At 71.3% G+C, this 41,618-nt stretch carries 39 protein-coding genes and 2 pseudogenes; 10 read left to right on the forward strand and 31 right to left on the reverse strand.

What is annotated here, in order from left to right; translation table 11 throughout:
• The 3 genes from SSOG_RS41315 to SSOG_RS41325 all read right to left on the reverse strand — a co-directional run.
• Positions 1-763 (reverse strand): hypothetical protein (locus tag SSOG_RS41315; protein WP_009720277.1); only part of this gene is annotated, 763 nt, incomplete at its 3' end.
• On the reverse strand, positions 763-1,194 hold the full coding sequence (locus tag SSOG_RS41320) for a hypothetical protein (RefSeq protein WP_009720278.1): 432 nt from the start codon (positions 1,192-1,194) through the stop codon (positions 763-765). The genes SSOG_RS41320 and SSOG_RS41315, both read right to left, overlap by 1 nt.
• 470 nt (positions 1,195-1,664) lie before the next feature.
• Positions 1,665-2,735, reverse strand: a complete 1,071-nt coding sequence (locus SSOG_RS41325) for an Lrp/AsnC family transcriptional regulator (protein ID WP_050800161.1) — start codon at positions 2,733-2,735, stop codon at positions 1,665-1,667.
• Positions 2,736-2,860: 125 nt separating this feature from the next.
• Between SSOG_RS41325 and SSOG_RS41330 the strand changes: the two genes are divergently transcribed.
• Both SSOG_RS41330 and SSOG_RS41335 read left to right on the forward strand, forming a co-directional pair.
• The gene (locus SSOG_RS41330; RefSeq protein WP_039939988.1) at positions 2,861-4,156 is read left to right on the forward strand and encodes a metal-dependent hydrolase family protein; all 1,296 of its coding nucleotides are present in this window, start codon (positions 2,861-2,863) and stop codon (positions 4,154-4,156) included.
• Positions 4,156-5,739: an AbgT family transporter gene (locus tag SSOG_RS41335; RefSeq protein ID WP_009720281.1), complete on the forward strand. Its 1,584-nt coding sequence runs from the start codon at positions 4,156-4,158 to the stop codon at positions 5,737-5,739. Before SSOG_RS41330 ends, SSOG_RS41335 begins: the two co-directional genes overlap by 1 nt.
• 46 nt (positions 5,740-5,785) lie before the next feature.
• Here SSOG_RS41335 and SSOG_RS41340 read toward each other — a convergent pair whose 3' ends face one another.
• The 15 genes from SSOG_RS41340 to SSOG_RS41410 all read right to left on the reverse strand — a co-directional run bounded on the left by SSOG_RS41340 (position 5,786) and on the right by SSOG_RS41410 (position 16,451).
• The gene (locus SSOG_RS41340; protein WP_009720282.1) at positions 5,786-6,622 is read right to left on the reverse strand and encodes an undecaprenyl-diphosphate phosphatase; all 837 of its coding nucleotides are present in this window, start codon (positions 6,620-6,622) and stop codon (positions 5,786-5,788) included.
• Between the two features lie 113 nt (positions 6,623-6,735).
• Complete coding sequence (locus SSOG_RS41345) at positions 6,736-7,788, reverse strand: AEC family transporter (protein ID WP_009720283.1); 1,053 nt, start codon at positions 7,786-7,788, stop codon at positions 6,736-6,738.
• A gap of 36 nt (positions 7,789-7,824) precedes the next feature.
• Positions 7,825-9,585: an NAD-dependent malic enzyme gene (locus SSOG_RS41350; protein WP_009720284.1), complete on the reverse strand. Its 1,761-nt coding sequence runs from the start codon at positions 9,583-9,585 to the stop codon at positions 7,825-7,827.
• Positions 9,586-9,668: 83 nt separating this feature from the next.
• A complete protein-coding gene (locus SSOG_RS41355; protein ID WP_245606687.1) occupies positions 9,669-10,700 on the reverse strand; it encodes a bile acid:sodium symporter family protein in 1,032 nt (343 codons plus the stop codon).
• A 1-nt stretch (position 10,701) separates the two neighbouring features.
• The gene (locus SSOG_RS52805; protein WP_154686041.1) at positions 10,702-10,992 is read right to left on the reverse strand and encodes a hypothetical protein; all 291 of its coding nucleotides are present in this window, start codon (positions 10,990-10,992) and stop codon (positions 10,702-10,704) included.
• Between the two features lie 89 nt (positions 10,993-11,081).
• A complete protein-coding gene (locus SSOG_RS41365) occupies positions 11,082-11,945 on the reverse strand; it encodes an isocitrate lyase/PEP mutase family protein (protein WP_009720287.1) in 864 nt (287 codons plus the stop codon).
• Positions 11,946-12,185: 240 nt separating this feature from the next.
• Entirely contained in the window at positions 12,186-12,539 is a 354-nt protein-coding gene (locus SSOG_RS41370) for a gas vesicle protein K (protein WP_234364923.1), read from the reverse strand.
• The gene (locus SSOG_RS50585) at positions 12,536-12,745 is read right to left on the reverse strand and encodes a gas vesicle protein (protein WP_009720289.1); all 210 of its coding nucleotides are present in this window, start codon (positions 12,743-12,745) and stop codon (positions 12,536-12,538) included. The genes SSOG_RS41370 and SSOG_RS50585 overlap by 4 nt, the downstream gene beginning before the upstream one ends.
• Entirely contained in the window at positions 12,742-13,569 is an 828-nt protein-coding gene (locus tag SSOG_RS50590; RefSeq protein ID WP_086015832.1) for a GvpL/GvpF family gas vesicle protein, read from the reverse strand. The genes SSOG_RS50585 and SSOG_RS50590 overlap by 4 nt, the downstream gene beginning before the upstream one ends.
• A complete protein-coding gene (locus SSOG_RS41385) occupies positions 13,566-13,970 on the reverse strand; it encodes a gas vesicle protein (RefSeq protein ID WP_009720291.1) in 405 nt (134 codons plus the stop codon). Before SSOG_RS41385 ends, SSOG_RS50590 begins: the two co-directional genes overlap by 4 nt.
• Positions 13,971-13,972: 2 nt before the next feature.
• Positions 13,973-14,224: a gas vesicle protein GvpG gene (locus SSOG_RS41390; protein WP_009720292.1), complete on the reverse strand. Its 252-nt coding sequence runs from the start codon at positions 14,222-14,224 to the stop codon at positions 13,973-13,975.
• Between the two features lie 12 nt (positions 14,225-14,236).
• A complete protein-coding gene (locus SSOG_RS41395) occupies positions 14,237-14,953 on the reverse strand; it encodes a GvpL/GvpF family gas vesicle protein (RefSeq protein WP_009720293.1) in 717 nt (238 codons plus the stop codon).
• Between the two features lie 2 nt (positions 14,954-14,955).
• The gene (gene gvpJ / locus SSOG_RS41400) at positions 14,956-15,327 is read right to left on the reverse strand and encodes a gas vesicle protein GvpJ (RefSeq protein ID WP_106516722.1); all 372 of its coding nucleotides are present in this window, start codon (positions 15,325-15,327) and stop codon (positions 14,956-14,958) included.
• Positions 15,328-15,511: 184 nt separating this feature from the next.
• Positions 15,512-15,820: a gas vesicle protein GvpO gene (locus tag SSOG_RS41405; protein WP_009720295.1), complete on the reverse strand. Its 309-nt coding sequence runs from the start codon at positions 15,818-15,820 to the stop codon at positions 15,512-15,514.
• 4 nt (positions 15,821-15,824) lie between these two features.
• Positions 15,825-16,451: a TetR/AcrR family transcriptional regulator gene (locus tag SSOG_RS41410; RefSeq protein WP_039939991.1), complete on the reverse strand. Its 627-nt coding sequence runs from the start codon at positions 16,449-16,451 to the stop codon at positions 15,825-15,827.
• A gap of 148 nt (positions 16,452-16,599) precedes the next feature.
• Here SSOG_RS41410 and SSOG_RS41415 point away from each other — a divergent pair, with 148 nt between their 5' ends.
• Complete coding sequence (locus SSOG_RS41415) at positions 16,600-17,790, forward strand: cytochrome P450 (protein WP_009720297.1); 1,191 nt, start codon at positions 16,600-16,602, stop codon at positions 17,788-17,790.
• A gap of 5 nt (positions 17,791-17,795) precedes the next feature.
• Entirely contained in the window at positions 17,796-18,014 is a 219-nt protein-coding gene (locus tag SSOG_RS41420; protein WP_039939993.1) for a ferredoxin, read from the forward strand.
• A gap of 6 nt (positions 18,015-18,020) precedes the next feature.
• Here SSOG_RS41420 and SSOG_RS41425 read toward each other — a convergent pair whose 3' ends face one another.
• The 11 genes and pseudogenes from SSOG_RS41425 to SSOG_RS41470 all read right to left on the reverse strand — a co-directional run bounded on the left by SSOG_RS41425 (position 18,021) and on the right by SSOG_RS41470 (position 32,714).
• Positions 18,021-18,872: a DUF4142 domain-containing protein gene (locus SSOG_RS41425; RefSeq protein ID WP_009720299.1), complete on the reverse strand. Its 852-nt coding sequence runs from the start codon at positions 18,870-18,872 to the stop codon at positions 18,021-18,023.
• Positions 18,873-19,666: 794 nt separating this feature from the next.
• Positions 19,667-19,924, reverse strand: a pseudogene (locus SSOG_RS58040) (FhaA domain-containing protein); the annotation flags it as partial.
• 91 nt (positions 19,925-20,015) lie between these two features.
• Positions 20,016-20,411: an SseB family protein gene (locus tag SSOG_RS41430; protein ID WP_039939996.1), complete on the reverse strand. Its 396-nt coding sequence runs from the start codon at positions 20,409-20,411 to the stop codon at positions 20,016-20,018.
• A gap of 159 nt (positions 20,412-20,570) precedes the next feature.
• Entirely contained in the window at positions 20,571-21,359 is a 789-nt protein-coding gene (locus SSOG_RS41435; protein ID WP_234364907.1) for a hypothetical protein, read from the reverse strand.
• 278 nt (positions 21,360-21,637) lie between these two features.
• A complete protein-coding gene (locus SSOG_RS41440) occupies positions 21,638-22,678 on the reverse strand; it encodes an NAD(P)-dependent alcohol dehydrogenase (RefSeq protein WP_009720304.1) in 1,041 nt (346 codons plus the stop codon).
• Positions 22,679-22,890: 212 nt separating this feature from the next.
• Positions 22,891-24,261, reverse strand: a complete 1,371-nt coding sequence (locus tag SSOG_RS41445; RefSeq protein WP_009720305.1) for an MFS transporter — start codon at positions 24,259-24,261, stop codon at positions 22,891-22,893.
• Between the two features lie 100 nt (positions 24,262-24,361).
• Positions 24,362-25,894, reverse strand: coding sequence for a mannitol dehydrogenase family protein (locus SSOG_RS41450; RefSeq protein ID WP_009720306.1), 1,533 nt, complete (start codon positions 25,892-25,894; stop codon positions 24,362-24,364).
• Between the two features lie 11 nt (positions 25,895-25,905).
• Positions 25,906-27,139: pseudogene (gene manD, locus SSOG_RS41455) on the reverse strand (D-mannonate dehydratase ManD).
• On the reverse strand, positions 27,136-28,134 hold the full coding sequence (locus SSOG_RS41460) for a 2-hydroxyacid dehydrogenase (protein ID WP_009720308.1): 999 nt from the start codon (positions 28,132-28,134) through the stop codon (positions 27,136-27,138). The pseudogene manD and the gene SSOG_RS41460 overlap by 4 nt, the downstream one beginning before the upstream one ends.
• Positions 28,131-29,165 (reverse strand): LacI family DNA-binding transcriptional regulator, encoded by a 1,035-nt coding sequence (locus tag SSOG_RS41465; protein WP_009720309.1) that lies wholly within the window; start codon positions 29,163-29,165, stop codon positions 28,131-28,133. The genes SSOG_RS41460 and SSOG_RS41465 overlap by 4 nt, the downstream gene beginning before the upstream one ends.
• Positions 29,166-29,336: 171 nt before the next feature.
• Complete coding sequence (locus SSOG_RS41470; protein ID WP_009720310.1) at positions 29,337-32,714, reverse strand: pyruvate carboxylase; 3,378 nt, start codon at positions 32,712-32,714, stop codon at positions 29,337-29,339.
• Between the two features lie 182 nt (positions 32,715-32,896).
• On the opposite strand from SSOG_RS41470, the gene SSOG_RS41475 reads away from it, so the two are divergent.
• A complete protein-coding gene (locus tag SSOG_RS41475) occupies positions 32,897-34,117 on the forward strand; it encodes a cytochrome P450 (RefSeq protein WP_009720311.1) in 1,221 nt (406 codons plus the stop codon).
• A 54-nt stretch (positions 34,118-34,171) separates the two neighbouring features.
• Positions 34,172-34,765: a helix-turn-helix domain-containing protein gene (locus SSOG_RS41480; protein WP_009720312.1), complete on the forward strand. Its 594-nt coding sequence runs from the start codon at positions 34,172-34,174 to the stop codon at positions 34,763-34,765.
• A 12-nt stretch (positions 34,766-34,777) separates the two neighbouring features.
• Here the strand turns inward: SSOG_RS41480 and SSOG_RS41485 are convergent, their stop codons facing one another.
• The gene (locus tag SSOG_RS41485; protein WP_009720313.1) at positions 34,778-37,960 is read right to left on the reverse strand and encodes a cytochrome P450; all 3,183 of its coding nucleotides are present in this window, start codon (positions 37,958-37,960) and stop codon (positions 34,778-34,780) included.
• A 167-nt stretch (positions 37,961-38,127) separates the two neighbouring features.
• On the opposite strand from SSOG_RS41485, the gene SSOG_RS41490 reads away from it, so the two are divergent.
• On the forward strand, positions 38,128-38,811 hold the full coding sequence (locus SSOG_RS41490; protein ID WP_009720314.1) for a PAS domain-containing protein: 684 nt from the start codon (positions 38,128-38,130) through the stop codon (positions 38,809-38,811).
• A gap of 7 nt (positions 38,812-38,818) precedes the next feature.
• Here SSOG_RS41490 and SSOG_RS41495 read toward each other — a convergent pair whose 3' ends face one another.
• Positions 38,819-39,577 (reverse strand): hypothetical protein, encoded by a 759-nt coding sequence (locus tag SSOG_RS41495; RefSeq protein WP_245606494.1) that lies wholly within the window; start codon positions 39,575-39,577, stop codon positions 38,819-38,821.
• Positions 39,578-39,850: 273 nt separating this feature from the next.
• On the opposite strand from SSOG_RS41495, the gene SSOG_RS41500 reads away from it, so the two are divergent.
• The 3 genes from SSOG_RS41500 to SSOG_RS41510 form a co-directional block, all read left to right on the forward strand.
• A complete protein-coding gene (locus SSOG_RS41500; protein WP_050800162.1) occupies positions 39,851-41,044 on the forward strand; it encodes an NAD(P)/FAD-dependent oxidoreductase in 1,194 nt (397 codons plus the stop codon).
• The gene (locus tag SSOG_RS41505) at positions 41,041-41,322 is read left to right on the forward strand and encodes a (2Fe-2S)-binding protein (RefSeq protein WP_009720317.1); all 282 of its coding nucleotides are present in this window, start codon (positions 41,041-41,043) and stop codon (positions 41,320-41,322) included. Before SSOG_RS41500 ends, SSOG_RS41505 begins: the two co-directional genes overlap by 4 nt.
• The coding region (locus SSOG_RS41510) for an FAD-dependent oxidoreductase (RefSeq protein WP_039940002.1) at positions 41,303-41,618 on the forward strand (316 nt) is incomplete at its 3' end. The genes SSOG_RS41505 and SSOG_RS41510, both read left to right, overlap by 20 nt.

A 41,618-nucleotide genomic window follows, 5' to 3' on the forward strand; every position in this document is an offset into this window, starting at 1 on the left:
TGTGCCTCCAGGCGTCACGGAGCCGACGCAGCAGGGGGGCTTCGGGTTCGGCGAAGTCGACCGCGGCCGGGCCGGTTACCGGGGCCGACGGCAGGGGGGTGCGGGGTGATCGGGGCGTCTCGACGTAACCGGCGGCCGCCAGCCGCCGCACGTCGAGCAGCGTGTGGAAGGCGGGGCGGCCCAGCGCCCGGGCGATCCCGGCGGGGGTGCGCATCCCGTCGGCGAGCGCCAGCACCGCGCGCTGGCGGCGGGTGACCGGAGGCAGGTGTCCGTCCGGGCGGCGCAGTACCACCGGTTCGGTGTCCACCCGCGGATACGGCCACACGCTGTCGAGCAGCTTGCCGCGCCGCCTGACCTCCCGCTCGACGGCGACCGCGCCCACCGGGCGCACCGGGCCGAGCCAGTGCGCCGCGCCCCGCTGGAAGCCGCGCGGTCCGCTGCCAGGACCGAGCGCGAACCAGGCCGCGTCGAACAGCGCGCCCAGATGGCAGATCTCCAGTTCCGCGCCGGTCAGCCGCCCGCTGTCCACGAGGAACCGGCCGACCCGCCCGGCGGTGGCCGTGTGGTCGACCGCCTCCCGCCAGCTGTCGGCGGTCAGCCGCCCGCCGGTGGTGAGCAGCACGTCCAGGCCCGGGGACAGCGGGCTCTCCGCGTGCACGACCTGCCCGTCCGCGAGATAGACGGTGCCCGCGTCGCACAGCAGCGCGCCGCTGGCCCGCTCGGCGGCCAGGTCGGTGAGACGGGGCGCGGGGCCGGGTCTCATCAGAGGGCCAGCCGCTGCGACAGGTCGCGCAGCCGCATCCGGGCGAGCGCCAGGTTCCCCTCGCGGCGATCGAGCCACAGGTAGAAGAAGACACCGCTGTCGAAGGCGGTGTCGACGAAGCGCAGCAGGTGGTAGCAGGTACGGGTGGTGACGATGACGTCCTCCACCGGAGCCTCCCCGGGCGCCGCGCCGTCGCCGTTGTCCTCAGCGGCGCCGTGGCTCGTGCCGCGCGGTTCGAGGGCCGCGAACGCGGACTGTTCGGCGGCCATGCGCGCCAATTCGGCCGTCTCCGCCGCGGTGGCCTCGGGGTCGCCGTCGCGTGTCTCGCCGACCATGCCGAGCGCGAGCCCGCTGGTCCACTCGATCACGGCGGCGCCGCGCGCGCCGTTCACCGTCATGGCGTCGAGCAGGCATTCGTCGATTCCGGGCATGCGGTCTCCCCTCCTGCGTTGCCCGTGGCGCACCCGGGGGTTCGCCAGTGACGGAGAGGTTACGCACGGTTCAGCGGAAGGGGGTGAAATCTGTCGATGGGCCGAAACCGCGTACGCCGTGTAGTAGGGTCCGCGGCCCTTTGGGACGTCCGTGGCCCCCTGGCCCCCGGCGGCACCGCGGCGGGGGAGCGGCCGGTGCGGTGTGCTCCTCCGGGGGCACCGGCCCGGACCAGCCCGTTCGCGTCGCGCCGCGGTCGTCCGTACGGAAGAACCCCGGGGCCTGTGCGGTCGCCGCACCGCCCGTGCCGCGGCCGCGCCGGATCAGCGCCGCACCGGGCCGGTCGTAGCGGGAACAGGCTCTTCTGGGTTACCGCGGGGGAGACGCATCATACGAATGTCCTACGCAGGCATATGACAGATGGATAGGCGCCGGGCGCTTCCCGCCCGCTGAGCTGACCGAATCCCGACGCTCAGTTCTCGTCGTCCGACACGCCGTGCGTTCCCTGCGGCTGGCGCAGCGGGACGACGCCCACACAGCGCCCGTCCCGGTCCAGCAGCCGCCCCATGTGCTTCACCGTGCGCAGCACCACCGAGCGGTCGTCGATGTCCAGATGGGGCACCTGCCGTGCCACATGCGCCTCGAAGCCGTGCACATCGCTCATCGCGCGCAGCCAGACGTCGATCACCACGTTGTGCGGACCGGCCGTGATCGAGCAGGACCGCACCTCCCGCATTCCGGCCAGCACCTGGGTGCTCTCCCGCAGATACCGCGCCGGTACGGAGGCGAAGTACACCGCGGACAGCGGCCAGCCGGACAGCGGCCGGGCCAGATCGCAGCGCATGCTGACCCGGGAGGCCAGCAGGACGCCCAGCCGGCGCCGCACGGTGGTGGTCCCCGCGTCGGCGCCCGCTGCCAGGTCCCGTATGGACATCCGGCCGTCGGTGTTCAGCAACTCCAGCAGCCGCGCGTCCAGCGCGTCCCGGCCCGGGGCGCCGCGGGCCGGTTCGGGCGCGGGACAGGCCGCCGCCTCCAGCCGGGCGCACTGCGCCGCGTCCAGGCTGCGCAGCCGCCACCGGCTGCCCTCGGTCGGCATGGCCGTCGCCACATGGGTGCGGGTCGCCCGTACCCCCGGCCGCCCCCGGAACAGCACGGTGCTCAGGTGCGCCAGTTCGTCGAGGCCCGTGGTCTGCACGGTGGCCACCAGGTCCCGGCTGCCCGCCGTGAGCTTGACGTTCGCCACCGCCGGGTCGGCGGCCAGGGCCTCGGCCACCTCCTCGCCGACCCCGGGCTCGGTGTCGATCTCCACCACGGCGGTCACCACGAGGCGTGCGTCGGACAGCCGCGGATAGGCGGTCACCCAGGCCAGGCCCGCGTCCTCCAGCCGGTGCCAGCGCCGGGCGGCCGTCACCGGGTTGACCCCGAGGACATCGCCGACCAGCGTCCACGGGGCCCTGGGGTGGATCTGGAGGGCGTGCACCACGGCCCGGTCCAGTTCATCCAGCTCGCCCTGCGGTTGCGCGGCGGAAAACTGCGTGTCCATGGGCGGCTGATTCCTGCGCGTCGTGGCCGATTCTCGATGGAATGCTGCACCGTAGCACGCGGAAAACACGTCGGCCCAACACTGCTGCCTACTTGTTTACCGCACGCGAGGAGTGAATCCGGTCCATGAAGGATCAGCTGGCCCCCGAAACCGCCCGGACCGCGTTGCGCATCGAGAACGCGACCCTCATCGACGGCACCGGGGCGTCCCCCGTGACCGATGCCGTCGTGATCAGCGACGCCGAGGGCACTCTCACCTACGCGGGACCCGCCGCCACCGCGCCTCCCGCGCCCGTCGGTGACCCGGCCGGGACCCGCGTCATCGACGCCGGTGGCCGCACCGTCCTCCCCGGCTTCTTCGACTGCCACACCCACCTCGCCTACGCCCACGCCTCCCCGCCCGGCCGCCGCGGCGAACTCGACCCCGTGCTGGTCACGTTCGACACCGCCACGCGCATGCGGCAGACCCTGGACGCGGGCATCACCAGCGCCCGCGACCTGGGCGGACTCTCCGCGGGCTACCGCATCGCGAGGGAGAGCGGACGGATCACCGGCCCCCGGCTGCACACCGCCGTACGGATCATCAGCCACACCGGCGGCCACGCCGACGTCCGCCTCCCCGACGGCACCGACCTCAGCGGCGGCTCGATGTCCGAGATCGCCGACACCGTGGACGAATCCCGCCTCGCCGTGCGCAAGGTGCTGCGCGCCGGCGCCGACCTGGTCAAGGTCTGCGCCACCGGCGGCATGGGCAGCCCGTATGACCAGCCGGAGGACGAGGGACTGCTGGAGGAGGAGATCCGGGCCGTGGTGGACGAGTGCCGTCGCCACGGCGGCAAGCCGGTCGCCGCCCACGCCCAGGGCACCGAGGGCATCCTCAACGCCATCCGCGGCGGCGTCACCAGCATCGAGCACGGCTACGGCCTCAACGACCAGGCCCTGGAGATGGCGGGGGAGCGCGGCACCTTCGTCGTACCGACCCTGTCCACCGTGTACGCGGGCATCAACAAGGACACCATGGCGCCCTTCCACTACGAGAAGAAGACCCGCTGGTCCGGCATCACCAAGGAGAACATCGCCCGCGCCATCGAGCAGGGCGCCCGCATCGCGCTCGGCACCGACGCCGCCGTCTGCCCGCACGGCCAGAACCTGATGGAGCTGAGCTACCTGGTGGACCTCGGCATGGACCCCATGTCCGCCATCGTCGCCGGCACCCGCACCGCCGCCGAACTCCTCGGCGTGGACGACCGGCTCGGCACCCTGACCGCGGGCCGCACCGCCGACCTGATCCTGTGCGACGGCGACCCGCTCACCGACATCGCCGTCCTCGGTGACCCCGCCAACATCCTGTGCGTCGTCCAGGACGGCACGGTCAAGAAGGACCTTCTGCTCCCAGCAGCCACGAAAGGAGCGCGGCCCTGATGGCATCGCTGACCGGAATCCCCGCCCAGAACGGTAAGTCCCCGGACAACGGCAAGCCCCGCGGGCTCGACCGGGTGCTCTCCTTCATCGAGCGGGCGGGGAACGCCCTGCCCAACCCCGTCGTCCTCTTCGCCGGGCTCTTCGCGCTGCTGGCCGTCGTCTCCACCGCGCTCTCCGCCGCGGGCGCCTCGGTGAAGGTCCCCGGCACCGACGACGTCAAGAACATCGAGGGACTGCTCACCGGCACCGGGCTGCGCTGGCTGCTGGAGAACCTGGTCCCCAACTTCGCCACGTTCCCGCCCATCGGCGCCGTGGTGGTCCTGATCATGGTGGTCGGGCTCGCGGAGAAGACCGGCCTGCTGGAGACGGTGATGCGGGCCACCCTGGCCCGCATACCGCGCGCCGCCCTCCCGTACGCCGTGGCGCTCATCGCCAGCCAGGCACACATGATGAGCGACGTCGGGGCCATCGTGCTCCCGCCGCTGGCCGCCATGGTCTTCAGGAGCGCCGGACGCCACCCCGTGGCGGGTCTCATCGGCGGCTTCGCCTGTGTCACCGCGGGCTACGCGGCCGGGTTCACCATCGGCTCCCTCGACGCCCTGTACGTCGGGATCACCCAGCAGGCGGCCGCGGTACTGCCCGCCGCCGAGGGCCTCCACATCCACCTGCTCATCAACTACTTCTTCACCGCCTCCAGCAGCATCGTGCTCGCGCTGCTCGGCGGATTCCTCATCAGCCGCGTCCTGGAGCCGCGCCTCGGCCCGTACGAGGGCACCTACGAGCCGGCCGACGGTGAGTCCGGGCAGGAGGACCTGGCCCTCACCCCCATCCAGCGCCGCGGCCTGGTGGCCACCTGTCTCGTCGTCGTCGGCTATCTGGCCCTGGTCCTCGCGCTCTGGCTGCCGCCCGGGGCCCCGCTGCGCGGCGAGGGCGGGGCCTTCGTGCCCTCGCCCGTGCTGGACGGCATCGTCCCGGTGCTCTTCTTCGCGTTCCTGCTCGCCGGGGTCACCTACGGCTTCACGGTCAGGAAGCTCACCGGCGCGGACGACGTGGTCACCGCCATGACCGACTCGATGAAGAACATGTCGGGCTACCTCGTCATGATGTTCTTCGCCGCCCAGGTCATCGCGCTGTTCACCTGGTCCAATGTGGGGGTGCTGATGGCGGTGAAGGCCGCCGCGCTGTTCAAGGCCACAGGGGTGACGGGCTTCTGGGCGATCATCGCGTTCGTCCTGCTGGCCTCGTGCCTCAACCTCTTCATCCTCTCCGGATCCGCCCTGTGGTCCCTGGTCGCCCCCGTCTTCCTGCCCGCGTTCATGCTGATGGGCATGAGCCCGGCGCTCAGCCAGGCCGCGTTCCGCATCGGCGACTCCGCCACCGGAGTCATCACGCCGATGAACCCGTACCTCTTCCTCATCCTGGCGATGGTCCGCCAGTACGAACCGGAAGCCCGGCTCGGCACCCTCATCTCCCGGCTCGCCATCTTCGTCGTGCCGTTCATGGCGGTGTGGCTGGCGATCCTGGGGATCTTCTACGGATTCGACCTGCCGCTGGGCCCCGGCGCGTCCATCGGCCTGAAGTAACGGCGTTGCGAAGGCCCCGGGCGACCGCCCGGGGCCTCGCCCGTGCTCAGGGCGTGAGGACGTGCGTACCCAGCAGGCCGAACAGCAGGACGCCCACGGCGACGCGGTAGATCACGAAGGCGTTGAAGGAATGCTTGGCGACGAACTTGAGCAGCCAGGCGATCGACGCGTACGCCACGACGAACGACATGACCGTGCCCACGGCCAGCGGCGCCGCGGCCACACCACCGCCGAGCGCGTCCTTCAGCTCGTACACCCCCGCACCCGTGAGGGCGGGCAGGCCGAGGAAGAACGACAGCCGGGTGGCGGCCAGTCGGTCCAGGTCCAGGATCAGCCCGGTGGACATCGTCGCCCCGGAGCGGGAGAAGCCGGGGAAGAGCAGCGCGAGGATCTGCGAGCCGCCGACCAGCATCGCGTCCTTCAGGGACGTGTCGTCCTCGCCGCGCTTGTGGCGGCCCAGCCGGTCGGCCGCCCACATCAGCCCGCTGCCCACGATCAGCGACCCGGCCACCACCCACAGGGACGCCAGCGGCCCCTCGATCAGTGGCTTGGCGGCGAGGCCGACGGCCACCACAGGGAGGGTGGCGTAGATGACCCACCAGGCGAACTTGTAGTCGTGCCGCTCGCGCAGCTCCCGGTTGACGATGCCGCGGCCCCAGGCGCGGGCGAAGCGGACGATGTCCTTGAAGAAGTAGAGCAGCACCGCGGCGATGGCGCCGACCTGGATGACCGCGGTGAAGGCGACGACGGCCTTGTCGTCCACCGGGATGTCCATCAGACCCTCGGTGATCTTGAGGTGGCCGGTGGAGGAGACGGGCAGGAACTCGGTCACCCCCTCGACGACGCCGAGGACCACGGCCTGGCCGATGCTGATCGCGCTCAATGGAGCCATCCCTGCGCTGGAGACATGTCCCTCTTTGTAGCACGCTGACCTATGTGCCCCGGCCCGCCGGTACGCGACCTGAGCGCGTACCGGCGGGCCGGGGGCCGCGCCCGCTAGTTGGTCAGGTTGATGATCAGCGGCAGCGAGGCGAACGCCAGCACGATGCTGATGATCACCGAGGAGGCGATGCGGTGCTCCTCGCTCTTGACGTGCTGTGACGCGAGCATCATCGGCACGGGGGAGACGGGGAACGCCAGGATCAGCGCCGTCTGCGCGGCGACCTCATGACCGGTCAGCACCAGGCCGATGGCGTACGTGCTGAGCGGCAGCACGACCACGCTGGTCAGCGCGATCGCGATGGACCCCGGGCTCAGCTGCGGCATGCCGACGCGGGCGAGGGTGACGCCCACCGACAGCAGCGCCACACCCGAGGCGGCCTGGCCCACCAGCGTCAGCGAGCTTTCGATCATCTCGGGCGGACGCACCCCGGCCAGCGCGATGATCAGCCCGAGCAGCGGGGCCCAGGCGAACGGCTTGCGCAGCGGCTGCACGACCTTCACCCAGGTGGGGATGGGCTTGGTCGCCGTCTGTGCGGCCCCGGTGTCGCCGTCCCGCTCCTCCTCGGCCGCGGCCGGCCTGCCGCCCGCGGACACCAGGACGCGGGACGGCGCGGACGCCGACGCGGTGGCTTCCGCGGCGGGCGGGTGGCCGAGGTTGAGCAGGATCAGCACGAGGGGATCGAGGATGACGTTGACCAGGATGCCCGCGATGGCGATCGGGATCGCGGCCTCGGCCTCGCCGAACAGGTTGCCCAGGATCGAGACGCCCATGAAGGCGTACTGCGGCTGGACGGAGGCGAGCGCCAGGATCGACGCCCGCGGCAGCGGCAGCCGCCCGAAGAGGCGCAGGCCCAACAGGATCAGCCCGAACAGGCCGAGCAGCCCGAGGGCGAGCATCCCCACCAGGGGGCCCTGGCTCAGCAGGATGTGGCGCGGGGTGTTCGCGATGCCCAGGAAGAGGGATGCCGGGAGGGCGAACTCCATCGTGAGCACCCGGAGCGCGTCCGCGCCCCCGCCGCCGAACGACATGCGCCGCCCGGCCCCGTAACCGAGGGCGATGACGAGGAACACGGGCACGACAATGGTGAAAATGTGCGAAAAAGACATGGTCAAGTCCCCAATTCAGCCGGTGTGTACGCGTCGTCAGACCGGCTGGATCGGGCGGTAGACCGGGCTCCACATGGCCTCGTGGACCGTGCGGTCGAGCTGGTCGTCGGCGAGGGGCGTACGGGCCACCCCGTCGTGCGCGGCGGCGCGGGCGACGGCCGTGGCGACTGCGGCGGAGGTCTCGCGCAGCTGGTCGACCAGCGGGAGGATCGGGGCGCCGGGGGTGTCGGAGTCGATCATCTCGGCGATCCGCTCGGCGGCGGCGAGCAGCATGCCGTCGGTGATCCGGGTGGCGCGCGCGACGATCGCGCCGAGGCCGAGACCGGGGAAGACCAGGGCGTTGTTGGCCTGCCCGATGACATGGGTGACCCCGTCATGGGGCACGGGCGCGAAGGGACTTCCGGTGGCGATCAGGGCCCGGCCGCCGGTCCAGCGGACCAGGTCCTCGGGCTTGGCCTCGGCCAGCGGGGTCGGGTTGGACATCGGGAGGATGACGGGCCGCTCGGTGTGGGCGGCCATCTCCCGCACGATCTCCTCGGTGAAGGCACCGCCCTGGCCCGAGGTGCCGATGAGGATGGTCGGCCGGGCGCGGCGGACCACCTCGGCGAGCGCGATGCCGCCGACCTGCTCGTCCCGGTGCCAGTCGGAGACGTCGGCCGCCCGCCGGGCGTACCGCCGCCGGTGGTGGTCGAGCCCCTCGGTGTCGTCGGTGATCAGGCCGTAGCGGTCGACGCACCAGAACCGGTCGGACGCCTCCTGCGGGTCGAGCCCGTCGGCGATCAGGGCGTCGCGCAGCTGGTCGGCGATGCCGAGCCCGGCCGAGCCCGCGCCGAAGATGACGATGCGGTGGTCGCGCAGCGGCGCACCGGTGACGCGGGCGCCGGACAGCACGGCGGCCAGGTTGACGGCGCCGGTGCCCTGGATGTCGTCGTTGAAGGTGAGCGCCCGGTCGCCGTAAGTGTCGATGATGCGGCGGGCGTTGCCGGACCCGAAGTCCTCCCAATGCAGCAGCGCGTCGGGGAAGACGCGGCCGACGGCGGCGATGTACTCGGCGATGAAGGCGTCGTACGTCTCGCGGTCCACCCGCGGATGACGGTTGCCCAGGTAGAGCGGGTCGTCGAGGAGTTCCTGGCGGTTGGTGCCCACGTCCAGCACGACCGGCAGCGCACGCGCGGGGTCGATTCCGGCGGCGGCGGTGTACACGGCGAGCTTGCCGATGCAGATGTCCATGCCGCCCACGCCCCAGTCGCCGATGCCGAGGATGGCCTCGCCGTCGGTGGCGACGAGCAGGTCCACGTCCTCGGGGCCCAGGCCGCTGGCGCGCAGCGAACGCTCGATGTCCTGCGGGGCGTCCACCGAGAGGTAGACACCGCGGGAGCGGCGGTACTCATGGCTGTAGCGCTGGATCGCGGTGCCGACGGTGGGGGTGTACACGATCGGCAGCATCTCGCTGAGGTGCTCGCCCAGCAGGTGGTAGAACAGCACCTCGTTGCGGTCCTGGAGGGACCGCAGATACACGTTCTTGTCCAGATCGGTGGCCTTGGCCCGGTATTGGGCGTAGGCGCGGGTGGCCTGCTGCTCCAGGGTCATGACCTGGGCCGGGATCAGGCCGGTCAGTCCGAGGGCGTCCCGCTCGGGCTCGGTGAACGCGGTGCCCCGGTTGAGGCGGGGGTCGCTGAGGATGGCGCGCCCTCGCGAGGTGGTCTCCCAGGTGTGGCCGGTCGGGTTCCACCGGGTCGCCGCGCCTTCGGAAGAGGCGGGGTCGGATGCCTCCGCTTCGGTGAGATCGCTCTTCATGGGTACTGCTTCCTCACTGGTTGTGCTTCGCGGTGGGTGACACCGCTAAAAACCACGATACCAAGAGGTTGAAAAGCGGACCTTTAGGGGGTCGGGGTATGCGCGCTGGTCAGGGGTGTTGACCCGACGGAAAGGCGGGCCCAACGGGCTGCGATGACTGTACACACCATCAATTGGAGCTGGTGGTAGAGCATCAGCGGCAGGATCACCGGACCCGCCGATTCACCGAACAGCACCGCGGCCATGGGCAGCCCGGTGGCGAGGCTCTTGTTGGAGCCGCAGAAGACGATGGCGATCCGGTCCTCCCGGCCGAACCCGAGGCGCCGCGCGGCGTACGACGTCGTGGCGAGCGCCACCGCCAGCAGCGTCGCGGCCAGGCTCAGCAGGGCGAGCAGCCGCACCGGGGTGAGCTGCTGCCAGACGCCCTCCGTCATCCCCCGGCTGAACGCCGTGTAGACGACGAGCAGGATCGCACCGCGGTCCAGCAGGCCGAGCGCCCGCCGGTGACGGACGGTGAACTCCCCGATCCAGCGGCGCAGACACTGCCCGGCGACGAAGGGCAGCAGCAACTGGGTGGCGATGCCCAGCAGGCCGTCGGCCGAGAAGCCGACCCTGGAACCGATCAGCCAGGCCGCCAGCAGCGGTGTGAGCGCCATCCCGATCAGGCTGGAGTACGTACCGGCGCAGATGGCGGCCGGGACGTTCCCCCGGGCCGTGGAGGTGAGGGCGATGGAGGACTGGACGGTCGAGGGGACGACGCAGAGGAAGAGGACGCCGGTGTAGAGCCGGTCGGTGAGCAGGAACGGGGCCAGGCCGCCCATGGCCAGCCCCAGCAGCGGGAACAGGACGAAGGTGCTCGCCCCCACCAGGAGGTGGAGCTTCCACTGCCGCAGGCCGTGCACCGCCTCCCGGGTGGACAGCCGGGCGCCGTACAGGAAGAAGAGCAGCCCGATGGCTATGGCCGCGGCGCCCCCGACCGCCCCGGCTGCCCGCCCGGAGGCGGGCAGCAGCGCCGCGAGCGCGACCGTGCCGAGGAGGGCGGCGATGTAGGGGTCGACCGCCTTCCTCAGCCGGCCCGGCCATGACCACGGCCATGGCCAGGACAGCGACTTCACGTCAATCACCGCTTCCGCTCTCGTGATCGCTGCCCGCCGTGCCCGCGCTGAGCAGCAGGGTGTCGAGGGTGCGGTCGATCTCCAGCCAGGAGTCCGCGAAGGAGTTGTCGATGACCACCAGGCCGATGTGCGGACCGGCGACCGGCGCGGGCTCCTCCGGCTCCGCGTCGGGTGCGCACGGGCACGGACCCGACGCGGCAGGTGTGGCAGATGCAGATGCGGCGGGCCATGCGGTCTGGCCGCCGCAGAGCACTCCCGCGGTGGCCGCGAGGACGATTCCCCTGGCGGACACCCGGGTAAAGCCGCTCTCTTTTTCCGGCTTTCGGTGACGGCCGGTACCGGGCCGGAAAGGCGTGGGCGATACGGAGCGGAATCCGCGGGTCATACCGCGGCCGGATGGTGATCGGCGTGATGCCTGCTGATGTTCCCCTCCAGCAGTTCCGTGGACCCCTTCACGCCGATGAAGTCGGTCTCCCTGGTGTCCGGCAGCCGGCCGTCCGCCATTTTCAGATCGACCAGCGCACCGTCGATCGCGCCGTGCGCGGCGAAAAGACACGGGGTGCTGTAGATCGCGATATCGACGCCGAGATCCGTCAGCTCGGACAGCGAGAGCCGGGGTGATTTCCCGCCCGCGATCTGATTGAACAGCAGCGGCTTGTCGCCGACGACCTTACGGATCCGCCGGATCCACTCCACGCTGCGCACCCCGTCGACGAGGACCACATCCGCGTCGGTCTCCGCCAGCGCGGCGGCCCGCCTCATGATCTCCGCCTCCTCGGTGGCGTCCGTGCGCGCCACCACGAGCATGTCCTTCCTGCTGCTCAGCACCAGGTTGAGCTTCTCCAGGTACTCCTCGAGCGGCAGCACCAGCTTGCCGTCCGCGTGTCCGCACCGGCGCGGCCGCTTCTGGTCCTCCAGGATCACCCCGGACGCGCCGCCGCGCTCCAGCCGCTGCACCACATGGCAGGCGACCTCGGGGTCCACATAGCCGTCGTCGATGTCGACGAGCAGATGGTGCCCGGGGAACGCCAGCCGCAGTCGCTCCACGAAGTTCACCATGTCCGGCCAGGCGATGAATCCGATGTCCGGCAGTCCGTAGTACGATGCGGCGAATCCGAAACCGGAGACGAAGAAGCCGTCGTAGTGACGGGCCGCGATCGACGCCGAATACATGTCGTAGATGCCGATGAGTGGTGTGGTCCGAGGAGAGCCGATATCTTCTCGCAAGGCATGACCGTACCGCATGGTGTTCCCTTCGATCCGGTAACCTTCCACCGATTCCGGTTCAGGTTATGTGGGGCGTGGACACATTTACCGAAACCCAAGAAACGGTAAAGTGGCACACCATGATGGAGTGACTGGATTCCAGGGAAAAAGATGCCGGTGCGGGCTCGCAGGGTGGTCGAGTGCGCCTTGAGGGGCGGGTGGTGAGGGTGAGGCGTCGCCCGCGGAGCCGCCCCTGCGTCTGGTCCGGCGGACCCCGCCCTACGCCTGGCCCGCCGGGGACAGCAGGGTCCCCAGCGGGCCGAGGTCGAGGTTGAGGTCCTCCATGCGCAGACCGTGCCGGTCGCACATCTCCTCCATGCGCTGCTGGAGGATCATCAGCGTCATCCCGATCCGCTCCTCCTGCTCCTCCGTCAGATCGCCCTTGTCGACCCGGTGCAGCGCCTGGCGCTCCATCAGCTGACGCAGCAGCTCGACCACGGTCAGCACGAGCTGGGCCAGATCGCGTTCCACCGAGTCCGGGTCGGTGCGCAGGCGCTGAGCGGCGGTGGGGCGGTCGGGAGTGGCTGACATGCGGCGGGGGTTCCTTCCGGTCGGGGCGGTGGCGTCCGTCAGAGCAGCGGGGGAGCCGGGTGCTCGGCGTCGACGGGGGCGATGACCGCGCGCAGGTCGATCCGTACGAGATCGACGTCCGCGATGGACAGCACGAGGTCCCCGGCGAGCACGACACCGCCCTGGAGCAGCCGGTCGAGGATGTCGATCAGGGCGACCTCGCGGCCCGCGAGCGCCCGGGTGTCCTCCTCGTCCAGCGAGGTGCTCACGCGGACTCCCGGTGGGCGACCGGCGCGGGCGGGAGGGCGAAGGAGTACGGCGCCCAGGGGCCGGTCACCTCGACCCGCACCCCCTCCTGGCCTTCGGTGGCGGCCAGGACGCGGGCGCGGAAGTCCTCGGCGCGGTCGGCGGGCACCAGATACGCGTCGTTGGCGATGTTCTCCCCGGCCTCTGCGCCGCCCGCCTTGGCCAGCTCGCCGCGCTGCGGCCGGTGGGCGACCCGCTCCACGGCGATCTCCCCGGCCTCGTCGGCGATGCGCGCGGCCGTCCGCACCGCGGCCTGCCAGGCGTCCTCGGCGCCGCGCCGCCGTCTGCGGCGCGCGGCGAGATACGCCCGGCCGGGGCTGAGCCCGGAGTCCCCTGCGTCGTCCTCCGGCGCCGCCGCGGCCGTCTCGCCACCGGCGTCCGTATAGACCTTGACGCCCCATTCGACGTGCCCGGTGAGCCGCTCCAGCAGCGGCAGGAACTCGTCCCGGCGCTCCTGGAGCATCTGCCGCACCCGGTCCTCGTCCCGGTACACGGTGGCCAGCCGCAGCGGCAGTACGGCGCCCAGCGGGGCCAGCGCCGCCACCACCCCGTGGTGGCCCCGGGCCAGGGTTTCCAGTCGGGGCAGCTCCTCCAGGCGCGCCTTGAGCGCCGCTTCCCCGAACTCCCGGGCCGGAACCGGTCCGACGGCCGCGGCGAGGTCACCGGTTTCCACGAGCCCCACCTGCTCGTCGGCCACCCCGCGCAGCGCGGCGACCGCCCGCGCGGCCTCGGGGGTGGGGCGCAGCACCGCGTAGGCGTACACCATGTGCTGTGCGATATCGGTCACCCGTCCACGCTCCTGTCGCTCCTGTCGCTCCCGTTCTGGGTCTGTGCCCGCAGCGCCGCGATCTCGGCGCGCAGCCGTGCGTTCTCCTCGCTGAGGGACCGTTCCGCCCCGTCGCCCCCGCCGCTCTCCACGGCAGGGGGACGGGCGCGGGAGGACAGCGACGGATCGTGCTCCCACCAGTCGATGCCCATCTCCTTCGCCTTGTCGACGGAGGCGACGAGCAGCCGGAGCTTGATGGTGAGCAGTTCGATGTCGAGCAGGTTGATCCGGATGTCGCCCGCGATCACCACACCCTTGTCCAGCACCCGTTCCAGGATGTCGGCGAGGGACGGGGCGTCCCGCTGCTCGTACGAGGCGGGCAGGCGCGGAGAACCCAGCCTGCCCGCTACCGGTTCTGTCATCGTCAGGTGGCTCGTCTCTGCTCGTACCGTTCCAGCTCGTCCAGCCGGTCCAGCAACTCGTCCTCGCGGCGGTCGTATTCGTCCTCGCCGATCCGCCCGGCCAGCAGGTCCTGTTCCAGTTCGGTGAGGGCGCGCCGGACCGGTGCCGGGTCGTAGTACTCGCGCTCGGCGGCCTCGAGCACCTGCTCGGCCACCCAGACGGTCGTGCGCACCGGCGCGAGCGGAAAGGTGAGGAGCCCGGTCAGCAGTCCCACGGCGCCCCGCCCTCAGGCCACGAAGCTGTACGGGGGCAACGGCCCGCGCAGCCGGAAGTCGTAGCCGTCCCCGTAGCCCCGCGCCAACTGCCGCGCGGCCTGGGAGAACTCCTCGGCGCGCCCCCGCTCCACCAGGAACGAGGCATTGAGGAAGTCGTCACCGGCCGGGGAGGCCACCACCTTGTGGCGGGCCATCCCGGCCAGCCGTCCCACGACCTGCTCGGCGAGTCTCTGCTGCCGTACTCCCAGCTGGCGGGCGACCAGTTCGCCGAGCGCCACCCGGTCCTCGTGCGAACCCCGGCCGTCGCGGGTGCGCTCGTTGAGGCGCCGCGCGTCATCGGACTCGGTCAGCACCTCCCGCAGCAGGTCGTCCTGGGAGCGCGCCGCCTTCAGGTTGAACTCCGCGGTGGCGTCCAGCTCGTCGAGGCCGCGTACGTACTCGGCGCGCTTGGCGTCCAGCGCCGACTTCACCGCGACCTCGTCGGGCGCGAGCAGCCCGAACCGCATCGGCAGCACCGCCCCGTCCGCCATCAGCCGCTCCTGCACCTCCTGGTGTGCGGCCAGGTCGCGGCGCTTGGGGCGCAGGCTCTCCGGCGCCGGGCTCACCACACCGGTCAGCGGGCCGCTGGTCACCGCGCGCGGCGCGCCGGACACGCCGCCCACCGCGCGCAGCCCGTCCAGCCGCAGCGGATGGTCGGAGCGGGTGATCGCGTAAAGGTAGAGATGCATGGTCACTTGTCCTCGTCATCGTCGCCGCCGAACACATTGCCGATGGCGTCGAGGGCGCCGGTCAGCGCGCCCTCGGTCTTGCCCCGGGCGCCGCCCTCGACGATGTTGCCGACGATGTCGCTCAGCTTGTCCGGGGCCTTGCGGCCCGATTCCAGGTCGAGGCGGTTGCACGCCTCCGCGAAGCGCAGATACGTGTCCACGCTGGCGATCACGATCCGTATGTCGATCTTCAGGATCTCGATGCCCACGAGGGACACCCGGATGAAGACATCGATGACGAGGCCGCGGTCCAGAATGAGTTCGAGAATGTCGAAAAGGCTGCCGGTTCCTGAACCGGTCGAGGTGGTGGCTGGTACTCCGCCGGTCTGCGTCATGACGGTCACGTGTGGTCGTCCTCTCGCTCGCTCGGTCTGCCCGAAGGCTTGTACGAGCGGGACGGCACCCGTGTTCACTCTTGATACGCGGGAAACACGTGTGCCGCACAACGACGAGCGCCCCGCGCCGCTGGGACTCGGCGGCGCGGGGCGCGGGGGGACGGGATCAGCGGGAAAAGGGTGGTCAGCGGCCGCGGTCGAGCTGGCCGCGTGCGTAACGGCGCAGCCTTTCGTAGCCCAGGAGCATGCCCTGCGTGTCGAGGGTCACCCGGTACGAGGCCAGGATGGTCATGGTGTCCGGCACCCGTTCCAGCTCCACCACCTCCACATCGGCCAGCCATCCGTCCTGTGTCGGCTGCAACGCGGAGACGGACTCCGGCGCGGTGCCCAGCAACTCGCCGAGCTGCTGGGCCGCGCCACGCATGGCCTGGGCCGCGGGAACCCGGCGCGGCCGGTCGTTCGTCTCCGGAGTGTCCGGATCAATGCTCGTCATGGTCCTACCGTGCCAAGTCGGCGGAGTGTGTGGTGTGCGGATCGCCAAAGCGCGTGACCGGCAGATCCTCCAGCAATGTGGCGAGCGCGCCGGTGACGAGCGCGCACACCTCGTCCGGATCGGCCTCGGCGAGCGACTCCTTGCCCACGACGACCCGCATCAGCCCGATGCCCAGCATCCATGAAAGCGCCAGGTCGGCGCGGAGTCCGCGGTCCTCGGCACTGCTCAGGGACGCCAGCACCCGGGCGTAGTCGTCGCCCATGTCGCGCACCGCGGTACCGATCTCGTCGCCGCTGCCCACCGAGCGCAGCAAGGTGGCCAGCGCACGGTCCTCCCGCGTCCGGTCGCCGTGTCCGAGCATGCCGCGCAGCGCGGTCTCGAACAGCTCTCTCGGCGGTGTGGTGTGCAGCTGTTCCTGGCCGTCGTGCGACACCACCTCCCCGAACAGGGCCTTCTTCGAGCCGAAGTAGCGGAACAGCAGCGCCTGGTTCACCCCGGCGCGCTCCGCGATGTCGCGTACGGTGGCCCGTTCGTATCCCCGCTCGGCGAACAGCGCCGACGCCGCCTCCAGCAGCATCCGCCGGGTGCCCTGCGCGTCCCGCCGAGGTGCTTCCGGTGTGGTTCCACCCATCATCCACTCCTGTCGTCGGCCGACCGCCCCACCGTTCGCCGCCCGCCGCTCCGTCGGAGCGTCAGAACACCGGCCGAGAGGCGCCGTTGACCGTATCAAGGGGACCGGCATAGCTTCGTAAGCACGTGCTTACGCCAGGGAGGTCACGATGACCACAGCGGAGACGACACCCATCGCCTATCCCTTCAACGACCCCGAGGGCCTGGATCTGTCCGGGGCCTATGAGGAAGCGCGCCACCGCCCCGGACTGGTCCGGGTGCGCCTGCGGTACGGCGAACCCGCCTGGCTGGCCACGCGGTACGCCGACGCCCGACTGGTCCTCGGCGACCGGCGGTTCAGCCGCGCGGAGGCCCTCAACCGGGATACGCCACGCCAGGGCGAGGGACAGATGGACGGCGGCATCCTGAGCATGGACCCGCCCGACCACACCCGGCTGCGCACCCTCGTGGCCAAGGCGTTCACCGTCCACCAGGTGGAGAAACTCCGGCCGTACGTCCGGGAGTTGACGCACTCGCTGCTGGACGAGCTGGAGGCCGCCGGGCCGCCCGCCGACCTGGTCGACCGCTACGCGCTGCCCATCCCGGTCGCCGTCATCTGCCGGTTGCTCGGGGTGCCGGAGGAGGACCGGCCGAAGTTCCGGGTGTGGAGCGACGCGGCCCTGTCCACCAGCTCCCTGACCGCGGCGGAGTGGGAGCGCAACCGCGAGGAACTGCGCGCGTACATGGCCCGGTTGGTGCAGGAGCACCGGGAAGCCCCGCGCGACGACATCATGACCTCCCTGATCGAGGCGCGGGACCAGGGCGACCGCCTCTCCGAGCTGGAACTCGTCGATCTGTGCGTCGGCATCCTCGTCGCCGGGCACGAGACCACGGCCACCCAGATCCCCAACTTCGTGATGGTGCTGCTCGACCACCCCGACGAGCTGCGCCGGTTACGCGAGGAGCCCGAGCTGATCAAGGGCTCCGTCGAGGAACTGATGCGGTTCGTCCCGCTCGGCGTCGGCGCCTCCCAGGCCCGCTACGCCACCGAGGACATCGAGGTGGGCGGCACCCTGGTGCGGGCCGGGGAGCCCGTCCTGGTGGCCGTCGGCTCGGCCAACCGCGACGCCCTGCGCTTCGACGAACCGGGCAGGCTGAACGTCGCCCGCCCCGCCACCCAGCACCTGGGCTTCGGCCACGGGGTGCACCACTGCCTGGGCGCGCCGCTGGCCCGCCTGGAGTTGCAGGAGGCCCTCGGCGCGCTCATCGGCCGCTTCCCGAACCTGCACCTGGCCGGGGACGTGGTGTGGAAGGACCAGATGCTGGTTCGGGGGCCGCGGGTCATGCCGGTGGGGTGGTGACCCGGATGACCTGGAAGGCCGAGGTCGACGGCGGCCGGTGCATGGCGTCCGGCATGTGTGCCGGGATCGCGCCCGATCTGTTCGTCCTGGACGACGAGCGGGCGCGTCCGCTGAGCGAGGAGGTTCCGGAGGAGGAACGGGTGCTGGACGTGGCGGACTCCTGTCCGGCCATGGCCATCACCATCGTCGACGGGGGTGCGACGGTGGTCGGGCCGCGTCCCTGAGCGGCGTTACGGAACGGCGGGCGGCGAGGACACGGCGGGCGGCGTCGTGACCCCGCCGGCCCCGCTCGCCGCCCCCGCCCCCAGCCCGGCACCGTTCACCACGTTGGGGTCGAGGCTCTGCTCGCCGCCGTTGTCCGCCGTGCTCACGGAGTTGGGCGGGGCCGTGGGCTTCGACGTGCCGACGATGAACGTGGGTTCACCGGGGGCGGGCTTGGGCGGGGTGGTGAACTCCGGGCCCTGGGTCGGGGTGGTGGTGATCTGCGAGACGGCGGAGTCGAAGTTGACCATCCCCGTCTTCTCCATCTGGGTGATGTGGTCGAGCACGGTGTTGTTGGCCTGGACCGCGAGCCTGCGCACCAGCGAATTCTTGGTGGTCTGCCGGATCTTGGCGATGGAGCTGAAGATCTGGCCGTGGGTGACGCGCAGGATGTTCGCGTAGTAGGTGTCGAAGTCCTTGCCGGTCTTCGCGTTCATCGTGTCGATGAAGCCCTGCTGTTGTGGTGTGGGCTTGTTGGGCAGGGTGATGCCGAGTTTGGGCGCGACGTCCCGGCTGATGGCGTCCAGCAGCTGATGGCCGTCGAGCAGATGCTTACCGGCGGTCTTGACCTGCTCCGTCGTCCCCTTCTGGAGCCCGATCTTCCCGGCCGGGTACTCCCACAGCCCGGCCAGCCGCACCTTGACCACGAAGTCCTTGTCCGCCCCGCTGAGCGGCCCGAACTGATTGTCCGACATCTTGCTGAGATTCGTGGCGGATTCCTGCGTCAACCCGGTCATCACGGGGGAGACGATCACGGCGAGGGTGACCACTACCGAGCCGATGAGCAGTGAGGTGCCTGTCACAAAGTACCGTGATCGCATGGAGCCTCCTGGCGGGGACCGCTTGTCGTTGTACGGAGCAGTTGTCGCGTCGCGCTGATGTCAGGCGCCGACCGACACCAGTGAATACGGACCGTTCACTTCCGTCGCTCAAACATCTTGCCGTTTTTTACCCGCTCTTGGGTGGACGCCCCGTGACCTGTGCGGTCGCTACGATCCCGTCGTGGCCCTCTTCCTGATCGAGCGTCCCTCGCCCCACTCCGCCGACGAGACCTGGCGGCGGCTGACCCAGTGGCAGCGGCACGGCAGCTACGTGCCGTTGAGCAGCGTGGCCCCGCGGTCCGAGGGGCCGACGCGGGTGGGGTCGGTGGTCGTGGCACGCACCGGGGTGGGCCGGATCGGCTTCGAGGACCCCATGGAGGTGGTCCGCTGGGAACCGCCGGACGGCGGACGGCCGGGGCTGTGCCGACTGGAGAAGCGCGGCTCCGTGGTGCTCGGCTGGGGCCGAGATCGAGGTGTGGGGCCGACGGAGAGCGGTCGCGGGCGGTCTGGCGGGAGGAAGCGCGGGTGGCGCGGCTGCTACGCTTGCTGCACGCCACGAACGTCTGGGTCCGGCGTCTGAATTTTGAACGGGAGCTCCCCGCGCTGCTGGAGGACTGGCGAGGACCAGGAGGACTATGATGGTAACGCCCTAGGCCGCGCCGTCGGCGAAGGCGTCCGCGCGGATGTGGGTCAGCGGGGCGGCGGCCACCCGGTAGCGCCCGTTGGGCACCCTGGCTCGACTTGGTGACGTGGACGGTGAGCGGGCCCGCCCACTCGTACCCCTGCTCATCCGCGTGCCGCATCAGGCTGTCCGTGAGCGTCTGGCCCGCCTGCTTGCCGTGCCGGGACAGCTCCTCGTACACCTCGTCGGACAGTTCGACGTCATAGGCGTTGGGCACGACCACCCGACTCGAACTGCACACCACTGCCTGACTGTCGCATTCCTCTCGCAGGGCTCCGAGCAGTTCCACCGGCTCGTTGGGGAACACCTTGGCGATCAGTGCGTCCTCGAAGCGCTCTATGGCTCGTTCGATCCGGGTCAGTGTGTCCATGGTCACGCGGGTGCCCGTAAAGAAGCGGGTGTATGTGCGCGACTACGGTCCGCACATACACCCGCGCCCTGGGTGAGCATGGGGAAAACGCTCAGCCGGCGCGGCTGAGCAGGGTCTTCACCCCGGTGGCCGTCAGCGTGACCGCTTCCGGGGCACCCGCGTCGATGGTCAGGGAAAGCTCCTCGGAGGGCCAGCCCTGAGCCAGCGCGCCCAGCGGCACCTGGTGGTAACGCTCGATCTGCGGCAGCGCCTGGTGCATGCGCTCCGGGGTGGTGAAGACCGGCACCAGCTGGGCGCCGTCCTCCTGCTGGAACACCGGCAGGGTCACGGCCTGCGGGTCGGTGTTCTCGGTGCTCTCGGCGGCGGGAAGCAGTACCTCACTCCCCGCGAGGGTGTTCAGCGCGGACTCGTCCGCACGGTCGGCAGCCAGCTCGCCGAGGGCGTGCTGAGTGGCGGTAACGGCGTTGTCATCGGGAAGAGCAGTCATGATTCCGTCCAAGATCGGGATATGCGAGTGGCCGTGCCCGGGAGCGGGCGTCCTGGCCACGGCTGGCTCGAATACCCGGTTGTATGGCACTCACACATCCCGTGGCGGAGTGTTTTCGTTTTCTGCTCGGATTTGGCGCGGGTGCCGCTTGGGCGCCGCTCAGGTGCCGCGGTACGCCGTGTAGTTCCGGAAGAGCAGATAGGTGTCGAGAATGTCGGAGGACGCGCTCTCGACCGACCGGTAGATGCCCCACTTGGGCCGCTGGTAGTCGCCCTGGTCCGGCATCTTCACGTTCGACATGCTGCCCTGCACCGCGACCGGGGCGCCGGAGCCGGTGCCGTTACGGGCCGTGAATGTGGCCTTGCCGCTGGATCCGATGGTCAGCTTCCACTCGATGGTGATCCACTTGTTGCGCAGCGGCGAGAGGTCGGTCGAGGCGATGTCCGGCGAGCCGGAGTTGGCGTACGCCCGAGCCCGCAACGTCTCCTTGCTGCCACTGCGGCCGAGGTCCAGGGTGAGGTACGGGCCGCCGTTGTCGACCGGGGTCTTGGTCTGGAAGATGTGCGTGAACTTGCTGGTGCCGTGCAGGGAGGACGGCATGTACATCTCGTACGAGAGGGTCCAGGTCTCCCCGTCCCGCATCTTCAGCTTCGTACCGCCCTGCACCATGCCCTTGGACTCGGTGCGCTGGCGGTCACCGCCGCCGGTGGTGTCGCGGTCGTCCTTCCAGATGTTGAAGCGGTAGTGGTCGCCGCCTTCGATCACGACGTAGTCCCGGTCAGGGTGCTGATTGCCGCGGTCGGCCTCGATGCCCTCGAATGCCTTGAGCCCGACGCCGGACGGGCTGGGATTCCAGACCAGTTGCGGCGCCAGGGCGGCCGCGGCGGCCGGGGAGGCGCCCGACGTCAGCTGCCCGAGGAGGGGTACGCCGACGGCCGTGGCGGTCATGGAGCCGAGTAACGTCCGACGACTGAAACCGCGTGGAGCAGAGTCTTCTGCCATGGTGGGTCCCTGTGGAGGAGGTCGGAGGAGCGGGGAAATGGTCGATCCCGCGCGTATGCGCGGGCGTGGCGCGTACATACGATGGACTGGACCATTGGGGTCGTCAAGGCTCGCGACAGGGTTATTCATCCCATGTCTTGGCAATGACCTCGGCGGCCGCCCCCGAGAAGGGAACGGCCGCCGAGGACGTAAATGCACTCTGTGGATACGAAGCTGAGCGTGCGTCAGATCGTGGCGGCGTCGATGACGAAGCGGTAGCGGACGTCGCTGGAGAGCACCCGCTCGAACGCCGTGTTGATCTCCTCGGCGCGGATGGTCTCGATCTCGGCGCCCACCCCGTGCTCCGCACAGAAGTCGAGCATCTCCTGCGTCTCGGCGATGCCGCCGATGAAGGAACCCGCGAGGGTCCGGCGGCCCATGACCACCGAGAACAGGTTGAGCGAGATGGGCTCCTCCGGGAGGCCCACGTTCACCAGCGCGCCGTCCGTCTTCAGCAGCTTCAGGTACGCGCCGAAGTCCAGCGGCGCGGACACCGTGGACAGGATGATGTCGAAGGTGCCGTCCAGCTCCTCGAAGGTGTCCGGGTCGCTGGTCGCGTAGTAGTGGTCCGCGCCGAGCCGCAGCCCGTCGTCCCTCTTGCGCAGCGACTGGCTGAGCACGGTGACCTCCGCGCCCATCGCGTGCGCGATCTTGACGGCCACGTGGCCGAGGCCGCCCATGCCCAGGACGGCGACCTTGCTGCCCGGCCCGGCCTTCCAGTGGCGCAGCGGGGAGTACGTGGTGATGCCCGCGCACAGCAGCGGGGCGGCCACGTCCAGCGGCAGCGCGTCCGGGATGCGCACGACGTAGTTCTCGTCGACGACGATGCCGGTGGCGTAGCCGCCGTAGGTGGTCTCGCCGTACTTGTCGGTGGAGGCGTACGTGGCGGTGTGGCCCTCGGCGCAGTACTGCTCCAGGCCCTTGCGGCAGTTCTCGCAGCGGCGGCAGGAGTCCACGAAACAGCCGACGCCCACCCGGTCGCCGACGGCGTACTTGGTGACACCCGATCCGACCTCGGTGACGACACCGGCGATCTCATGACCCGGCACCAGCGGGAACGGCACCTCGCTCCAGCCCTCTCGGACCTGGTGGATGTCCGAGTGGCAGATGCCCGAGTACTGGATGTCGATCGCCACGTCGAACTCGCTGACCGCACGGCGCTCGATCGTGGTGCGCTCGAGCGGGGCCTTGGGGGCAGGTGCGGCGTAGGCGGCAACGGTACTCATGGGGCGTTTTCACTCCTTGCGGTGGATCCGTGTTCGGTCTCCTTCGAATCCATGGCCGAACACCGTGGCAAGGGTGCCAAGGTGAGGGCAGAGTGGCCAAAAGTTGAATCAATCTGAGAGGATGGTGGCTAGCGGGGGAGAAGCGGGGAGATACGCCCCGAGCGGGCCGCCGGAGGACGCCGACGACCCGCCCGTCATGGGGAAAGTACCGGTCACACGGGTTGGCGCGGGATGGTGGCGTCGGCCGGGGTGTTCAGATCACGGTCCAGGGTTTCCGGGGTTATCCGAGTCGTGATGAGACTCACCGCCGCGACCACCGTCATGTAGACAGCGACCGGTATCCAGGAGCCGGTGAACGCGGTCAGCAGGGCGCTACAGATGAGCGGTGCGACGCCACCGCCGATCACCGAGGAGAACTCCCGGCCCAGGGCGACCCCGGCGTAGCGGTAGCGGTTCCCGAACAGCTCGGGGAAGTAGCTCATGTGCACGCCGACCAGACCCTGGCAGGCCAGGATGAAGCCGACCGCGATCGCCACCACGATGGCCACCTCGGAGCCGGAGTTCAGCGCGATGAACGTCGGGGCGGGCAGCAGCACCATGGCGCTGAGGATCAACGTACACACCGGGCGCCGTCCCAGACGGTCCGAGAGAGCGCCGAACGCGATGGCCGCCACGCCGCCGCACAGGGAACCGATCAGCAGCACCTCGGGCACGAAGCTCTTCTCGACGCCCACGCTGGACACCAGGTAGGAGGCCATGAACACCTGGTAGGTGTACGACTGTGTGCTGACCCCGAAGTTCATGAGGATCACCAGCAGCAGGGGCTTGCGGCCGTGTTTGAAGACCTCCTTGACCGGTGAGGCGGGCCGCTCGTGCTGGGCCTTCAGCTCCTGGAACACCGGGCTCTCGTGCAGCTTGCGACGCATGATCATGGCGGCCGCGGTCACCAGGATGCTGCTGGCGAAGACCACCCGCCAGCCCCAGGACATCAGGGCGTCATCGGGGAGTTGCTGGGCGAGCATCCAGGCCACCGCGCCCAGCGCGGTGCCGAGCGCCGCCCCCGTCATGACCAGGGATGACAACCTGCCGCGCCGCCCTGGGGCGGCCGTTTCGGTGAGCAAGGTGGCGCCCCCGGCCTGCTCGGCGCCCGCGCCGAAGCCCTGGGCCATGCGGCAGATCAGCAGCAGGATCGGGGCGAGGATGCCCACCGTCCCGTACGTCGGGAGCAGACCGATGGCGAGGGTGGAGCCGCCCATCAGGAACAGGGTGGCGATCAGCACCCACTTGCGGCCGAGGCGGTCCCCGAAACGGGAGAAGAAGAGCCCGCCCAGCGGCCGGGCCGCGAAGCCGACGGCGTAGGTGCTGAAGCTGGCGAGGAGGCCCACGGACGCCGAGACATTGGGGAAGAACAGATCGCTGAAGATCAGCGCCGAGGCGGTGCCGTAGATGACGAAGTCGTACTGTTCGAGCGCGGTGCCGACCAGACCGGCCCAGGCCGCGCGGCGTACCGCCTGGGGGTCGGCGGGCGGTTCACCGGTCGGGGTGGTGGCGGGTGGCGGGGGAGTGGCGGTGTTGCTCTCCATGATCCATGCCTCCTTGAACGGATCGGAGCGGAATCGGGCAGGGCGAAGCAGGGGCAGTGGCGGGGACGGGGGACGAAGGGGGACGAGGGTGGTCGCGGTGTCAGGCGGTCCGGCCACCGGTGGCATCGGCCGCCGCCGCGGCGGGGCCGTGCCGGACGATGATGTCGATGAGGTCGGCGATCCGGGCGGTGAAGGCCGGATGGTCCGTCAGGTGGTCGCCGAGCAGCCCGCTCTCCAGCACGGCCTCGACGAACGCGGTACGGGGCCCGGTCGGCGCGGACCGCGCGAGGCCGGCCAGCGGCTCGCGCGCCGGATCGGCCATCGCGGCCGCCTGGGGCCCGGGTGAGAAGCCGGACGGCGGTGCCACACAGCACAGATACGCGGCCACGGTCAGAGCCAGATGGTGGGGCATCCGCCCGGCCCGCAGATGGAGCAGGGCCGGTTCCGGCACCCGCTGGCGGAGCTTGACCGAGCCGTCCGAGCCGACCTGCCGGGTGCGGTGGCCCAGCGCGGTGTTGGCCCAGCGGTCGAACAACTGCCCTATGTATTCCTCCAGTTCGATGTCGGCGGGCACGGTGAGGCTCGGCAGATAGTCGTCGTGGAGCACGCTGCGCGCGGCCTCGGCGATGAACGGCCGGGCGATGGCGTCCGGGATGGTCTCCCGCCCGTCCAGCGCGCCGAGATAGGCGATGAGCGAATGGGTGCCGTTGAGCAGCCGCAGCTTCAGCAGCTCGTACGGTTCCACATCGTCCGTGAACAGCGCTCCGCCGTGTTCCCAGCGCGGACGGCCCGCGGCGAAACGATCCTCCATGACCCACATGGAGAACGGTTCGGCCGGTACGGGAACGGTGTCGCGTACCCCGAGGCGGTCGGCGACCGCGTCACGGTACACATCGGTGGTCGCGGGCACGATCCGGTCGACCATGGAGCTGGGGAACGTCACCGAACGCGCCAGCCACGGCAGCAGCTCCTCGCGCTCCGCGGCCGGGAGCGCCTCGGTGAACTCGTGCACCAGCCGCCGGGTCTGGGCCCCGTTGCCCACCAGGTTGTCGCAGCTGAGCACCGTCAGCGGCCGGGCGTGGGTGCGGACCCGGCGCTGGAGCCCGCGCACGATCCGCCCGATGGTGGTCCGGGGCGGGCCGTCACCGCGCAGATCGGCCCGCACCGCGGGGGAGTCGAGGTCGAGGCCGTGGGTGCGCGGGGAAAAGGTGTAGCCGTGCTCGGTGACCGTCAGGGTGACGATGGCCGTACCGGGCGCCGCCAGCGCGTCCTGGACCTCGTCCGGCTGTTCCGCGGCCACCAGCGCCCCGGTGTGCACCGCGGGCACGCTGACCCGGGTGCCGGAGGGGGAGATCTCCACCACCGCGTAGCGCAGTTGCTGCTCGCGCAGTGCCTCGGCCACGGTGACGGAGCGTCCGGCGACCCCGAGGATGCCCCAGGGGCCGTCGGTGTGGTCCAGCGCGGCCGCGGTGTGGACGGCCTGGTGGGCGCGGTGGAAGTTACCGAGCCCCAGATGCACGATGCCGGTCTCGGTGGGCGGCCGCCGCGGAGTGAGCACGGACGCCGCGGCGGTGCTGCGGTCCAGGCGCGGCAGACGCGCAGGGGTGGCCAGCGTGGTGGGGGGTGTGGTCATGGGGGAGATCCTCACCAATCCGTCATCGAGCCGTCGCGCCGTCGCGCGACCGGCAGGTAGGCGGGTTCGTACGGAAAACGGGCGGCGAGCGTTTCGTCCACCTCGACCCCGAGGCCGGGCTGGTCGCCGGGGTGCAGATGTCCGTCGGCGTAGGACCACGCGTGCCCGAACACCTCGTGCACGAGCGGTTCGTAGCCCATGTACTCCTGGGATGGCGAAGTTCGGCGTGGCCAGGCCCACGTGCAGCGACGCGGCCAGCGCCACCGGGGACACGTCCGAGGGGCCGTGCGGGCCGAGCCGTATCTGCCAGATCTCGGCGAGGGCCGCGATCCGCCGCAGATGGCTGATCCCGCCCGCGTGGCTCACACAGGTCCGTACGAAGTCGATCAGCTGCTCGGTGATCAGCGACTGGCATTCCCAGACCGTGTTGAACACCTCGCCGATCGCCAGCGGCACGGTGGTGTGCTGCCGTACGTGCCGCAGCACCTGCTGGTTCTCCGCGGGGGTGACGTCCTCCAGCCAGAACAGGTCCACGTCCTCCAGCGCGCGCCCGAGCCGCGCGGCCTGGCCGGGGGTGAGCCGGTGGTGCGCATCGTGCAGCAGCTTCAGTTCGGGCCCGACATGGTCCCGTACGGCGGTGAGCACCTTCGGCGCGTGCCGGAGGTAGGCGTCGGTGTCCCACACCTCCTCCACCGGAGCGGCGCCGCGCCCGGCCGGTTCGTACCCCCGGCCGCTCCGGCTCACCCCGTACACCGTGTCCAGGCCGGGGACACCGCTCTGCGCCCGCACCGCGCGGAACCCCTCCTCGCGCCGGGCGTCGATCGACTCCAGCAGCTGCGGCACGTCCCAGCCGGTGGCATGGGTGTACGTGAGGATCCGGTCGCGGACCGCGCCGCCCAGCAGCTGGTAGACGGGCTGGCCGGTGGTCTTGCCCTTGATGTCCCACAGCGCCATGTCCACCGCGCCGATGGACGTCATCGTCACCGGGCCGCGCCGCCAGTAGACCCCGCGGTAGAGGTACTGCCAGGTGTCCTCGACGCGTGCCGGGTCACGGCCGATGAGCAGTGGGGCCACATGGTCCCGCAGATACGAGGCGACGGCCAGCTCACGGCCGTTGAGCGTGGCGTCGCCCCAGCCGACGAGGCCCTCGGCGGTGGTGATCTTGAGCGTGATGAAGTTGCGGCCGGGGCTGGTGATCAGCACCTCGGCGGCGGTGATGGTGTCGCTCTTGGGCGTGGTGCTCATCGGGCCACCGCCACCACGTTGCGCAGCGGCTCGCCGCCGGCCAGCCGGCCGATGTTGGCGGTGATGTCGGCGGCGCGGCGGATGAAGGTCTGGCGGGTGAGGCCGGAGGAGTGGGGGGTCATCAGTACGTTGTCCAGCGTCTCGAAGGGATGCCTGCTGGGGGCGCCGGTGTGTCCGCTCGTCGGGTACTGGTACCAGACGTCGAGCGCCGCGGCCCCGATGGTGTGGGTGCGCAAGCCCTTGTACAGCGCGTCCTCGTCCACGACGGGGCCGCGGCCGACATGGACCAGCACCGCGGAGGAGCGCATCCGGGACAGCTCGGCCTCGCCGATGAGCCCGGTGGTCTCCGGTGTGTGGGGCGCCGACACCACGACCACGTCGGAGGTGTCCAGCAGTGCGCCGAGGTCGTCGATGGTCCCGGACCAGGTCAGCCCCTCGGCCGCCGCGTCCACCTCGCCCCGCCGGGTGACCGCCACGCCGCTCGCGCCGAACGCCCGGAACCCCTGCCAGCAGCGGGCGCCGATGTGGCCGAAGCCGACGAAGCCGATGGTGGCCGCGGACAGCGAGTCCATCCAGGGGGAGCGGGGATCGTGTGCGGGGGAGTCCCACACCGCGCGGCGCAGCGCGTCGTGCTGGCGCAGAAAGCCGCGCCGCAGCAGGATCGCGGCCGATACGGCGTATTCGGCGATCGCGTCCTCGTGGTGGAAGGTGTTGGCCACCTGCGTGCCGGGCGGCAGCGCGGTCAGGTCGATCTTGTCGGTCCCCGCACCGGCCGTGTGGACCAGCCGGAGCCGGGTGGCGAGGGCGGCCGTCCGGGCGGTGCACTGCCCCGCCACCAGCACGTCCGCGTGCGGCACCGCGGCCTCGACCGCCTCGGTGTCCCGGGGTTCGGGCCAGCTGACGACCGTACCCTCCGGAAGGGCGGCCTCGAACTCGGCACGCAGCGGACGCAGATTGGCGTCGGCGACCACCACGGTCAGCGGCTCCGCGGTCATGGTGTGTCCTTCCCCGCCGCCACCGCGGCCCCTACCGGAGCGGAGTGCGCCGGGCCGGTGGACCCGCGCACGATGAGCTGGGTGGGCAGCCGCAGGGTGCGGGGCATCTGCCGTTCGCCGCCGAGGACCTGCCCCAGCAGCTCGTGGCTGAGCGCCCCGGCCCGGGCCATCGGCACCGCGATGCTGGTCAGGGACGGCTGCGCCACTTCGGCGAACGGGATGTCGTCGACGCCGATGACGCTCAGCCGCTCGGGAACGCTCAGCCCCAGCGCCCGGGCGCCGGAGATCACGCCCAGGGCCATCAGATCGTTGTGCGCGATCACGGCGGACGCCCCCGATGCCATGACGCTCGCCGCGGCGGCCGTGCCGCCCGCCACCGTCTCCGACTGCCAGCCCAGCAACTCCAGCTCAAGACCGGCGCGTTCGGTCTCGGAGCGGATCAGCGCGACCCGGTGCGCGTTGGACCACGAGCGCTGCATGCCCTGTACGTAGGCGATCCGCCGATGGCCGAGCGCGGCCAGGTATTCCACGGCCTGGCGCATCCCGTGGGCGGCGTCGGCGATCACACAGTCGGCGCCGGCCGTCTCCCGGTTGACCAGTACGACGGGGGTCCGTCCGCACAGGTCCAGGACCTCGTCCGCCTCCAGCCGGGGCGAGCACACGATCAGCCCGTCCGCCTGACCCGTCATATGCGCGATCACCTCGCGCTCCCGGTCCGGGCTCAGATCGGTGTCGGCCAGCACGACGGTCTGCCGACGGCGCCAGCCCTCGCCCTGGGCGGCCTTCACGAAGGCCCCGAAGACGGGGTTGGCGATGTCGGGGACGACGACGGCGACCGTGGCGGTCTCCGTGTCGGCGGGGCTCTCGGCGGCACGGGCGGCCACCGGTGGTTCGTATCCCAGCTCTTGGGCAACGGCCAGGATCTTGCGCAAGGTCTGCGGTCCGAGCCGGTCCGGGTTGCTGAACGCCCGGGAGGCCGTGGACAGCGCCACGTTGGCGCTTTTGGCGACGTCGGTGAGGGTGGGGGCCATGGCGGCCCGCTACCGGCGTGAGGAGAGGTTGCGGGTGAACGACATAGTGCATGGTGTTCACCGTTGCGCAACCTTGTCAACGGTTGCCGAAGTATTGGCAAGGCCCCGGTCCGGTGGCCTGAATCTTCCACCGGACCGGGGCCGTGCGGCTCTGCCTCGTGAGGCTCCGCCTCAGCCGAGGTCGACCAGCAGGTCACCGCCCTCCACCTGCTGGATGGTGTTGATGGCCACCCGGGAGACCCGGCCGGCCTTCGGCGCGGCGATGGTGGCCTCCATCTTCATCGCCTCGATGGTGGCCACGGTGGCACCCGCCTCGACCTGGTCGCCCTCGGCGACGGTCAGCGTCACCACCCCGGCGAACGGCGCGGCCACATGGCCCGGGTTGCTCTTGTCGGCCTTCTCGGTGGCCGGGATGTCGGAGGCCGCCGAGGTGTCCCGGACCTGGATCGGGCGCAGTTGGCCGTTCAGGGTGGACATCACCGTACGCATGCCGCGCTCGTCGGCCTCGCCGATGGCCTCCAGCTCGATGAGGAGCCGCACTCCGGGCTCCAGGTCCACCGCGTACTCCTTCCCCGGGCGGATCCCGTAGAAGAAGTCCTTGCTGTCCAGCACGCTGGTGTCGCCGAACGTCTCCCGGTGGGTCTCGAACTCCTTCGTCGGGCCGGGGAACAGCAGCCGGTTCAGGGTCCGGCGGCGGTCGTCGGCGAGGTGCTGCCGGTCCTCGGCGGACAGCTCCTCCGTCGTGGGCTTGGCCTCCGCGCGGCCCTCCAGCGCCTTGGTGCGGAAGGGCTCCGGCCAGCCGCCGGGCGGGTTGCCCAGCTCGCCGCGCAGGAAGCCGATCACCGAGTCCGGGATGTCGAACTTGTTGGGCTCGGCCTTGAAGTCCTCCGGCGACACCCCGGCGCCCACCAGGTGCAGCGCGAGGTCGCCGACGACCTTCGAGGACGGGGTGACCTTGACCAGGTGGCCGAGCATGCGGTCGGCGGCGGCGTACATCGCCTCGATGTCCTCGAAGCGGTCGCCGAGGCCCAGCGCGATGGCCTGGGTGCGCAGGTTGGACAGCTGGCCGCCGGGGATCTCGTGGTGGTACACCCGCCCGGTCGGCGAGGCGAGGCCCGCCTCGAACGGTGCGTAGATCTTGCGCACGCTCTCCCAGTACGGCTCCAGCCCGCCGATCGCCTCCAGATCGAGCCCGGTGGGCCGCTCGGAGTGGTCGGTGGCGGCCACGATCGCCGACAGCGAGGGCTGTGAGGTGGTGCCCGCCATGGACGCCACCGCCCCGTCCACCGCGTCCGCGCCCGCCTGGATCGCGGCCAGATAGGTGGCGAGCTGTCCGCCCGCGGTGTCATGGGTGTGGAGGTGCACCGGCAGGTCGAACTCCCGGCGCAGCGCGGACACCAGCTTCGCGGCGGCCGGGGCGCGCAGCAGCCCCGCCATGTCCTTGATGGCCAGCACATGCGCGCCCGCGTCCACGATCTGCTCGGCGAGCCGCAGATAGTAGTCCAGGGTGTACAGCTTCTCCGACGGATCGGACAGATCGCTGGTGTAGCACAGCGCCACCTCGGCGACCGCGGTGCCGGTGTCCCGTACCGCCTCGATGGCGGGCCGCATCTGCCCGATGTCGTTGAGCGCGTCGAAGATCCGGAAGATGTCGATGCCGGTGGCGGTGGCCTCGTGGACGAAGGCGTCCGTCACCTCGGTGGGGTACGGGGTGTACCCGACGGTGTTGCGGCCGCGCAGCAGCATCTGGAGACAGATGTTGGGCACCGCCTCGCGCAGCGCCGCCAGCCGCTCCCAGGGGTCCTCGGCGAGGAACCGCAGCGCCACGTCGTAGGTGGCGCCGCCCCAGCACTCCAGCGACAGCAGCTGCGGCACGGTGTGCGCCACCGCCGGGGCCACGGCGAGGAGGTCCTTGGTGCGCACGCGGGTGGCCAGCAGCGACTGGTGCGCGTCCCGGAACGTGGTGTCGGTGACCCCGATCCGCGGCGACTCGCGCAGCCACCGGGCGAACCCCTCCGGGCCCAGCTCGGTGAGGGTCTGCTTGGACCCGGCGGGCGGCGCCCCGCCCGGTACCTGCGGCAGCTTCCCGGACGCGTCGATCAGCTGGGGCCGGGGGCCGTGCGGCTTGTTGACCGTGGTGTCGGCGAGATAGGTGAGCAGCTTGGTGCCGCGGTCGGCGGAGTGCCGCGCGGTCAGCAGATGCGGCCGCTCCTCGATGAACGACGTGGTGACGTTCCCGGCCCGGAAGTCCGGGTCGTCCAGCACGGCCTGGAGGAACGGAACGTTGGTGGACACCCCGCGGATACGGAACTCGGCCACGGCGCGCCGGGCCCGCCCGATCGCGTGGTCGAAGTCGCGGCCCCGGCAGGTCAGCTTCACCAGCATCGAGTCGAAGTGCGCGCTGATCTCGGCGCCGGCGTGGGTGGTGCCGCCGTCGAGGCGGATGCCCGAGCCGCCCGGCGAGCGGTAGGCGCTGATCATGCCGATGTCCGGGCGGAAGCCGTTGGCCGGGTCCTCGGTGGTGATCCGGCACTGGAGCGCGGCGCCGCGCAGATAGACGGTCTCCTGCGACAGACCGAGGTCGGGCAGGGTCTCCCCGCTGGCGATCCGCATCTGCGACTGGACGAGGTCGACATCGGTGATCTCCTCGGTCACCGTGTGCTCGACCTGGATCCGCGGGTTCATCTCGATGAAGACGTGGTTGCCGTCGCGGTCCAGCAGGAATTCCACCGTGCCCGCGTTGCGGTAGCCGATCTCCCGGGCGAACTTCACCGCGTCCCCGCAGATCCGCTCGCGCAGCTCCGGGTCGAGGTGGGGCGCGGGCGCCATCTCGATGACCTTCTGGTGGCGGCGCTGGAGCGAACAGTCGCGCTCGAACAGGTGCATGACATTGCCCTCGGCATCGGCGAGGATCTGCACCTCGATGTGGCGGGGCTCGACGACCGCCTTCTCCAGGAAGACCGTCGGGTCGCCGAACGCCGACTCGGCCTCGCGGGCCGCCGCCTCGATCGACTCGCGCAGCAGCCGGGGCTCCTCGACCCGCCGCATCCCGCGCCCGCCACCGCCCGCGACGGCCTTGACGAACACCGGGAAGCCCAGCTCCTCCGCCGCCCGTACCAGCTCGTCCACGTCCGAGGAGGGCTCCGAGGAGCCGAGTACCGGCACTCCCGCGGCCCGGGCCGCGGCCACCGCCCGCGCCTTGTTGCCGGTCAGCTCCAGCGTCTCCGCGCTCGGGCCGACGAAGGTGATCCCCGCCTCCTCGCACGCCCGCGCGAGGTCGGGGTTCTCGGACAGGAAGCCGTAGCCCGGGTACACCGCGTCGGCACCGGCCTGCCGCGTCGCTTCGACGATCTCCTCGACGGACAGATAGGCCCGCACCGGATGGCCCGGCTCACCGATCTCGTACGCCTCATCGGCCTTCAGCCGGTGCAGCGAGTTGCGGTCCTCGTGCGGGAACACCGCGACGGTTCGCGCCCCCAACTCATAGCCGGCGCGGAACGCCCGAATGGCGATCTCTCCTCGGTTGGCGACCAGCACCTTGCGGAACATGTGCGTATCCCTTCCTACTGCCCGTCCTACTGCCCGGTACGAACACAGCCTGCTCGCGACACTACTGCTGCCCAGCGCGCCGGACGGCACCCTTGTGATCCAGTTCGCACCTCGGGCATGGTGCCCGGGGGACCGAACGGCGTTCCCCGGAAGAGTCCGCAGCCGTTCCGAGGAGGACCATCGTGAGTGCCCCGTCGTCCGCGCCCCACCAGGCCCATCAGGCCCACCAGGCCCCGCCGTACCCCAAGCAGCGCGCCAACTACGTCGACCCCGCGCCCGCACTGATCACCGGCCCCGCCATCAGCCCGCTCCGGTTCGTCGGCGGCAGTACGGGATGGCTGGTCACCGGATACCACGAGGCCCGGGAGGTGCTGCGGGATCCGCGCTTCAGCGCCGAGCGGTGGCGCGGCGACGACACGGTGCGGCCCGTCTCGCCGAACGTCAGGGAGAACCGTGGCAACGGGCCGGGGTCGTTCCTGGCCATGGATGCCCCCGAACACGGCCACTATCGCGGGTTACTCACCCGCTACTTCACCGTACGGCGGATGCGCGCCCTCGAACCCCGCATCGACGGCATCGTCACCGACTGCCTGGACGCCCTCCAGGCCGCGGGGAAACCGGCCGACCTGGTGGAGCACTTCGCCCTGCCGGTCCCCTCGCTGGTGATCTGCGAAATGCTCGGCGTGCCCTACGCGGAGCGCGAGACCTTCCAGCGGGCCAGCGCGCAGATCCTGGTCCAGGACCAGTCGGGCGGCCAGTTCGACCAGGGGATGCGCACGATCACCGGCTTCCTCGGCGAGCTGACCGCCGCCAAGCGGCGCGCCCCCCAGGACGATCTGATCTCGTACCTCACCTCCGTCGGTGAGCTGTCCGACGTCGAGATCAACAACATGGCGGCGCTGCTGCTGATCGCCGGTCACGAGACCACCACCAACATGCTCAGCCTCGGCACCTTCGTCCTGCTCCAGAACCCGGAGCAGATGCGGCGGCTGCGCGAGGACGACGCGCTGGTGCCCGGCGCCGTCGAGGAACTGCTGCGCTACCTGAGCATCGTCAACGCCTTCCCGGTCCGCATCGCGCTGGAGGACGTCGAGATCGGCGGCGTCACCGTCACGGCGGGCCAGAGCGTGGCGGTCTCGGTCCCGGCCGTGAACCGGGACCCCGCTCTGGTGGACGATCCCCATACGCTCGACGTCGGCCGCCCCCGCAGCAGCCACCTGGCCTTCGGATACGGCATCCACCAGTGCCTCGGCGCGAACCTGGCCCGGATCGAGCTGGCGGCGGGCTACCGCGGACTGCTCGGCCGGTTCCCTGACCTCGCGCTCGCGGTGGCGCCGGAGGAGGTGCGGATGCGCAGCGACATGGTCATCTACGGGGCCCATGAGCTGCCCGTCACCTGGTGATCAGGTGATCATGGAGACTTGACAAAACGTCTTGCCGCACCGGCAAATGGGGGGATGGCAGACGAGGACATTCCCGAGGTGCTGAACGCCGTCGGCCCGCGGCTGCGGGCGTTGCGGCGCGAGCGCGGAGCCACCCTGGCTCAGCTGAGCGAGACCACCGGGATCTCGCTCTCCACCCTCTCGCGGCTGGAGTCGGGGCAGCGCAAGCCCACCCTGGAACTGCTGCTGCCCCTGGCCAAGACCTACGGCGTCCAGCTGGACGAACTGGTCGGCGCGCCGCCCACCGGCGACCCCCGCATCCATCCCCGCCCCTTCACCCGGCACGGGCAGACGTTCGTGCCGCTGACCCGCTACCTCGGCGGGCTGCACGCCTACAAGCAGATCCTGCCCGGCCGGAAGACAGGCGCCGACGTCCGGCCGTCGCAAGCGGTGCACGAGGGGTACGAGTGGCTGTACATCCTCTCCGGCAGGCTGCACCTCGCCCTCGGTGAGCACGATCTGATCCTCACCTCGGGCGAGGCCGCCGAGTTCGACACCCGTACGCCCCACGGCTTCGCCAGCGCGAGCGCACAGCCCGTCGAGTTCCTCAGCCTCTTCGGCGCCCAGGGCGAGCGCATGCACGTACGCGCCCGCCCCACCGGCGACTGAGCCGGGCCCCGGTCACCCGGCGTAGACGTCCTCCACGAAGCGGCCCTCGGCCATCAGGGCGTCCAGCCACCGCTGCGCCGCCGCGTCGTCGGCGCCTGGGGTGTGGGCCGCGTACACCGACCGGAACGCCTCCCGCACCCCGGGGGCCATCCGGGCGCCGTCGCCGCATACGTACACCGCGGCGCCCTCCGCCAGCAGCCGCCAGATCTCGGCGGCGTCGGCGGCGATGCGGTGCTGGACGAAGCGGTGGCCGTCCACCGGGGCCTGGCTGAACGCCGGGCGCATGGACACCGCGCCGACCGCCTCGGCGGCGCGCAGCTCCTCGCCGTGCAGATAGTCGGCGTCCGGCGCGTCGCAGCCGAAGTAGCACAGCGCCGGGGCGAGCGGTGTGCCGGACTCCACGAGCGCCCGCCGGTCGGCGATGGTGCCGCGGAAGGGGGCGAGCCCGGTACCGGCGGACACCATGATGACCGGCCGGTCCGGCGCGTGGCCGATGCGGAACGCGTCCCGGCAGGGCTGCACCCGGGCGAGCACGGTGTCCCCGGGCCGCACCGCGTTCAGATGGCCGGAGCCGGTGCCCTGGAAGCCGCTCGTCTCGTCGCGCAGCAGCGACACCATCAGGTCGACGTGGCGCGGTGAGACGGCGGGGGAGGACGAGACCGAGTAGTGGCGCGGCCGCAGCGGCGGCAGCAGCTCCAGCAGCACCGGCCAGGTCAGCGTCTCGCGCAGCGCCGGGTTGGCCTCGATCAGGTCCAGCAGGGTGCGTTCACCGGGGGCCTGGGCGGCGAGCGCCGCCTTTTCCGGCGGGCAGGGGTTCAGCTCGGCGAGCAGGGCCAGCTGCTCGGCGTTCGGACGGTGATTCAGCTCCACATGATGCGTCAGCAGCTCCCGTACGCTGACCGGCCGGTCCACGGCCAGCGAGCCGCGGCGGGCCGGGCGGGCGGGCACGATGCTGAGCACGGTCCCCGGGTCGGCGTGGAGCAGCTTGGCCGCCCGCGTCACCAGCTCCGGGTCGTTCGACGGGAGCACCGTGAGGTGGTCGGCGGTGCGGTACGCGACCCCTTCCGGCAGGGCCAGCCGCACGAACCGCTTGACGCGCGGATACGACGGATCGCTCAGGCTGTCGGTCTCGGTGACCTCCATCGCCACCATGCCGTGCTGCCGCGCCAGACCGTCCAGCGGCCCGCCGGTGACCTCGGTGACGGTGTACGCCGGGCCGTCGTCCGCCGCGTCGGCGGCCGGGGCCGCGCCCACGGTGGCCGGGTCGCCGTGGCGCTCCAGCAGTGCGGTGCGCAGCCGCTCGGTGAAGTCCCGTACCGTGCCGCTGAGATCGCCCGAGGCGTCGGCCGCGGCCCGGTCGATGAGCCGGGTGGCGCCGAGGGCGGCCAGCCGCTCGTCGATCAGGGTCGGCACGCGCTGGTAGGTGGCGGCCCAGTTGCGGTCGCCGACGCCGAGCACCGCGTACTCCACGCCGTCCGCCGCGCCCGGCTCGGCCGTCTCCAGCCAGGCCAGGAAGGCGGCGGCGTCATCGGTGGGCTGCCCGTTGTAGGAGGCGGCGGTGATGACCACCGGGCGGTCGGTGGGCAGCCCGCCCGCGTAACGGTCGAGCGGGGCGACCTCGGTGGCGCAGCCCAGGCCGTCCGCGGCGGCGGCCAGATCCTCGGCGAAGGAGCGGCAGGTGCCGAAGTTGGTGCCGAACAGCAAGAGCGCGCCGGTGTCCTGGCGTACCCGGGTGGGCAGCGAGGCGTCCCGCGCGGGCGCGCTTGTCGCCACCGCGGCGGCCCCCACCGCCCGCTCCTCCGTGGTGCGGGGGATCAGCCGCAGGGTGAGGCCCTCCGGCTTGAGGGTGAGCGACTCCTTGACGTGGAGCCGGTAGTCCGCGTGGTCGATCAGCCGATAGCGGTGCACCAGCATCGCGAGCAGCATGGTGGCCTCGTGCAGCGCGAACTGCCGCCCGATGCAGGCCCGTTCGCCGGTGCCGAACGGCTTGTACGCGTGCACCGGACGCGCCGCCTCGGCCTCCGGGTCGAAGCGCGAGGGGTCGAACAGCTCCGGGTTGTCGCCCCACACCGCGGCGCGGTGCAGCATCGGGGTGAGCACGATGGCCGGCTGCCCGGCCCGCATCGGAACGCGCCCGCCGAGCATCGTGTCCTCGCGCGCCTGCCGGGAGAAGGCGGCCGCGGTCGGCCACAGCCGCAGCGCCTCGTTCAGCACCTGGCGGGTGTAGCGCAACAAGCCCACCTGCTCGAACGTGGGCTCCGGGTCCGCGTCGGCGCCGAACAGCGCGTCCGCCTCCCGCTGCACCCGGCGCAGTTCGCCCGGGTTCTTGGCGAGGTAGTGGAGGGCGAAGGACAGCGCGCCCGAGGTGGTCTCATGACCCGCGATCAGGAAGGTGATCACCTGGTCCCGGATATTGGCGTGGTCCAGCGGGGTGCCGTCGGACGGATGCGTGGCACCGAGCATCAGCCCCAGCAGATCGTCGGTGCCCGACTCGCCCGCGGCGACCCGGGCCTGGATCACCTCGTCGACGACGGACGTGAGATACGCCGTATCGGCGCGGAACGCCTCGTCCTGCTCGCTGTAGTCCACATCCGGGCGGCGCGCCACCTTGCGCATGCTCCACTCCAGGCAGCGCACCATGGCGCTGACGAACGGATGCGGCTCGTCGCGGTCGAACGAGCCGAAGTCGTAGCCGAACCCGGCCAGCCCGATGGTGTCCAGCGTCATCCGCGTCATGTCGTCCGTCACCGCGACCGGCTCGCCGCTCGCCGCGCGGGCGTCCCAGGCGTCGATCACCCGCCGCGCCACCTGGAGCATCACCGGGTGGTACGTGCGCATCGAGCCGAGCGCGAAGGCGGGCATCAGGATGTCATGCGCCTTCGCCCAGTTCGGCTCGTCGTTGTACGCGGTGAACAGCCCGTCGTGGGTGAACTCCCGGACGTTCTCCAGCGACTGGTTGACGTACTTGGCGAACCGCTGGTCGTCGCACAGCTCGGCCACCAGATCGGGGTCGCTGACGAACAGCATGTCGGTGCCGTGCAACCGGCGCCGCAGCACCGGGCCATGGGCCCGCGTCAGCTCCATGGCCTGCTGGATCGGCGTGTTGTTCGTCTGCGCGGAGATGTCGACCAGCGGGACGCCGTCGGAGCTGTCGCCCTCGGCGGTCCCGGCCGGAAGGAGGGGGGTTTCGGTCATGACGATGCGATGCCTTCCGTACGAGGGGATGTCTCCAGCCTCGCCCCGCCGACCCGGGCCGCCCGCCCGTCGCACTACATGATTTTGTAGTGCCGAATGGTGTGATCGACTTGTGCACGCGCCGTTCGCGGTGTCAAGAGGAGTGACGTACGAGAGCGAGGTCCGGCATGGACGAGCCCGAGGTGCCGGAAGAGGCCAGGAGGATCCTCGGCGGTGAGCACTGGGTCGTCTGGCGCAACCGCTCGCTGCTGCTCTTCGACCGGGTCCCGGTGCCGTGCGCGGTGTGCCGCACGGACGGCGAGATCCTCTTGGCCAACCCGGCGATGGCGGCCGAATGGGGCACCGCCCCCGGGCAACTGTCGGGGCGCAACGTCCTGGAGCTGTTCCACCCCAACGCGGCCGCCCAGGTGCACCGCATCGTCGAGGCGGTCCGGCTCGGCCGCCGCTCCCGCTATCCGATCGAGGTGCGGTGGCAGACGCCGGACGGGGCGCGGCGGCACGGCGAACTGACCGCGGACACCGTGAGCGACACCGACAGCCCGATGTGGCTGCTGGTGCTGCTGCGGGTGCTCGGCGAGGAACCCCGGGCGCGGGGCGATGGTGCGGTGGACCCGGCCCCCGACGAGGCGGAGCGGGCCGCCCCCATCGAGGTCCGGATCCTGGCACTCGCGGCGGGCGGCCACACCACCGCCCAGATGGCCCGGCAGACCGGCCTCACCGTCGACGGGGTCAACTACCACCTCACCCGGCTCTCCCGGCGCTGGGGCGTCGGCAACCGCGCGGAGCTGGTGGCCCGGGCGTACGTACTCGGCGTGCTGGCCCCGGGCGTCTGGCCGCCGGAACCCTCCTGAGGGTGGCTCAGCCGCGAATGGTCACCCCGTGGTGGGTACGCAGCCGCCGCAGCTCCCACAGCGACAGCGCGGTCACCGACAGCGGACCGCCGAACGCGGCGGCCAGCTGGGCGGGCAGCGGCCCGTTGGGCAGCCCGTCCGACAGCAGGTTGAAGCCCGCGATCAGCCACACCAGCACTGCGGTGAGCACGGGTGGCAGCGCGGCGTGCACATAGGCGGTGTTGAAGGCGCTGCGCGCGACGTACGCGGAGGACAGGAAGAGGAACACCAGCGTCCACGGCAGCCCCACCATCAGCGGCAGGCCGACCGCGAACAGCGTCACGCCGTGCAGCCCGTGCAGCAGCGCCGTCTGGCCCACCACATAGATGAAGGCACCGAAGGCCGCCAGGATCAGTACGTACCAGCCCACCGTCTTGAGCGGGCCGCTCAACCGGGAGCGCAGCTCCGGTCGCCGGTGCGGGGGCGCGTAGAGGATGAAGCCGAACACGACCAACGGGCCGGTGAGCAGGAGCAGGAGCGGGGTCGCGAAGAGATTGGCGGCACCGTCGGTCGCCGCACCGCTCCAGCCGCCGTCCGTCCCGTACATGTAGATGAGCGCCAGGCTCGCGACGATACCGAGAACGGAGCGGGTGAGCTGGACCTGGTCGACGAGATGGTCCCGGACCCGCCCGCCACCCTCCTTGTCGAACAGCCGCTTCGCCACGCGGTTCGCCGAACGGACCAGCGGGATGAGCGGCGAGAGCAGCCACCACCGGCGGCGGCGCACCGGGGCCGGCGGATACGGACCGGGCGGCTGCGGAGGCACACCGTACGGGGCGGGCGGCGGCGGACCGTAAGGGTTCGGCGGCGGCGGACCGTAGTACGGATTCTGCGGCGGCGGCCCGTACGGCCCGCCTCCCTGTCCAGGATTGTTCGGCGGCTGCCATCCCCCCGTAGCCACGTGCACCCCTCTCTCGACATGTGCCGTGGCGGCGAATTCTAGCCATAGTTCGTCGCCGCACCCTGGTCAGGGATAGTGCAATATGACATGCTACCGACCATGACCGGTACGAGTTCCCGACCCGGCATTCCCCGCCCCCCGGATGTGCTCGTCATCGGGGCGGGCGTCATCGGCGCAGCTTGCGCGTATTACTGCACGTCAGCGGGGTTGCGCGTAACCGTGGTGGAGCGTGGCGCGATCGGCGGCGGAACCACCAGCGCATGCGAGGGCAACATCCTGGTGTCCGACAAGGAGACCGGACCCGAACTGGACCTGGCGCTGCTGTCCTCCCGGCTGTGGCGGGAAATCCGGGGCGATCTCGGGGCCGCCGCCGTGGAATACCACGCCAAGGGCGGTGTGGTGGTGGCCGGTTCGGACGCCACCGCGCGTGGACTGCGGAGGCTCACCGCCGAGCAGCGCGCGGCCGGGGTCGAGGCGGAGGATGTCGGCCCGGACGAACTGGCCGAGCTGGAGCCCAACCTGACCCGCGAGGTGGCGGGCGGTGCCCACTATCCGCAGGACGCGCAGGTCCAGCCTGTGCTGGCCGCCGCACATCTGCTGCGCCGCGCCCGCGCCCGGGGCGCGGCCGTTCACACCGGGATGAACGTGACCGGCTTCCTCCGCGACCAGCACGGCGCTGTCACCGGAGTGCGCACCGACTCGGCCACCCTGCCCGCCCTGCACGCCCGATGGGTCGTCAACGCCGCGGGCACCTGGGCCGGGCAGCTCGCCGACCTCGCCGGGGCGCCGGTGCCGGTGTTACCCCGCAAGGGGTTCATCCTGGTCACCGAACCGCTGCCGCGCGTCGTACGGCACAAGGTGTACACCGCCGAGTACGTGGCCAACGTCGCCAGCGACGACGCCGGTCTGGAGACCTCGGTAGTGGTCGAGGGCACCCGGGCGGGCACCGTCCTGATCGGCGCCAGCCGGGAGCGCGTGGGATTCGACCGCACCGTGGCGCTGCCCGTGCTGCGGAAGCTGGCGGACCAGGCCGTCGGTCTCTTCCCGTTCCTCTCCGACGTGGCGCTGCTCCGCAGCTATCTGGGCTTCCGCCCCTACTGCCCCGACCATCTGCCGGTGATCGGGCCCGACCCCCGCGCCCCGGGCCTCGTCCACGCCTGCGGCCACGAGGGCGCCGGGATCGGCCTGGCCCCCGCCACCGGCCATCTGGTCGCCCAACTGCTCACCGGCCGGGCACCGGATCTGCCCCTCACACCGTTTCGCCCGCAGCGATTCGCGGAGGCCGCCGCATGAACCGGACCCCGTTCACCTTCCGCTTCGACGGCCGGACCATCGCCGCCGAGCCCGGCCAGAGCATCGCGGCCGCGCTCATCGCCGACGGGCAGCGCTCCTGGCGCCGCACCCGCGAAGGCGGCCGTCCGCGCGGGATGTTCTGCGGCATCGGCGTGTGCTTCGACTGCCTGGTGACCGTCAACGGGCGCCCGAACCACCGCGCGTGCCTGGTCGAGGCCGCGCCGGGGGACGTGGTGGAGACCCAGGAGGGAGCGGGCCGTGGCCACCTCGCCTGCTGAGACCGCTGAACCGGCCGAGCCTGCGGGCGTCCCGTACGACATCGCGGTGCTCGGCGCCGGGCCCGCCGGGCTGTCCGCGGCCACCGCCGCGGCGGCCCACGGCGCCCGGGTCGCGCTGCTGGACGCGGCGCCCCGCTCCGGTGGCCAGTACTGGCGCCACCGCCCCGCCGACGACGGCGCCGCGCACCACGACTGGCCCGCCTTCCAGCGGCTGCGCACGGCTCTGGACACGTATCGCGCCCGGCTCGACCATCTGCCCGGCCACGCCATCTGGCACGTGGAGCGCACCGCCGACG

The sequence above is a fragment of the Streptomyces himastatinicus ATCC 53653 genome (assembly GCF_000158915.1).
Taxonomy (GTDB): domain Bacteria; phylum Actinomycetota; class Actinomycetes; order Streptomycetales; family Streptomycetaceae; genus Streptomyces; species Streptomyces himastatinicus.

Bases quoted from the DNA above. Each gene is read 5' to 3' on its own strand.
- SSOG_RS41320 (WP_009720278.1), bottom strand. From the start codon at position 1,194: ATGCCCGGAATCGACGAATGCCTGCTCGACGCCATGACGGTGAACGGC.
- SSOG_RS41325 (WP_050800161.1), bottom strand. From the start codon at position 2,735: ATGGACACGCAGTTTTCCGCCGCGCAACCGCAGGGCGAGCTGGATGAA.
- SSOG_RS41330 (WP_039939988.1), top strand. From the start codon at position 2,861: ATGAAGGATCAGCTGGCCCCCGAAACCGCCCGGACCGCGTTGCGCATC.
- SSOG_RS41335 (WP_009720281.1), top strand. From the start codon at position 4,156: ATGGCATCGCTGACCGGAATCCCCGCCCAGAACGGTAAGTCCCCGGAC.
- SSOG_RS41345 (WP_009720283.1), bottom strand. From the start codon at position 7,788: ATGTCTTTTTCGCACATTTTCACCATTGTCGTGCCCGTGTTCCTCGTC.
- SSOG_RS41350 (WP_009720284.1), bottom strand. From the start codon at position 9,585: ATGAAGAGCGATCTCACCGAAGCGGAGGCATCCGACCCCGCCTCTTCC.
- SSOG_RS41365 (WP_009720287.1), bottom strand. From the start codon at position 11,945: ATGCGGTACGGTCATGCCTTGCGAGAAGATATCGGCTCTCCTCGGACC.
- SSOG_RS41385 (WP_009720291.1), bottom strand. From the start codon at position 13,970: ATGACAGAACCGGTAGCGGGCAGGCTGGGTTCTCCGCGCCTGCCCGCC.
- SSOG_RS41395 (WP_009720293.1), bottom strand. From the start codon at position 14,953: ATGCATCTCTACCTTTACGCGATCACCCGCTCCGACCATCCGCTGCGG.
- gvpJ (WP_106516722.1), bottom strand. From the start codon at position 15,327: ATGACGCAGACCGGCGGAGTACCAGCCACCACCTCGACCGGTTCAGGA.
- SSOG_RS41405 (WP_009720295.1), bottom strand. From the start codon at position 15,820: ATGACGAGCATTGATCCGGACACTCCGGAGACGAACGACCGGCCGCGC.
- SSOG_RS41410 (WP_039939991.1), bottom strand. From the start codon at position 16,451: ATGGGTGGAACCACACCGGAAGCACCTCGGCGGGACGCGCAGGGCACC.
- SSOG_RS41415 (WP_009720297.1), top strand. From the start codon at position 16,600: ATGACCACAGCGGAGACGACACCCATCGCCTATCCCTTCAACGACCCC.
- SSOG_RS41420 (WP_039939993.1), top strand. From the start codon at position 17,796: ATGACCTGGAAGGCCGAGGTCGACGGCGGCCGGTGCATGGCGTCCGGC.
- SSOG_RS41425 (WP_009720299.1), bottom strand. From the start codon at position 18,872: ATGCGATCACGGTACTTTGTGACAGGCACCTCACTGCTCATCGGCTCG.
- SSOG_RS41430 (WP_039939996.1), bottom strand. From the start codon at position 20,411: ATGACTGCTCTTCCCGATGACAACGCCGTTACCGCCACTCAGCACGCC.
- SSOG_RS41435 (WP_234364907.1), bottom strand. From the start codon at position 21,359: ATGACCGCCACGGCCGTCGGCGTACCCCTCCTCGGGCAGCTGACGTCG.
- SSOG_RS41440 (WP_009720304.1), bottom strand. From the start codon at position 22,678: ATGAGTACCGTTGCCGCCTACGCCGCACCTGCCCCCAAGGCCCCGCTC.
- SSOG_RS41445 (WP_009720305.1), bottom strand. From the start codon at position 24,261: ATGGAGAGCAACACCGCCACTCCCCCGCCACCCGCCACCACCCCGACC.
- SSOG_RS41450 (WP_009720306.1), bottom strand. From the start codon at position 25,894: ATGACCACACCCCCCACCACGCTGGCCACCCCTGCGCGTCTGCCGCGC.
- SSOG_RS41460 (WP_009720308.1), bottom strand. From the start codon at position 28,134: ATGACCGCGGAGCCGCTGACCGTGGTGGTCGCCGACGCCAATCTGCGT.
- SSOG_RS41465 (WP_009720309.1), bottom strand. From the start codon at position 29,165: ATGGCCCCCACCCTCACCGACGTCGCCAAAAGCGCCAACGTGGCGCTG.
- SSOG_RS41470 (WP_009720310.1), bottom strand. From the start codon at position 32,714: ATGTTCCGCAAGGTGCTGGTCGCCAACCGAGGAGAGATCGCCATTCGG.
- SSOG_RS41480 (WP_009720312.1), top strand. From the start codon at position 34,172: ATGGCAGACGAGGACATTCCCGAGGTGCTGAACGCCGTCGGCCCGCGG.
- SSOG_RS41485 (WP_009720313.1), bottom strand. From the start codon at position 37,960: ATGACCGAAACCCCCCTCCTTCCGGCCGGGACCGCCGAGGGCGACAGC.
- SSOG_RS41490 (WP_009720314.1), top strand. From the start codon at position 38,128: ATGGACGAGCCCGAGGTGCCGGAAGAGGCCAGGAGGATCCTCGGCGGT.
- SSOG_RS41500 (WP_050800162.1), top strand. From the start codon at position 39,851: ATGACCGGTACGAGTTCCCGACCCGGCATTCCCCGCCCCCCGGATGTG.
- SSOG_RS41505 (WP_009720317.1), top strand. From the start codon at position 41,041: ATGAACCGGACCCCGTTCACCTTCCGCTTCGACGGCCGGACCATCGCC.